The sequence below is a fragment of the Immundisolibacter sp. genome, assembly GCF_014359565.1.
Lineage (GTDB): Bacteria > Pseudomonadota > Gammaproteobacteria > Immundisolibacterales > Immundisolibacteraceae > Immundisolibacter.
Genome location: NZ_JACIZD010000015.1, coordinates 1 through 53,673, shown reverse-complemented (window position 1 = coordinate 53,673; position 53,673 = coordinate 1). Strand labels below are relative to the sequence as shown.

The 53,673-nt window shown below is 67.0% G+C and carries 50 protein-coding genes, 3 tRNA genes and 4 pseudogenes; 15 read left to right on the top strand and 42 right to left on the bottom strand.

The window, feature by feature from the left end:
• Positions 1–341: 341 nt before the first annotated feature.
• From H5U26_RS12845 to H5U26_RS12760, 18 genes and pseudogenes are all read right to left on the bottom strand, one after another.
• Entirely contained in the window at positions 342–878 is a 537-nt protein-coding gene (locus H5U26_RS12845) for a PEP-CTERM sorting domain-containing protein (protein WP_290620316.1), read from the bottom strand.
• 196 nt (positions 879–1,074) lie between these two features.
• Positions 1,075–1,845 carry a WecB/TagA/CpsF family glycosyltransferase gene (locus H5U26_RS12840; RefSeq protein WP_290620314.1) on the bottom strand — a complete coding sequence of 257 codons (771 nt, stop codon included), beginning with the start codon at positions 1,843–1,845 and terminating at the stop codon, positions 1,075–1,077.
• Between the two features lie 371 nt (positions 1,846–2,216).
• Complete coding sequence (gene motD / locus H5U26_RS12835; protein WP_290620312.1) at positions 2,217–3,281, bottom strand: flagellar motor protein MotD; 1,065 nt, start codon at positions 3,279–3,281, stop codon at positions 2,217–2,219.
• Between the two features lie 10 nt (positions 3,282–3,291).
• Complete coding sequence (locus H5U26_RS12830) at positions 3,292–4,032, bottom strand: flagellar motor protein (RefSeq protein WP_290620310.1); 741 nt, start codon at positions 4,030–4,032, stop codon at positions 3,292–3,294.
• A gap of 25 nt (positions 4,033–4,057) precedes the next feature.
• Entirely contained in the window at positions 4,058–4,798 is a 741-nt protein-coding gene (locus H5U26_RS12825) for an RNA polymerase sigma factor FliA (RefSeq protein WP_290620308.1), read from the bottom strand.
• The gene (locus tag H5U26_RS12820) at positions 4,795–5,667 is read right to left on the bottom strand and encodes a MinD/ParA family protein (RefSeq protein ID WP_290620306.1); all 873 of its coding nucleotides are present in this window, start codon (positions 5,665–5,667) and stop codon (positions 4,795–4,797) included. The genes H5U26_RS12825 and H5U26_RS12820 overlap by 4 nt, the downstream gene beginning before the upstream one ends.
• Positions 5,660–6,862 (bottom strand): flagellar biosynthesis protein FlhF, encoded by a 1,203-nt coding sequence (gene flhF / locus H5U26_RS12815; protein WP_290620304.1) that lies wholly within the window; start codon positions 6,860–6,862, stop codon positions 5,660–5,662. The genes H5U26_RS12820 and flhF overlap by 8 nt, the downstream gene beginning before the upstream one ends.
• Before the next feature lie 31 nt (positions 6,863–6,893).
• Positions 6,894–8,960 carry a flagellar biosynthesis protein FlhA gene (gene flhA / locus H5U26_RS12810; RefSeq protein WP_366055956.1) on the bottom strand — a complete coding sequence of 689 codons (2,067 nt, stop codon included), beginning with the start codon at positions 8,958–8,960 and terminating at the stop codon, positions 6,894–6,896.
• A gap of 39 nt (positions 8,961–8,999) precedes the next feature.
• Positions 9,000–10,148, bottom strand: a complete 1,149-nt coding sequence (gene flhB, locus H5U26_RS12805; RefSeq protein ID WP_290620300.1) for a flagellar biosynthesis protein FlhB — start codon at positions 10,146–10,148, stop codon at positions 9,000–9,002.
• Position 10,149: 1 nt separating this feature from the next.
• The gene (fliR, locus tag H5U26_RS12800) at positions 10,150–10,926 is read right to left on the bottom strand and encodes a flagellar biosynthetic protein FliR (RefSeq protein ID WP_290620299.1); all 777 of its coding nucleotides are present in this window, start codon (positions 10,924–10,926) and stop codon (positions 10,150–10,152) included.
• Entirely contained in the window at positions 10,926–11,195 is a 270-nt protein-coding gene (fliQ, locus tag H5U26_RS12795) for a flagellar biosynthesis protein FliQ (protein WP_290620297.1), read from the bottom strand. The genes fliR and fliQ overlap by 1 nt, the downstream gene beginning before the upstream one ends.
• Before the next feature lie 10 nt (positions 11,196–11,205).
• Complete coding sequence (gene fliP, locus H5U26_RS12790; protein WP_290620295.1) at positions 11,206–11,943, bottom strand: flagellar type III secretion system pore protein FliP; 738 nt, start codon at positions 11,941–11,943, stop codon at positions 11,206–11,208.
• Positions 11,940–12,332: a flagellar biosynthetic protein FliO gene (locus H5U26_RS12785; RefSeq protein ID WP_290620293.1), complete on the bottom strand. Its 393-nt coding sequence runs from the start codon at positions 12,330–12,332 to the stop codon at positions 11,940–11,942. Before H5U26_RS12785 ends, fliP begins: the two co-directional genes overlap by 4 nt.
• Positions 12,332–12,592: pseudogene (gene fliN, locus H5U26_RS12780) on the bottom strand (flagellar motor switch protein FliN); the annotation flags it as partial. The gene H5U26_RS12785 and the pseudogene fliN, both read right to left, overlap by 1 nt.
• A gap of 86 nt (positions 12,593–12,678) precedes the next feature.
• Positions 12,679–13,653, bottom strand: a complete 975-nt coding sequence (locus tag H5U26_RS12775; RefSeq protein WP_290620289.1) for a FliM/FliN family flagellar motor switch protein — start codon at positions 13,651–13,653, stop codon at positions 12,679–12,681.
• Between the two features lie 19 nt (positions 13,654–13,672).
• On the bottom strand, positions 13,673–14,185 hold the full coding sequence (locus H5U26_RS12770; RefSeq protein ID WP_290620287.1) for a flagellar basal body-associated FliL family protein: 513 nt from the start codon (positions 14,183–14,185) through the stop codon (positions 13,673–13,675).
• Between the two features lie 256 nt (positions 14,186–14,441).
• Complete coding sequence (locus H5U26_RS12765) at positions 14,442–16,385, bottom strand: acetoacetate--CoA ligase (RefSeq protein ID WP_366055955.1); 1,944 nt, start codon at positions 16,383–16,385, stop codon at positions 14,442–14,444.
• A 66-nt stretch (positions 16,386–16,451) separates the two neighbouring features.
• Positions 16,452–16,688 (bottom strand): CDGSH iron-sulfur domain-containing protein, encoded by a 237-nt coding sequence (locus tag H5U26_RS12760; RefSeq protein ID WP_290620283.1) that lies wholly within the window; start codon positions 16,686–16,688, stop codon positions 16,452–16,454.
• A 160-nt stretch (positions 16,689–16,848) separates the two neighbouring features.
• Here H5U26_RS12760 and dusA point away from each other — a divergent pair, with 160 nt between their 5' ends.
• The gene (gene dusA, locus H5U26_RS12755) at positions 16,849–17,877 is read left to right on the top strand and encodes a tRNA dihydrouridine(20/20a) synthase DusA (RefSeq protein ID WP_290620281.1); all 1,029 of its coding nucleotides are present in this window, start codon (positions 16,849–16,851) and stop codon (positions 17,875–17,877) included.
• Positions 17,878–17,881: 4 nt separating this feature from the next.
• Here the strand turns inward: dusA and H5U26_RS12750 are convergent, their stop codons facing one another.
• The 5 genes from H5U26_RS12750 to H5U26_RS12730 form a co-directional block, all read right to left on the bottom strand.
• Entirely contained in the window at positions 17,882–19,768 is a 1,887-nt protein-coding gene (locus H5U26_RS12750; RefSeq protein WP_290620279.1) for a ferrous iron transporter B, read from the bottom strand.
• Positions 19,765–20,034 carry a FeoA family protein gene (locus H5U26_RS12745; RefSeq protein WP_290620277.1) on the bottom strand — a complete coding sequence of 90 codons (270 nt, stop codon included), beginning with the start codon at positions 20,032–20,034 and terminating at the stop codon, positions 19,765–19,767. Before H5U26_RS12745 ends, H5U26_RS12750 begins: the two co-directional genes overlap by 4 nt.
• Positions 20,035–20,372: 338 nt before the next feature.
• A complete protein-coding gene (locus H5U26_RS12740; protein ID WP_290620275.1) occupies positions 20,373–21,872 on the bottom strand; it encodes a 4-hydroxyphenylacetate 3-hydroxylase N-terminal domain-containing protein in 1,500 nt (499 codons plus the stop codon).
• A 122-nt stretch (positions 21,873–21,994) separates the two neighbouring features.
• On the bottom strand, positions 21,995–23,065 hold the full coding sequence (locus H5U26_RS12735; RefSeq protein WP_290620273.1) for a 3-deoxy-7-phosphoheptulonate synthase: 1,071 nt from the start codon (positions 23,063–23,065) through the stop codon (positions 21,995–21,997).
• Positions 23,066–23,197: 132 nt separating this feature from the next.
• Positions 23,198–23,272: transfer RNA gene (locus tag H5U26_RS12730), tRNA-Val, on the bottom strand.
• A 121-nt stretch (positions 23,273–23,393) separates the two neighbouring features.
• On the opposite strand from H5U26_RS12730, the gene gltX reads away from it, so the two are divergent.
• From gltX to H5U26_RS12715, 3 genes are all read left to right on the top strand, one after another.
• Complete coding sequence (gltX, locus tag H5U26_RS12725; RefSeq protein ID WP_290620271.1) at positions 23,394–24,806, top strand: glutamate--tRNA ligase; 1,413 nt, start codon at positions 23,394–23,396, stop codon at positions 24,804–24,806.
• A gap of 41 nt (positions 24,807–24,847) precedes the next feature.
• Positions 24,848–24,923: transfer RNA gene (locus H5U26_RS12720), tRNA-Ala, on the top strand.
• A 43-nt stretch (positions 24,924–24,966) separates the two neighbouring features.
• Positions 24,967–25,042: transfer RNA gene (locus tag H5U26_RS12715), tRNA-Glu, on the top strand.
• A gap of 239 nt (positions 25,043–25,281) precedes the next feature.
• Here the strand turns inward: H5U26_RS12715 and H5U26_RS14980 are convergent.
• A pseudogene (locus H5U26_RS14980) lies at positions 25,282–25,543 on the bottom strand (subtype I-E CRISPR-associated endonuclease Cas1); the annotation flags it as partial.
• Between H5U26_RS14980 and H5U26_RS12705 the strand changes: the two are divergent.
• Complete coding sequence (locus tag H5U26_RS12705; protein ID WP_290620267.1) at positions 25,484–25,621, top strand: hypothetical protein; 138 nt, start codon at positions 25,484–25,486, stop codon at positions 25,619–25,621. The pseudogene H5U26_RS14980 and the gene H5U26_RS12705 sit on opposite strands and share 60 nt — an antisense overlap.
• Here the strand turns inward: H5U26_RS12705 and H5U26_RS12700 are convergent.
• The 3 genes from H5U26_RS12700 to pepN form a co-directional block, all read right to left on the bottom strand.
• The gene (locus H5U26_RS12700; protein WP_290620265.1) at positions 25,601–25,990 is read right to left on the bottom strand and encodes a type II toxin-antitoxin system VapC family toxin; all 390 of its coding nucleotides are present in this window, start codon (positions 25,988–25,990) and stop codon (positions 25,601–25,603) included. The two genes, H5U26_RS12705 and H5U26_RS12700, sit on opposite strands and share 21 nt — an antisense overlap.
• Entirely contained in the window at positions 25,987–26,193 is a 207-nt protein-coding gene (locus H5U26_RS12695) for an AbrB/MazE/SpoVT family DNA-binding domain-containing protein (RefSeq protein WP_290620263.1), read from the bottom strand. The genes H5U26_RS12700 and H5U26_RS12695 overlap by 4 nt, the downstream gene beginning before the upstream one ends.
• A 501-nt stretch (positions 26,194–26,694) precedes the next feature.
• Complete coding sequence (gene pepN, locus H5U26_RS12690; RefSeq protein WP_290620261.1) at positions 26,695–29,331, bottom strand: aminopeptidase N; 2,637 nt, start codon at positions 29,329–29,331, stop codon at positions 26,695–26,697.
• Between the two features lie 136 nt (positions 29,332–29,467).
• Here pepN and H5U26_RS12685 point away from each other — a divergent pair, with 136 nt between their 5' ends.
• Both H5U26_RS12685 and H5U26_RS12680 read left to right on the top strand, forming a co-directional pair.
• The gene (locus tag H5U26_RS12685; RefSeq protein WP_290620258.1) at positions 29,468–30,550 is read left to right on the top strand and encodes an HAD-IA family hydrolase; all 1,083 of its coding nucleotides are present in this window, start codon (positions 29,468–29,470) and stop codon (positions 30,548–30,550) included.
• Complete coding sequence (locus tag H5U26_RS12680; RefSeq protein WP_290620256.1) at positions 30,547–30,996, top strand: hypothetical protein; 450 nt, start codon at positions 30,547–30,549, stop codon at positions 30,994–30,996. The genes H5U26_RS12685 and H5U26_RS12680 overlap by 4 nt, the downstream gene beginning before the upstream one ends.
• A gap of 15 nt (positions 30,997–31,011) precedes the next feature.
• Here the strand turns inward: H5U26_RS12680 and H5U26_RS12675 are convergent, their stop codons facing one another.
• The 5 genes from H5U26_RS12675 to petA are packed head-to-tail and all read right to left on the bottom strand — an operon-like array spanning position 31,012 to position 34,666.
• A complete protein-coding gene (locus tag H5U26_RS12675; protein ID WP_290620254.1) occupies positions 31,012–31,401 on the bottom strand; it encodes a ClpXP protease specificity-enhancing factor in 390 nt (129 codons plus the stop codon).
• A 10-nt stretch (positions 31,402–31,411) separates the two neighbouring features.
• Positions 31,412–32,137, bottom strand: a complete 726-nt coding sequence (locus tag H5U26_RS12670; protein ID WP_290620252.1) for a glutathione S-transferase N-terminal domain-containing protein — start codon at positions 32,135–32,137, stop codon at positions 31,412–31,414.
• Positions 32,138–32,151: 14 nt separating this feature from the next.
• Positions 32,152–32,847, bottom strand: a complete 696-nt coding sequence (locus tag H5U26_RS12665; RefSeq protein WP_290620250.1) for a cytochrome c1 — start codon at positions 32,845–32,847, stop codon at positions 32,152–32,154.
• The gene (locus H5U26_RS12660; RefSeq protein WP_290620248.1) at positions 32,844–34,070 is read right to left on the bottom strand and encodes a cytochrome bc complex cytochrome b subunit; all 1,227 of its coding nucleotides are present in this window, start codon (positions 34,068–34,070) and stop codon (positions 32,844–32,846) included. Before H5U26_RS12660 ends, H5U26_RS12665 begins: the two co-directional genes overlap by 4 nt.
• Positions 34,070–34,666, bottom strand: coding sequence for a ubiquinol-cytochrome c reductase iron-sulfur subunit (gene petA / locus H5U26_RS12655; RefSeq protein WP_290620246.1), 597 nt, complete (start codon positions 34,664–34,666; stop codon positions 34,070–34,072). The genes H5U26_RS12660 and petA overlap by 1 nt, the downstream gene beginning before the upstream one ends.
• Before the next feature lie 383 nt (positions 34,667–35,049).
• Between petA and H5U26_RS12650 the strand changes: the two genes are divergently transcribed.
• Positions 35,050–36,048, top strand: a complete 999-nt coding sequence (locus H5U26_RS12650) for a trypsin-like peptidase domain-containing protein (protein ID WP_290620244.1) — start codon at positions 35,050–35,052, stop codon at positions 36,046–36,048.
• 33 nt (positions 36,049–36,081) lie between these two features.
• Here the strand turns inward: H5U26_RS12650 and mgtE are convergent, their stop codons facing one another.
• The 4 genes from mgtE to H5U26_RS12630 form a co-directional block, all read right to left on the bottom strand.
• Positions 36,082–37,524 carry a magnesium transporter gene (gene mgtE / locus H5U26_RS12645; RefSeq protein ID WP_290620242.1) on the bottom strand — a complete coding sequence of 481 codons (1,443 nt, stop codon included), beginning with the start codon at positions 37,522–37,524 and terminating at the stop codon, positions 36,082–36,084.
• Positions 37,525–37,633: 109 nt separating this feature from the next.
• Positions 37,634–38,494, bottom strand: coding sequence for a hypothetical protein (locus H5U26_RS12640; protein ID WP_290620240.1), 861 nt, complete (start codon positions 38,492–38,494; stop codon positions 37,634–37,636).
• Positions 38,491–39,237, bottom strand: a complete 747-nt coding sequence (locus tag H5U26_RS12635; protein ID WP_290620238.1) for a type III pantothenate kinase — start codon at positions 39,235–39,237, stop codon at positions 38,491–38,493. Before H5U26_RS12635 ends, H5U26_RS12640 begins: the two co-directional genes overlap by 4 nt.
• Positions 39,221–40,213 (bottom strand): biotin--[acetyl-CoA-carboxylase] ligase, encoded by a 993-nt coding sequence (locus H5U26_RS12630; protein WP_290620236.1) that lies wholly within the window; start codon positions 40,211–40,213, stop codon positions 39,221–39,223. Before H5U26_RS12630 ends, H5U26_RS12635 begins: the two co-directional genes overlap by 17 nt.
• A gap of 280 nt (positions 40,214–40,493) precedes the next feature.
• Between H5U26_RS12630 and H5U26_RS12625 the strand changes: the two genes are divergently transcribed.
• The 7 genes from H5U26_RS12625 (at position 40,494) to H5U26_RS12595 (ending at position 44,886) form a co-directional block, all read left to right on the top strand.
• A complete protein-coding gene (locus H5U26_RS12625; RefSeq protein WP_290620234.1) occupies positions 40,494–41,750 on the top strand; it encodes a site-specific integrase in 1,257 nt (418 codons plus the stop codon).
• A 72-nt stretch (positions 41,751–41,822) separates the two neighbouring features.
• Complete coding sequence (locus H5U26_RS12620) at positions 41,823–42,146, top strand: type II toxin-antitoxin system RelE/ParE family toxin (protein WP_290620232.1); 324 nt, start codon at positions 41,823–41,825, stop codon at positions 42,144–42,146.
• Positions 42,143–42,433, top strand: coding sequence for a helix-turn-helix transcriptional regulator (locus tag H5U26_RS12615; protein WP_290620230.1), 291 nt, complete (start codon positions 42,143–42,145; stop codon positions 42,431–42,433). Before H5U26_RS12620 ends, H5U26_RS12615 begins: the two co-directional genes overlap by 4 nt.
• A gap of 165 nt (positions 42,434–42,598) precedes the next feature.
• On the top strand, positions 42,599–43,453 hold the full coding sequence (locus H5U26_RS12610) for a hypothetical protein (protein WP_290620228.1): 855 nt from the start codon (positions 42,599–42,601) through the stop codon (positions 43,451–43,453).
• A 144-nt stretch (positions 43,454–43,597) separates the two neighbouring features.
• The gene (locus H5U26_RS12605) at positions 43,598–43,885 is read left to right on the top strand and encodes a hypothetical protein (RefSeq protein WP_290620226.1); all 288 of its coding nucleotides are present in this window, start codon (positions 43,598–43,600) and stop codon (positions 43,883–43,885) included.
• A gap of 1 nt (position 43,886) precedes the next feature.
• Positions 43,887–44,090 carry a hypothetical protein gene (locus H5U26_RS12600; RefSeq protein ID WP_290620224.1) on the top strand — a complete coding sequence of 68 codons (204 nt, stop codon included), beginning with the start codon at positions 43,887–43,889 and terminating at the stop codon, positions 44,088–44,090.
• Between the two features lie 259 nt (positions 44,091–44,349).
• Entirely contained in the window at positions 44,350–44,886 is a 537-nt protein-coding gene (locus tag H5U26_RS12595; RefSeq protein ID WP_290620222.1) for a hypothetical protein, read from the top strand.
• A 199-nt stretch (positions 44,887–45,085) separates the two neighbouring features.
• Here the strand turns inward: H5U26_RS12595 and H5U26_RS12590 are convergent, their stop codons facing one another.
• From H5U26_RS12590 to H5U26_RS12560, 6 genes and pseudogenes are all read right to left on the bottom strand, one after another.
• Positions 45,086–48,415, bottom strand: a complete 3,330-nt coding sequence (locus H5U26_RS12590; protein ID WP_290620220.1) for a Swt1 family HEPN domain-containing protein — start codon at positions 48,413–48,415, stop codon at positions 45,086–45,088.
• Between the two features lie 30 nt (positions 48,416–48,445).
• On the bottom strand, positions 48,446–49,468 hold the full coding sequence (locus H5U26_RS12585; protein WP_290620218.1) for a DUF4325 domain-containing protein: 1,023 nt from the start codon (positions 49,466–49,468) through the stop codon (positions 48,446–48,448).
• A 130-nt stretch (positions 49,469–49,598) separates the two neighbouring features.
• Positions 49,599–52,481 (bottom strand): annotated as a pseudogene (locus tag H5U26_RS12575) (DUF1156 domain-containing protein).
• Positions 52,472–53,029 (bottom strand): hypothetical protein, encoded by a 558-nt coding sequence (locus H5U26_RS12570; RefSeq protein WP_290620212.1) that lies wholly within the window; start codon positions 53,027–53,029, stop codon positions 52,472–52,474. The pseudogene H5U26_RS12575 and the gene H5U26_RS12570 overlap by 10 nt, the downstream one beginning before the upstream one ends.
• Positions 53,013–53,375 carry an STAS-like domain-containing protein gene (locus H5U26_RS12565; RefSeq protein ID WP_290620210.1) on the bottom strand — a complete coding sequence of 121 codons (363 nt, stop codon included), beginning with the start codon at positions 53,373–53,375 and terminating at the stop codon, positions 53,013–53,015. Before H5U26_RS12565 ends, H5U26_RS12570 begins: the two co-directional genes overlap by 17 nt.
• Positions 53,376–53,387: 12 nt before the next feature.
• Positions 53,388–53,673, bottom strand: a pseudogene (locus H5U26_RS12560) (hypothetical protein); the annotation flags it as partial.

The following is a 53,673-nucleotide window of genomic DNA, read 5'->3' as shown; positions in this document are numbered from 1 at the left end:
CTGCGGCCTCGCCGCCGTTCGATCATGATCACTGCGCGCTCTTCGCTGCTCAAATGGCTGTACGTCGTTCCCATCGCAATACCTTACCTGCAGCAGGGTGTTGCACTTGGAACTTGAGTCTAAGCCTGATCGGAGAGTTGAACCTGACGTGCCGAGCCCTGTCTGCCGATATCGGGTCTTGTAGCGTCAACTGGCAGGGTTGCTACGCTACGTCGTGCCGGCGCGCTGCGCCGCACAACACCCCGTCGTCCTGAGGAGCGCAGCGACGAGGACCTTGCCTTCTGGAAGACATGGCACGGCACCCGAACGAGCACCGCGCCGCATAACGCAGACCCGACCGATCAGGAAGCGCGTCGACGCAGGGCCAGCCCGGCTACCAGCAGGCCGCTGCCCAGCAAGGCGGTCGTGGCGGGCTCGGGAACCGGGGTGAAATCCACCGTCAGAACCGCGTTGCGATAGTCGAAATCTCCACTAACGGCCTGGAGAGTGAACATAAGCGGAGTGAGATGATTGGGCGGTAGAAGTTTGTCAGAAACATCGATGGCCCAGTAATCCTTTGTAGCTGCGCCAACAACTTGTTCCGGATTGACCATCGGATCAACGCCTTCGATCGCCGCCACGTCCGCAAATTCGTTCGGTCCATCGCCCCCGTCATCGCCCAACAACATGGTCAGAGTCGCAGAGTTGATCGAGGCCCACAGCGAGCTGTCGTAGGCGATGGAGATATTTCGCGTGCTCGGGGACACCAACGTCACATCGACATCCTGTCGAGCACCGCCACTGCCAGTCTCGGCATAGTAAACGATGGTATCCGCCGCAGCCGCCCCGGCATGCGCCACTGCGGCTGTCAGAAACAAGGCGCCAAGATTCTTCCTCATCGCACTATCCTCAGGTCGTCTGAATTCCCTCGATGGGCGAGGCAACTGTAGCCGGCATTTTTTACGTTCCGGCGACAGCCACCGGCCGATGGGCACGGGCTCAGAACCCTATGGGAGCGGCGCCCCGCCGCGAATCTTCGATCAAGCATTCGGCCCGGACGACCTCTCAGGGGGCGATCAGCCAGCCCTGCGTCGCTCACCTGCTGCGCCACAACTGCCCTGCGGCCAGCCACACGAACAGCGTATTGGTCACCAGATAGCGCCTCCACAGCCGCCGCGGCTCGCTGGCCAGCCGGTGCAGCCACTCCAGCCCCCGGCGCTGCATCCACAGCGGCGCCCGTTGCACGGTCCCGGCGTGGAAATCGAAGGCCGCGCCCACGCCGATCATCACCGCCTGCACCCGCCCGCGGTGCTCGGCTATCCAGCGTTCCTGCTTGGGGCAGCCCAGGCCGACGAACACAATGCCCGTGTCGCTGGCGTTGATCCGCTCCACCGCCGCCGCGTCTTCCTGCGGTGTCAGCGCGCGGAACGGCGGCGATTCCATCGCCACCCGCAGCGCCGGAAACGCCTCACGCAAACGCCGCTCCAACAAACCCAGCGTCGCCTCGGTGCTGCCATAGCAATAGATGGGCAAATTTTCCTGCGCCGCACGCTCGCACAGCGCCCACATCAGATCCGGCCCGCTGATGCGCGACTGCCCGGCAAAGCCCAGGCGGCGCAACATCCACGCCACCGGCGCCCCGTCCGGCGTCGCCATGTCGGAACCGTTGATGATGTCGCGATACGCCGCATCCTGCGCCGCGCTCACCACCACGTGCACGTTGCAGATCGTCACATAGCGCGACTCGCGCGCCCGCGCCCAGCCGAGCAGGCGCTCCAGCGCGACATCCCACGACAGGACATCGACCTGCGCGCCGAGCACATTGCCGACCCGACGGACAGACTGCAGATTGTCACTCAGTGGCATTCGAAGACCCGTCCGCATCGAGATTGATTCCTAAAGCAGCCATGGTTGTCCTGTGGGAGCGGCGCCCCGCCGCGAATCTTCCCACCAACATTCGGCCCCAAGGCGGGTCTCCCACAGAGGCCTCCGCTTCCCCAGTTCCTGTAGGCGCGGCTTTGCTGCGGGATGATCGCCCGGCATAGCCGGGCTCCTACAGTCTTACGATAGCATTAATAATCAAACGGCTATGGCCATATATTGTGGTAGTGCCTGAATCTTCTGCTGGGCACGTGGGTATGTCCGCGTTTGCCGGGCAGCATGCTGCGGTTTTTTCCTGCCGCGTGACTGCGACCCGGGTAGCCACCGACACCGCGCCGCCGGGCGTGGCGTTCAGCTCACAACGGCGGTACCAGCTGCGGCGGCAGCGGCGAGGGCACGAAGTCCGGCACCTGGCCGGCGGCGCGCCGATCGGCAGGCCAGCGGGGGGTGTCAGTCTTCGCGGCCGGAACTGTCTGGCCGGGCGCCGACTGGGCCGTCGCGGTGGGCGCCATCGCCTGCGTCACGATCGACACTGCGTCCGGCGTCCCGTCCGGCAAACGGAAACCGACGTCGTCCGGTCCCTGCCGAATCAGGCTCAGTTCCAGTTCGCGCTGCGCGACTGCGCCGGGCGTCGCCAGCACCACCAGCACCACGCGCCGGTTGCGGCTGCGTCCATCCGCCGTGGCGTTGTCGGCAATCGGCCGGTACTCGCCGTAGCCGGCCAGCGACAGGCGCAGCGGGTCCAGGCCGCGCTGCAGCAGGCGATGCACCATGCTGCCGGCGCGGGCGGCCGACAGGTCCCAGTTGGAGCGGTACTGACCGGTACTGATCGGCACGTTGTCGGTGTAACCCTCCACGCGCACGGAGTTGGGGATGCCGGCCAGGATGTCGACCACCTGATCGACCACCGGCAGGGCCTCGGGCTTGACCTGGGCGCTGCCGGAATCGAACAGCACCGCGGCGCGGATTTCCACCTCCAGCCACAGCTGGCCCTCGCGCACGGTGACCAGATCCTGCGCAATCAGCGCTTCGAAAGCCTTGGCAAGGTCGTTGGCCACCCGGTGCAGGGCGGCCTGCACGACATCGCCGTCGGCGGAACCGGCGCCGGCGCCCTCACCGCCGCCGACCTTCCCGCGCCGGGTCTTGTCGATCATGCGGTTGGTGGCCATCGGCGGCAGCTCGACGGCACTGCCCGACGGACTCTTGACGATGTTGCCGACCTGGATCGGCATGATCGACTTGGTGGGCGAGCGAAAGGCCGCCACCATCGAGTCCGACAGCACGCGGTACTTGCCCTCGTTGACCGAGGAGACGGCATACATCACCACGAAGAAGGCGAACAGCAGGGTGATGAAATCGGCGTACGAGACCAGCCAACGCTCGTGGTTCTCGTGCTCCTCGTGCTTTTTCTTGCGGGCCATGACGGCGGCGTCAGTGCAGGTAGCCCTGCAGTTTCAGCTCGATGTTGCGCGGGTTCTCGCCGGCGGCAATGGCCGCCAGGCCCTCGATGGTCAGCTCCTTGAACTGGCTGCGGTGGTGCACCACGCCCTTAAGCTTGTTGGCCATCGGCAGGAAGAACAGGTTGGCCAGCGCCACGCCGTAGATGGTGGCCACGAAGGCGACCGCGATGCCGCCGCCGAGCTTGCTCGGGTCCGACAGGTTCTCCATGACGTGGATCAGGCCCATCACGGCGCCGATGATGCCGATGGTCGGCGAGTAGCCGCCAAAGCCGTCGTACACCTTGGCGGCGGCGTTTTCCTGGTGCTCGGCGGCCGACAGCTCGACCTCCAGCACGCCGCGAATGGTGTCCGGCTCGCTGCCGTCGACCAGCAATTGCAGGCCCTTCTTCACGAACGGGTCGGTCTCGGACTCGGCCATCGTCTCCAGGCCAAGCAGACCCTCGCGGCGGGCGACGTTGCCCCATTCGACGATCTTGTCGATGGCCGCCGCAAAATCGAGCTTGGGCGGCACAAACACCCAGGCGGTCATCTTCATGGCTTTCAGGAAGGTCGGCAGCGGCGTCTGCACCATCACCGCCCCGAAGGTGCCGCCGCCGACGATCAGAAAGGCCGTTGGCTGCACCAGCGAGCTCAGATGCCCGCCCTCGAGCGCGTTGCCGCCCAGGATGGCGATGAAGGCCATCGCCACGCCGGCAAAACTCAGAATGTCCATGTGTCTGGCCCTGCGCCGCTAGGGCTCAATCCCGGCCGCCGAGCCGGGCGCGCAGGCGGATCAGTGCCTGGCCGTGGATCTGACACACGCGCGACTCGCTCACGCCCAGCACCTCGCCGATCTCGCGCAGGTTCAGGTCCTGTTCGTAGTACAGGGACATGACCAGTTTTTCGCGCTCCGGCAGCAGGTCCACGGCGCCGGCGATGCGCGTGCGCAGGTCGTCGTCCTCCACCTGCGCCTGCGGGCCGGGGCTGGTGTCGGCGATGCCGTTTTCCCAGGGTTCGTCGTCCTCGCCGCCCAGGTCCGCGAAGCGCACCACGCCGAACTCGGACGCCTCGCGCGCCAGCGTGTAGTAACCGTCCATGTCCATGCCCAGCTGGCGGGCAATAGCCTCCGGCGAAGCCTCGCCGCCGAGTTCGCGCTCGGCGGCGCGGGTCGCTTCGGTCAGCTGGCGCAGCTTGCGCAGGGCGGTGCGCGGCAGCCAGCCGCCGCGGCGCAGCTCGTCAAGCATGGTGCCGCGGATGCGAATGCCGGCGTAGGTCTCGAAGCTGGCGCCGTGGCCTTCCTCGTAACGGCGGGCCGCTTCCATCAGGCCCATCATGCCGGCCTGGATCAGGTCATCGACCTGCACGCTGGCCGGCAGGCGCGCCAGCAGGTGATAGGCGATACGCTTGACCAGCGGCGCGTGAGCGCGCACCAGCCGGTCCACTTCCTGTGCCGCCACCTCGGGCCGACCGGCCTTGTTGTAGGCGAGAACTGCGCTCATGCTGAACCTCCCACCGCGGCCGGGGCCGGCCGCAACATGCGCTCGAAGAAAAATTCCAGATGCCCGCTGGCGCCGCTGACGCGCGGCCAGTGCCCCACCTGCTCGGCCAGTTGGCGCAGGGCGAAGGCGGCCGGGCTGCGCGGGTAGGCTTCCAGCACCGACTGGCGTTGCTGCACGGCCTTGCGCAGGTAGTCGTCGAACGGCACCGCGCCGGCGAACTCCAGCACCACGTCCAGATACTGATCGCACACCGACAGCAGCTTGTGAAACAGCTCGCGCCCGTCGCGGGCGCGGCGGACCATGTTGGTCAGCACCCGGAACCGACTCACGCCGTGCTGGGTGCTCAGCAGCTTGATCAGGGCGTAGGCATCGGCCAGTGAGGCCGGCTCGTCGCACACCACCACCAGCACGTCCTGCGCCGCCCGGGCGAAGCTCATCACCCCTTCCGACACGCCGGCGGCGGTATCCACCAGCAGTACGTCAAGGTCGATCGCCAGCTGCCCGAAGGCCTGGATGAGGCCGCCGTAGACACTGGGCGGCAGATCGGCCATGCCGGCTACGCCGGATGCCGCCGGCACGATGCGCAGCCCGGCCGGACCCTCGACGATGACCTCCGGCAGCTCGCGCTCGCCGCTGAGCACATGGGCCAGGGTCCAGCGCGGCTTCAGGCCCAGCAGCACGTCCACGTTGGCCAGACCCAGGTCGGCGTCGAGCAGCATCACGCCGCGGCCGCGCTGGGCCAGCGCCACGCCCAGGTTGACCGACACATTGGTCTTGCCGACACCGCCCTTGCCGCCGGTGATGGCAACCACCTGCACCGGCTTGGTGGCGCGCAGGCCGCGCGCCTGGTCGAAGGCCGCCTCAAGCATGGGCGGCCACCCGGCGGGCAGCGACGGCCGGCACCGGCGCGACCGCCGCCGCCTGCTCGGCGCGGGCATGCATGCGCTGGGCGGCGACGCTGACCAGATCGCGGGCGCGCGCCGGGCGCAGGTCCTCGGGCACGCGCTGGCCGTCGGTGACGCAGGCCACCGGCAGGCGGTGGCGGATCACCGCCGACAGGGCGGCGCCAAGGCTCGGGCATTCGTCGAGCTTGGTCAGCACGCAGCCGGCCAGCGGCAGCTTGCCAAAGGCGCTGATGGTCTCGTCCAGCATCGTCTCGTGGGCGTTGCTGGCCAGGGTCAGGTAGCTGCGCAGGCCGCTGCGCTGCAGGCCGGCCAGGGCCTCGCCCAGGCGCAGGTCACGCTGGCTCATGCCGGCGGTGTCGACCAGCACCAGGCGCTTGTTGGCCAGCGCCGCCAGGGCGGTGGTCAGGTCCTCCGCCGAATCCACCATCTGCACCGGCACGCCCAGCAGGCGGCCGTAGTTCTGCAGCTGTTCGTGAGCGCCGATGCGGTAGTTGTCGGTAGTCAGCAGGCCCAGGTGCTTGGCGCCGTGCTCGCGCACGAAGCGCGAGGCCAGCTTGGCAATGGTCGTGGTCTTGCCGACGCCGGTCGGGCCGAGCAAGGCCACCACGCCGCCTTCGGTCAACATGTCGTCGGCGGCGATCGGGATGCGCGCGCTCAGGTGCTGGCCCAGCACCTCGCGCCAGGCGGCGCCCAGGTCCTGCGTTTCGGTGAGCTGTTCCAGCAGCGAGCCGATCAGCGGCGCAGCCAGACCCAGTTGCTCCAGGTACTGCGCCAGCTGCGCCTGCAGCGGGCTGCGGCGGGCCAGCGCGGACTGGCGCAGTTCTGTTTCGAGCAGCGCGCGCAGGGTGGTCAGTTCGCTGCGCAGCTGGGCGATGGCCGGGTCGACCGCCCAGGCGAGTCGATCCAGATCGGCCGGGCCAGGCAGATCGCCGTGGCCGGGAGACGGCAGTTCCCTGCCGGTGCCGGGCGGCAAGGCGTCGCCGTCGCCGCCGGCCGCCAGGCGCTCGACCAGGGCCGCGTCGTACTCGTCGGCGGCGATCACCTCGACGCCGTCCGGCAGGCGCCGACTGGACAGGATGACGGCCTGCGAGCCCTGGGCCTGACGCACCAGGTGCAATGCCCGGCGCATGTCGGGGGCGCTGTAGCGCTTGATCTGCATGCTCGTGTCTCCGTGTCTGGGCGAACGCGCTTCAGCGCCCACCGATGTTTGCAACCACCCGCACCTGGCGGTTCTCCGGCAGCTCTTCGTAAGCCAGCACCTTCAGGTCCACCGCCAGGTGGCGCACGAAGCGCGCCAGCCACAGCCGCAGCGCATTCGGGGCCACCAGCACCGCCGGCTGACCGAGCAGCTCCTGGCGCTGCGCCGCGTCGGCCAGCAGGCCGCGCAGGCGTTCGGCGAGGCCCGGCTCCAGACCCAGGGCGCCGTCGCCGCCTTGAACGGCCTTCAGCAAGATGCGTTCCAACTCCGGGTCAAGCGTCATCAGTGCTAGCTCTGGCGCCATTCCGAAGATCTCCTGCACGATGCTTCGACCGATCGCCACCCGCACCAGGGCGGTCAGGACGTCGGGATCTTGACTGCGCGTCCCGTGCTCCGCCAAAGACTCGGCAATGCTGCGCAGATCGCGGATCGGCACGCCTTCCTGCAGCAGGTTGCGCAGCACGCGCAGCACCGTGCCCAGCGGCAGCACCTTGGGCGTGAGGTTCTCGACCAACTTGGGCGCCTGCGCCGCCAGGCGGTCGAGCAGGTGCTGCACTTCCTCGTGTCCCAGCAGCTCGTGGGCCGAGCGCATCAGCACCTGCGAAAGGTGCGTGGCCACCACGGTGGCCGGATCGACCACGGTGTAGCCGGCCATCTGCGCCTGCTCGCGCAGACCGCGTTCGATCCACAGCGCGTCCAGGCCAAAGCTCGGATCCCTGGTAGCGATGCCCGGCACCGGCGTGGTGACGTGGCCGGGGTTGATGGCAAGGTCGCGGTCCGGCAGCAGCTCGCCCTGCCCGGCCGTCGCGCCCATCAGCGTGATGCGGTAGCCGCCCGGCGGCAGGTCCAGGTTGTCGCGGATGTGCACCGGCTGCAGCAGAAAGCCCAGTTCCTTCGACAGCTTCTTGCGCACCCCCTTGATGCGGGTCAGCAGCTCGCCACCCTGCGCCTTGTCGACCAGCGGAATCAGCCGATAGCCGACCTCCAGACCCACCAGGTCCACGCCGGCGACCTCTTCCCAGCCCAGTTCCTTGTGTTCGTCGGGCCCCGGCAGGGCCTGGGCGCCAGCATCCGGGCTGGCGGCAGCGGTGGATTGGCGCTTGCCGATACGCCAGGCGGCGCCACCCAGTCCCGCGCCCAGGGCCAAAAAGGCGAAGTGCGGCATGCCCGGCACCACCCCAAGAATGCCAACCAGGCCGCCGGCCATGGCCAGCGCCGTAGGGTTGGCCAGCAGCTGCTTGCTGACCTGGGTGGCGACGTTTTGCGACTGCGACACGCGCGTCACCAGGATGGCCGCCGCCACCGACAGCAGTAGCGAGGGCACCTGCGCCACCAGGCCGTCGCCGATGGTCAGCAGGCTGAACACGCGCACGGCGTCGCCGGCGCTCATGCCGTGCTGGCCCATGCCGATGGCGATGCCGCCCAGGATGTTGATGATCAGGATCAGCACGCCGGCCACCGCATCGCCGCGCACGAACTTGCTGGCGCCGTCCATGGCGCCGTAGAAATCGGCTTCCTGGCGCACTTCCTCGCGTCGGACCTGCGCCTGCTGCTGGGTGATGACGCCGGCCGACAGATCCGCATCGATCGCCATCTGCTTGCCGGGCATGGCGTCCAGGGTGAAGCGGGCGTTGACTTCCGACACCCGCCCGGCGCCCTTGGTGACCACCGCGAAGTTGATGATCATGAGGATGATGAACACCACCAGGCCGACGGCGTAATTGCCGCCGATGACGAAGGCGCCGAAGGCCTCGATCACATGCCCGGCGGCGCCGGGGCCGGTGTGGCCGTCCAGCAGCACCAGCCGCGTCGAGGCGACGTTCAGCGCCAGGCGCAGCAAGGTCGCCACCAGCAGCAGGGTCGGGAACACCGCAAAGTCCAGCGGCCGCAGCGCGTACACCGCCACCAGCAGCACCACCAGCGACAGCGCGATGTTGAACGTGAACAGCAGGTCCAGCAGCAACGGCGGCAGCGGCACCAGCATCATGCCGAGCAGCGTCAGCACCAGCAGCGGGGTGCCCAGACCCAGCCCGACCAGAGCACGTACGTTGTTGCCCATGCCGACTGCGGTATTCACGTCAGGTGCTCCTTGGCGTCATCAGTGCGCAACGCCGCCGCGCGGGCGCTGCAGTTCATCGGGCACCGGCAGCGGCTGCAGGTCCGGCAGCTTGTAGCGACCGGCCGCCATCAGCGTGCGCAGCTGGTAGACATAGGCCAGCACCTGCGCCACCACGGCGTACAGCTCGCGCGGCACCTCGGCGCCCAACTTGGTGCTGTAGTACAGGGCGCGCGCCAGCGGCGGCTGCTCCAGGATCGGCACGTTGTGCTCCTTGGCCAGCGCGCGGATCTGCGCCGCCACCAGGTCGGCGCCCTTGGCCACCAGCCGCGGCGCGCCGTTGCCACCCACGTCGTAACGCAGGGCGATGGCGTAGTGCGTGGGGTTGGTCACCACCACCGACGCGGTCGGCACGTCCTGCATCATCCGGCGGCGCGACAGCTCCTGCTGGCGCTGGCGGATGCGGCCGCGCACTTCCGGGCGGCCCTCGCTTTCCTTCATCTCGTCCTTGATGTCCTGGCGGGTCATGCGCAGCTGCTTGGCGTGGTTCCACAACTGGAACGGCACGTCCACGGCGGCGATCAGCAGCAGCCCGAGGGCGGTCAGGAAAAACGCCCGCGCCGTCAGCTGCGCCGCGTGCAGCAGGGCCGCCGGCACCGGTTCGCCGCCCAGGCCGAGCAAAGCCGGCGTCATCTGGCGCATCACCAGCAGGGCGATTCCGCCCAGCACCACGAATTTGGCCAGCGCCTTGCCGGTCTCCATCGCGCCCTGGGCCGAGAACACGCGCTTGATGCCCTTGACCGGATCGAGGCGTTCGAATTTCGGTTGCAGGTTCTCGCCCGACAGCAGAAAACCGCCCAGCAGCAGCGGCGCCGCGGCGGCCACCACCACCGCCAGCACCAGCCACGGCGCCAGCGCCAGCAGAGCCTGCCCGCTGGCCTCGCCCAGACGCGTCGCCAGGGCCGCCGGATCGAGCGCGGTCGCCCGGTCGAACGCAAAACCATGCCGCATCAACCCCAGCAGGCTGCCGCCGATGCGATCGCCCAGCGCCCACAGCCCGCCGGCACCCAGCAGCACCAGCGCGGCCGAATTGAGCTCGCGCGAGCGCGCCACCTGGCCCTTGTCACGGGCGTCCTGCAGGCGCTTGGGGGTGGCCTTTTCTGTGCGTTCCTGCGCGCTTTCTTCGGCCATGTCAGCGCGCTCCGAGCAGCGCCGAGAGGCGCCCCATGGCCTGCCCGAAGATGCCGTCCCACTGACCGGGCAGCGCCGGCAGCGTGAGCAGCACGATCAGCAGGCCGACCAGCAGCGACACCGGGAAGCCGATCGCAAACAGGTTCAGCTGCGGCGCTGCCCGGCTGATGACCGCAAAGGCCAGATTCACCACCAGCAGCACCGTGACCGCCGGCAGCGCCACCAGCAGGCCGAGCGCAAACATGTCGCTGACGAAACCGGCCACGGCCCGGAAATCCTCGAAGCGCAGCCCGACCGGCCCCACCGGCAGCGTGCTGAAGCTCCTCGCCAGCAGCTCCAGCAGCAGCAGGTGGCCGTCGACCGCCAGCATGAGCAGGATCACCAGCATCACGTACAGCTGCGCCAGCAGCGGCACGCTGACGCCGTTTTGCGGATCGACCAGCGACGCGAAACCCAGGCCCATGCCCAGCGACACCATCTCGCCGGCAAAGCTGAGTGCAGCCAGGAACAGTTGCAGCAGGAAACCGCCCAGCACGCCGATGCCGATTTGCTGCACGGCCGTGAGCAAGCCGAGCGGCGACAGCACGTCCAGCGCCGGCGCGGCCGGCAGCGTGGGCAGCAGCACCACCGTCAGCGCCAGGCCGATGGTGATGCGCACCCGCACCGGCACGCTGCGGGCACCGAACACCGGCGCCGCCAGCAAGAATGCCGACAGGCGCAGGAACGGCCAGAAGAACTGGCCGACCCAGGCGCCGATGCGGGCACTGTCGATGTCCATCAGCCGATCAGACCCGGAATGCCGGTGACCAGCCGCTGCGTGTAGTCGACCAGCGTCTGCACCAGCCACGGGCCGGTCAGCACCAGCAGCAGGGCCATCACGATCAGCTTGGGCACGAAGCTCAAGGTCATTTCGTTGATCTGCGTGGCGGCCTGCAGCATGCCCACCAGCAGACCGACCAGCAGCATCGCCAGCAGCGGCCCGCCGGCCAGCAGCAGGCACATCCACAGCGCGTCGCGGCCGACGTCGAGCACGGTTTGCGTAGTCATCGGCCCATGCTCACTGGTAAAAGCTGCCGGCCAGCGTGCCCATGACCAGCGCCCAACCGTCGACCAGCACGAACAGCATGATCTTGAACGGCAGGGAAATGATCATCGGCGAGAGCATCATCATGCCCAGCGACATCAGCACGCTGGCCACCACCAGGTCGATGACCACGAACGGGATGAACAGCAGAAAGCCGATCTGGAACGCGGTCTTGAGCTCGCTGGTCACGAAGGCCGCCGTCAGCAGCGTGAACGGCACCGCGTCCGGGCTCTCGAAGGCCGCTTCCCGGCCCGAGATGCGGGCGAAGGTGGCAATGTCGCTCTCGCGGGTTTGTGCCAGCATGAACTGCCGTAGCGGCGCCGCGGCCTTGAGGGCGGCATCCGGCAGGCTGAGCTTTTCTTCCATGTACGGCTGCAGCGCCTCGCCGTTGATCCGGTTCAGAACCGGCCCCATCACGAACAGCGTCAGCAGCAGCGCCAGGCCGGCCAGGATCTGGCTCGACGGCGTCTGGCCGGTGCCCAGCGCCTGGCGCAGGATGGCCAGCACGATCACGATGCGCGTGAAGGAGGTCATCGCCAGCAGCACGCCGGGCAGCAGCGTCAGGAAGGTCATCACCGCCAGCACCTGCAGGCTGACGCTCCAGGTCTGGCCGCCACCGGCGGCCTGCGTCAGCGTCAGGGCCGGCAGGCCGGCCTGTGCCAGCGCCGGCAGCGGCGCCAGCAGCAGCAAGGCAAGCAGCAGGCGTTTCATGGTGCGCCCTGCCCGGCCGCGCCGACGGCCGCATCCAGACTGGCCGCAAACGACTCGGCCGGAACGCTTGTCGGCACCTTGGCCGGAGCGTCGCCGAGCACCAGCAGCGCCTGCACGCGTCCCGGCGCGACGCCGACCAGCAGTTGCCGGCCGGCCACTTCCAGCAGCACCACCCGCTCGCGGGTGCCGACGCTGTGCGCCGCCAACGTGCGGATGCTGCCGGCACCACCGGTGCGCAGCTGCAGGCGGCGCAGCAGCACGAACACGCCGCCGATCAGCGCCACCACCAGCGCCAGGCTGACCAGCATCTGACCACCGGCGGCCAGCACCGACGGCGCCGCCAGCGCCGGCAGCGGGCACAGCAGCAACAGGGCCGGCACGACACGCATCAGCGCACGCCCTTGGCGCGATCGGTAGGGCTGATGACCTCGGTCAGGCGGATGCCGAACTTGTCCTCCACCACCACCACTTCGCCGCGCGCCACCAGCGTGCCATTGGCCAGCACGTCGAGCGGCTCGCCGGCCACGCGGTCCAGCTCCACCACCGCGCCCTGGCCGAGCGCCAGCAGGCGACCGATGCTCATGCGCGCCTGGCCGACTTCCACCGTCAGCGTGATCGGGATGTCCATGATCATCCCCAGGCCCACGTCGGCGCCGCTGCGCGGGAGCGCCGGTTCAGCGCCCGCGGCGGCCGTCTGGGCGTCATTCGCCAGGTTCTGGTCGAGTTCGAGTTCCATCAGCGGGGTTCTCCCTGGGTTCCATCTGCGGGGCCGGTGGGTGGACGGCGCACCGGGCCCGTCACCGACACGGCGTTGTTACCGTTAAAGACACCGAACTCGCCGGTGAACAGGGGCTTGCCGGCCACTTCCAGCCGCGCCCCGTCGGCCCGCTCGAAGGTCAGCAGCTCGCCCACCTGCAAGCCCAGCACATGGCGCAGGGTCGACTGGCGGCGCGCCACCACCGCCGTGAGCGACAGGCTGCTGTCGAGAACGCGCGCCTGCAAGGCGGAGCGCCAGGCGCTGTCATCGGGCACCGCGGCCGGGGCGCCGGCCCGCAGTGCCGGCCACACGCCCTGCAGGGCCGACATCGGCAGCGCCAGATGAAAATCACCGCCGCCGCCCAGCAGCGCCACTTCGTAGCTTTGCAGCAGCACCATCTCGGCCGGGTCGACCAGCGACACCAGCAGCGGGTCGACGTCGTTCGCGGCCACGGCGGGGCTCAGCGGCAACACCGGCGCCCAGGCGGTCTGCAACTCCGGCAGCAGCAGATCGAGCAGGTTGCCGAGCATGCGTCGCTCGGTCGGGGTCAGGTCGCGGTTGCTGGGCGGTGACGAGGCGCGCCCGCCGCCGAAGAAACTCTCCACCACCGTGAACAGCAGCGCCGGCTCCAGGACCAGCACGCCGGAACCGGCCAGCGGAGCGATGTCCAGGCCGCGCACGCTGGCGCGCTCGGGCAGGGCATGCACGAAATCCCGAAACTCGCGAACCTGCGAGCCGCGCATCGTCACCAGCGTGTCGCGGCCCAGGTAGCGGGTCAGGCTGCGGGTCATGCCTTCGCAGAAGTACTCGGTGATGCGGGTCAGCGCCGGCAGATCGGCACCGTCCAGCGCCGGCACGCGGCAGGTCAGGTCGTACGGCTCGACGCCCCGTGCGCCGGACCGCGCCGCAGACGGCGCGGCGTCCAGCAGGGCGCTCAGCTCAGCCTGGGACACCAGCTCGTCCTGAGCCATGTCACTGCATCACGAAGTTGGTGAAATACAGGCCTTCGATGGCGTCCGGCGCACCCTGGGCCTTGAGGATCTTCTTCAGCGTCTCAAGGGCCTGCTGGCGCAGCTGATCCTTGCCTTCGCGGCTGGCGAGCGTGGCGTAATCGGAACCGCTGAACAGCACGATCAGCTGATCGCGGATGGCCGGCATGTGCAGCTTGACCGCCTCGGCGACCTTTGGGTCACGGCTCATGACCTCGATCGTGACCTGCAGGAAGCGGATCGCTCCCTCGTCCTCGAAATTCACCACGAAGGGCGGTTCCAGGGCGGTATAGGTGGCTGGTGCCTCGACCTTCGCCGCGGTGTGCTCGGCAGCCGGCGCTGGCCCCGACTTGCCGCCGACCAGGAACACCGTGGCGCCGATGCTGACGGCCACCAGCGCCAGCGCACCGCCGCCCATCATCAGCAGCGATTTTTTACTGCCGGACTTCTTTTTGGCGTCGCCGCCGAGATCCAGATCCGCTTCCCGAGTCGCCATGCCTGATCCGCTCCTGTGTAAGGGTCAGGCCGAGACTAAGCAAGCGTAATGCCAATTTATTTATTTAATTTTTTCAATAAGTTATAAATTTTTCCTGCGCCCATGGCGCCGTGTCGCCGGCATGAATCCCCATAGCCCCGGTTCCGGCGACAGGAATTTGACACCCGTAGGAGGCCCGCCCTCGGGCCGAACGAGGCTGCCCGGGGGATTCGCAGCGAGGGCGCCGCCCACAAGGGCGCCGCGGCCCTGCCGAGCTTCAGGAAGCGTCGAACAAACCCTGGAACTGGGCAATCGCCTGCGGGTTCGCCAGCGCATCCAGGTTCTTGACCGGCCGCCCATGTATGGCCTCGCGCACCGCCAGTTCGGCGATCTTGCCGCTGATGGTGCGCGGGATGTCGGCCACCTGCAGGATGTGCGCCGGCACGTGGCGCGGGCTGACATCGGCGCGGATAGCCGCGCGCAGACGCTGGCGCAGGGCATCGTCCAGCGTCAGGCCGTCCACCAGGCGCACGAACAGCACCACCTCGACGTCGTCGTCGATCTGGTGGCCCACGGCCACCGCCTCTTGAATCTCGGGAAAGCGCTCCACCTCGCGATACAGCTCGGCGGTGCCGATGCGCACGCCGCCGGGATTGAGCACGGCATCCGAGCGACCGTGCACGATCATGCCGCCGCGGGCGGTCAGTTCCACATAATCGCCGTGACACCACACGCCGGGGAACTTGTCGAAATAGGCGGCCCGGTAGCGGCTGCCGTCGGGATCGTTCCAGAAGCCGACCGGCATGCTCGGGAAGGGCTTCACGCACACCAGCTCGCCCTTCTGGCCCAGCAGTTCATGACCGGCTTCGTCATAGACGCGCACCGCCATGCCCAGCGCGCGCGCCTGCAGCTCGCCGCGATAGACCGGGCCGATCGGGTTGCCGGCGATGAAACAGCCGCAGATGTCGGTGCCGCCACTGATCGACGACAGCAGCAGATCGGCCTTGATGTCGCGGTAGACGTAATCGAAACCCTCCGGCGCCAGCGGCGAGCCGGTCGACAGCAACGTGCGCAGGGCCGAAAGATCGTGGGTTTGCGCCGGTTTCAGGCCGGCCTTCTCGGCCGCGGCCAGGTACTTGGCGCTGGTGCCGAACACGGTCACGCGTTCCTGCTGCGCGATGTCGAACAGCTCAGCCGGGCGGACGAACGGCGCGCCGTCGTACAGGATCAGCGTGCAGCCGGTGGCCAGGGCGCTGGCCAGCCAGTTCCACATCATCCAGCCGGTGGTGGTGAAGTAGATCAGCCGGTCATCGCGCTTCAGATCCGCGTGCAGCGTGTGTTCCTTGCGGTGCTGCAGCAGCGTGCCGCCGGCGCCGTGCACGATGCCCTTGGGCACGCCCGTGGTGCCGGACGAATACAGCACGTACAGCGGATGGTCGAACGGCAGCGGCGTGAAGGCAGACTCCGCGCCGGCGTGCTTGGCAAGCAAATCGTCCCAGTCGTGCAGCGGCACGGGTGCCTGCGATACGCGCCCACCGCCGCAGGACACCGCCACCACCTGCTCGGCGCTCGGCAGGCCGGCGAGGATTTCCGCCACCGCGACCCGGCGGTCCTGCGCCTTGCCGTTGTAGTGATAGCCGTCGCAGACGAACGCGACTCTGGGCGCGATCTGGCCGAAGCGGTCCAGCACCGCCCGGGCGCCGAAATCCGGCGAGCAGGACGACCAGACGGCACCCAGACTGGCCGCCGCCAGCATGGCGATGATCGCCTCGGGAATGTTCGGCAGATAACCCGCCACCCGGTCACCGGGCTGCACGCCAAAGGCCCGCAGCGCCGCCGTCAGCGCGCCGACCTGCGCGGCGAGCTCGGCATAACTCAGTTCGCGCCGCGCGCCGGTCTCGTCACGAAACACCAGCGCCGGGTGGTCGTCGCGATAGCGCAGCAGGTTCTCGGCAAAGTTCAGTGTCGCACCGCGAAACCACACCGCCCCCGGCATGCGGTCAGCATGTTCGAGCACCGCCTGCGCCGGCGCGTGGTGGACGATGCCGCAGAACTCCCACACCGCCGCCCAGAAGGCCGCCGGCTCGGCCACCGACCAGTCATACAGCCGCGCGTAATCGGCGCCTGGCAGATAGCGGTCGATGAAGGCCGTCAGATTCGCATTCGCGACGCGCCGGGCGTCCGGCTGCCACAGCGGGCTAGTCGTTTCGGTCATGGCCATATCCGAAAATAACGGCGCCCGCGCTTTCGCCTGAAAACGCGGGCGCCGGGGCAAGCGGGGCGGGTATTACAGCGCGCGGTGCGAGCCGTCACAGAACGGCGGCGTCTTCGTATGCTTGCAGCCGCACCAGGCCAGGGTGCCGGTTTCCGTCACCTCGTGCTGCAGGGGCGTGAAGGCGGTGCCCTTGTGCGCGCCGTCGCAGAACGGCTGATCGCCCGACTTGCCGCAGGCGCACCACCAGTAGGTGCCGGGCTCGGTCTGTTCGACGTAAGGACTCTTCTGGGCAACCTGCGGATCGGACATGTCGGACTCCTGCTCTGGATGACTGATGGTGCTGTCGCCGACCGGCCACGAACCGGCCCGGCGCGCGAACGATGGAACACGCGCCAACCGGCAGTGTCAAGCAACGCGCCCCCGCCGGCGCTGCTGGCACAATGCCGACCCCGCCGCACCGGAGACACGCTTGCCACCCGCCTGCCCCGCCCCGCTGTCGCGCCGCCTGTCGGTGGCGCCGATGATGGACTGCACCGACCGCCACGCGCGGTATCTGCTGCGCCTGATTTCGCGCCATGCGCTGCTGTACACCGAAATGGTGACGGCGCAGGCCCTGCTGCGCGGCGATGCGGATTACCTCATCGGCTACAGCCAGGCCGAGCACCCGCTGGCGCTGCAACTGGGTGGCAGCGATCCGGCGCAGCTGGCGCAGGCGGCGCACATCGGCGCCGATTTCGGTTACGACGAGATCAACCTGAATGTCGGCTGCCCGTCGGATCGGGTGCAGTCTGGCCGCTTCGGCGCCTGCCTGATGGCCGAACCCGCGCTGGTCGGCGAGTGCGTGGCGGCCATGCAGGCGGCGGTATCCATCCCGATAACGGTCAAATGCCGCATCGGCATCGACCGCACCGACCGCGACGAGGACTTGTTCGAATTCGTCGAGATCGTCGCCGCAGCCGGCTGCCGGCACTTCACGGTGCATGCCCGCAAGGCCTGGCTGGATGGCCTGTCGCCGCGCCAGAACCGGGAGATTCCGCCGCTGCGTTATGAAACCGTGTACCGGTTGAAGCGCCTGCGGCCGGAGCTTGAAATCGTCATCAACGGCGGCGTAACCGACCTCGACCAGGCGCTGGCGCACCTGCAGCACGTTGACGGCGTGATGATCGGCCGCGCCGCCTATCACTCGCCCTGGCTGCTGGCCGAGGCCGACCGGCTTGTGTTCGGACAAATCACACCCCTGCCCGAGCGCGCCGCCGTGCTGGCGAGTTACCTGGACTACATGCAGGCGCGCCGCGGCCTGGGCACGCCACTGAGCGCCCTCACGCGGCCGCTGCTCGGACTGTTCCAGGGCGAACCGGGTGCCCGCGCCTGGCGGCGGGCGCTGAGCGCGCCGGCCAGCGGTGAGCGCGCCATGGCGCAGATCATGGCCGCCGGCCGGCGCGTGCTTGCGGCCGGAGACGAACCCGCCGCGGTGGAGCAACCCCAACCGTCGGGCTGAGGCCTCAGCCGCCCAGCCAAAGGGCGGTGCGATAGGTAATGAACGACGCCAGATAGGCCAGCGCAAACAGGTAGCCGGCCGCCAGCAGCGGCATCCGCCAGCCGCCGGTTTCGCGCTTGATGGTCGCCAGCGTACTCAGGCACTGCGGCGCAAATACGTACCACGCCAGCAGTGACAGACCGGTGGCCAGGCTCCAGCCCTGCGCGATCAGCGGCGTCAACGCGCCGGCGGTGTCCTCGCCGGTGGCCGACAGGGCGTAGACGGTGCCCAGCGCACCGACCGCGACCTCGCGTGCGGCCAGCCCCGGCACCAGCGAGATGCTGATCTGCCAATTGAAACCGATCGGCTCGAAAACCACCGCCAGGGCACTGCCCAGAACACCGGCCAGACTGTATTCGATTGCCGGCCCGGTCGCCCCGGCCGGGGGCGCTGGGAAACTGGCCAGGAACCAGAGCAATACCGTCAGCGCCAGAATGATCCCGCCCACGCGGCGAACGAAAATCGTGATCCGCTGCCACAAGCCGATGGCCAGATTGCGCAGCGTCGGCCAGTGATACGTGGGCAGTTCCATCATCAGGGTGCGCACCTGGCGACGGGCGGTGAAACGCTTCAGCACCCAGGCCACGCCCAGCGCACCGACAATCCCGGCCACATACAGACAAAACAGCACCAGACCCTGCAGTTCGATGCCGCCCCACACCTGCCGCCGCGGAATGAAGGCGCCGATCAGCAACGCATAAACCGGCAACCGCGCCGAACACGTCATCAGCGGCGCAATCATGATCGTGACCAGACGATCGCGCGGATTGGCGATCGTGCGCGCGGCCATGATGCCGGGAATCGCGCAGGCAAAACTGGACAGCAGCGGGATGAACGAGCGCCCCGACAAACCCACGCCGCCCATCAGGCGGTCCAGCAGGAAAGCCGCCCGCGGCAGGTAGCCGGATTCCTCCAGCGCCAGGATGAAAAAAAACAGGATCACGATCTGCGGCAGAAACACCAGCACACCGCCGGCACCGGCGATCACCCCATCGACCAGCAGGCTGCGCAGCCAGCCTGCCGGCGCGACGTTGGTCACCCAATCGCCCAGCCACGCGGTACCGGCCTCGATCCAGCCCATGGGCGCTTCAGCCCAGGCAAACACCGCCTGAAAGACGAGGAACAGCAACGCGCCCAGCACCAGCGGACCCACCAGCGGATGGAGCACCACGCGGTCGATGCGGTCGCTGAGCAGGTGCGGCACCGCCTCGTCCAGACCCAGGCGCGCCAGGATGGCCCGCACCGCCTCATGGTCGCCGTGCGGATCGGCTTCCGGGCCGCTGCCGGCGTCGCCAGTGATCGGAACCTTCGGCCATGTGCCGGGCTGATCCAGGATCGCGCGCAAGGCAGCGGCGCCCTCGCCCCTGACGGCAACCGTCGACACCACCGGCACGCCAAGCTCGGCCGCCAACGCGGCGGCGTCCACCCGCAGTCCGCGCCGCTGCGCCATATCGGCCATGTTCAGCGCCACCACGCACGGCAATTTCAGGCGCTTTACCGCCAGAACCAGGCGCAGGTTGCGGCGCAAATTGGTGGCGTCGACGACGCACACCACCAGATCCGGCCGCTTCTCGCCGGCCGCCTGGCCGGACAGCACATCGCAGGTCACCCGCTCGTCGGGCGAGCGCGGATGCAGACTGTAAGTACCCGGCAGATCGAGCACCCGCACCACCTTGCCGGCGCGGTCGAACAAGCGTCCTTCCTTGCGTTCGACCGTCACCCCGGCATAGTTGGCAACCTTCTGCCGGCTGCCGGTCAGCAGGTTGAACAGCGCGGTCTTGCCACAGTTCGGATTGCCGACCAGCGCCACCAGCGTGCCGCCAGGCTTGAAGTGCAGGACCGCCTCACTCATGCGCAGTCCTGCACCAGCACGCACGCCGCTTCGGCGCGGCGCAGGGCGAAGGTGGATGCGCCGATCCGCACCACCAGCGGATCGCCACCGGGCACGCCGCGGGCCAGCACCGTTACCGGCTCACCCGGTACGAAACCGATTTCCTCCAGCCACAGCTGCCATTGCGGCTGCGCGTCGGGCACCTGGACCGCCACCACGCGCATGGGCTGGCGCAGATCCAGCGCGTCGAGCGTCAGGTGTGACGAATCCTTGACTTCGGTATCCATGTAGCGATGTCTCAGTCGGAAATACGCGCCTGCCCGAAGCCCGCCGCCGCCAATCGGCCAGTGATCAGGCTGCTGCCGAACTGGGCCCACTCGCGGCGGGTACGGGCTCGCCAATGATAACGATTATCAACCCTATCCGTAGCGGAACGGGATCGCGATTTCGTGATCGTCATCAACCCTGTGCACGGCAGCGCACGCCGTTTGGCAGCGCCGACTCCCGGCACCGGACAGCGTGAGGCGCTGAACGAATCGATCCGGCATTTTCCGGGCCTGCCATCGGGGAAGCGCGACCACCGGTCGGGCTGTGCCTCCCTATGTCGTGGAAAACGTTGGATGGCTCAGCGTTCCCCCAGCAGCCGGTCGACCATCGCCTGGTACTGGCCGCGGCGCGGCGTGAAGTAATGCAGCTGGCGGGACAGGAACGGATCGCCTGCGAAGAAGATCTCGTAGATCTCCTGCCGGCCGCCGAATTCGCTGGCCACCGCGTCCCAGGCCAGCTTCATCACCTGCACGCGCTCGCGGGCGGACGCCCTGTCGTTGCCGAGGAACTGTTCAAGATCGGTCGCCGTTTCCGGGTTGGCGAAATCGGCTTCCGTGACGGTCATCACCAGGCTGGAGCTGCCCATCAGACGGATCAGCTCGTTGACCTTGGTGTTCACCTCCGGCAGGAAGAAGCGCAGCATCGAGATGCCGACCATGCCCCGATTGGGCGAAGCAAACAGCGAGGCCGTCTCGCGCGCCACGTCCTCCAGCACAAAACCCGCATCGGTCTGTTTGGCGAACTCCTCCTGCGCATGCACCACCAGTTCGCGGGCGCTGGCCTCGAGCAGCCCGTCGGCGAGCTCGTTCAGCGCCAGGAACTCGCCCAGCAGCTCCTGATAGCGCGGCAGCTCGCTGCGGCCGAGCACGTCGGCCATCTTGCTGGCCAGACCGGTCATGAAGCGCAGCTTGGCCCGGCCGCGGGCGTTGGCCTGCAGCAACAGGTAACCGGGAAAGCTCGGCGCCATCATGTTGTAGGCGACGATGTCGCGGTAGATGAACACCCGCTCCCAGGGCACCAGCACGTCCTCGAATACGGCCAGCGCGTCGCCCTCGTCGAAGCGTTCGGCGAGCGGGCGATCGAAGCGGCTGCCGCCGCGGGCATAGCTCTCACGGGCGATGAACTTCAATCCCGGCGTCGCCACCGGCACGGCGAAGGACAGCGCGTAGTCCTCCTCGCCTGGCCGGCGCGGCATGAACGGACCGACCCAGATTTCGTTACTGACCGGCGCCAGGGTGGACAGCATGCGCGCGCCGCTGACCACGATGCCGGCATCGGTCTCGCGCACCACCTTCAGCGCCCGCTGCGCCGCCAGGTCCTTGCCATAATCGCGCTTGGGATCGACCAGCGTGTGCGTGAGGCAGATATCCTCGTCCCGGCAGTATTCCCAGTAGCGGATGGCGTTCTCGGCGAAGGCCTTGTCCTTGTGCCCCAGCACGTGCGGGGCAATCACCGCCGCGTCGGTGACGAAGGCGTTCATGAAATCCGGCAGGCGGCCCATCAGGCCAAAGGTGGCCTCCTTGCGCAGCGACTCGCCGCGCAGGCGCTGCTGCACCTCGTCCCAGGTGCGCGCCGGCAGGAAGGAATTGCTGACCGGCTTGCCGTCCCTGGGGGAGGGATAGGTGTAATCGGCTTGCAGCTCGGGCCTGTGAAACGCGTCGAAGTGCTCGCCGATGCTGCCCAGAATGCCGGCCAGCGGCGCGTACGCCGTCACGTCGCGCACGCGCTGGCCGGCGATGTAGAGCGCCCGGTCGTCCCTGAGGCTCGCGATGTACTGCGCGCCGGTGCGGATGCCCATGCCTGTCCCCTCCCCTTTGTGGATCGGTCAGGCCATGACCCGCCCGAATGTTTTATCGACGCGGGATTGTCGGGCCGCCGCCGGCCGCGGGGCAAGCCGTCCGGCCAGACGGCCGGTTGCGCTCAGGCGACCTTGGCGGCGCGCACCAGCGGCAGCAGCTTGTTGTGCATGCCGCGCAGCAGGGCCTCCGTGGTCGGCCAGTCGATGCACGGGTCGGTCACCGACACGCCGTAGCGCAGCTGCGACAGGTCCGCCGGAATCGGCTGGTTGCCGGCCTCGAGGTTGCTCTCCAGCATCAGGCCGACGATGGAACGGTTGCCCTCCAGCATCTGGTTCACGCAGTTCTCCAGCACCAGGCCCTGCAGTTCGGGCTTCTTGCTGCAGTTGGCGTGGCTGCAATCGACGACGATGTTGCGCGGCAACCTGGCCTTGGCGAGTGCCTCCTCGCACAGGGCCACCGCGACCGAATCGTAATTGGGCCGGTCGTGGCCACCACGCAGCACCAGATGCCCGTAGGGATTGCCGCGGGTGCGGATCACCGCCGACTGGCCCTGCAGGTTGATGCCCAGAAAGCTGTGCGGGCTGGCCGCCGACTTCATGGCGTTGATGGCGACATCGATACCGCCGTCGGTGCCGTTCTTGAAGCCGACCGCCGTCGACAGGCCGCTCGACATCTCGCGGTGGGTCTGGGATTCGGTGGTGCGGGCGCCGATGGCGGTCCAGGTGATCAGATCATGCAGGTACTGCGGCATGATCGGGTCCAGCGCCTCGGTGCCGGCCGGCAGGCCCATCTGGGCCAGCTCCAGCAGCAGCCCGCGGGCCATCAGCACCCCCTCCTCGATGTGGAAGGAGTCGTCCATACGCGGGTCGTTGATCAGGCCCTTCCAGCCAGTGGAGGTACGGGGCTTCTCGAAGTACACACGCATGATGATCAGCAGCGTGTCCTTCACCTCGTGGGCCAGGGCCCGCAGGCGCCGCGCATAGTCGCGGGCAGCGTCCAGGTCGTGAATCGAACACGGGCCGACCACCACGAAGCGGCGCGGATCGAGCCGGTCCAGGATGGCCTGCACGGCGGCGCGGCCTTCCAGCACCGTGCGCTCGGCGGCCGGCGTCAGCGGTAGGCGGGCGCGCACCTCGGCCGGGGTCGGCATCAGCTTCTGCTCGACGACATTGATGTTGGTCAGCTTGTCCATGGCGGCACGGCCTGTCAGCGAAAAATCGGGGCAAACGGGGCCGCGCATTGTATCGGCTGGACCAGACCCACCGCCGGAACGCGCCCCGAAACGCAAAACGCCCGGCACGAGGCCAGGCGTTTTCAGGAAACGTGGTGGGCGATGCTGGGATCGAACCAGCGACCCCTACCGTGTGAAGGTAGTGCTCTACCGCTGAGCTAATCGCCCCCGTGGGGGTCGCGAATTCTAGGCGTCTGCCCTGACCGGGTCAAACGGGAGCGCTCAGCCGCGAGTCGGCCCAACCCGCGCCGCTACAATAGCCGCCCCGTTTTTCGCCCCAGGCCGAGCCATGAGTGTCCGCAGCCGTTTCGCGCCCAGTCCCACCGGCTACCTGCACATCGGCGGTGCGCGCACCGCCCTGTTCGCCTGGCTGCACGCCCGCCACCACGGCGGCACCTTCATCCTGCGCATCGAGGACACGGACCGCGAGCGCTCCACCGTGGAATCGGTCAACGCCATCCTGGAAGGCATGGCCTGGCTGGGTCTGAACTACGACGAGGGTCCGTTCTATCAGACCCACCGTTTCGATCACTACCGCGCCGTGCTGGACCGCATGCTGGATGCCGGCCAGGCCTACCGCTGCTACTGCACACAGGAAGACCTGGCCGCCCGGCGCGAGGCGCAGCTGGCGCGCAAGGAAAAACCCCGCTACGACGGCCGCTGCCGCAACCTGACCGCGCCGCCGCCCGGCAATCCGCCGTCGGTGATCCGCTTTCGCAATCCGCTGGACGGCGACGTGGTGGTGGACGACCTGATCCGCGGCCGGGTGGCGTTCAGCAACACCGAACTCGACGACCTGGTGCTGGCGCGCAGCGACGGCACGCCGACCTACAACTTCACCGTGGTCGTGGACGACATGGACATGGGGGTGACCTGCGTCATCCGCGGCGATGACCACCTCAACAACACGCCGCGGCAGATCAACATCCTGCGTGCACTGGGCGCGCCGGTGCCGCAGTACGCGCACGTGCCGATGATCCTTGGCCCCGACGGCGCGCGGCTGTCCAAGCGGCACGGCGCCGTCAGCGTGCTGCAGTACCGCGACGAGGGCTTTTTGCCGGAGGCGCTGCTGAACTATCTGGTGCGCCTGGGCTGGTCGCACGGCGATCAGGAAGTGTTCTCGCTGGACGAACTGGTCACGCTGTTCGAGGTGGAGCACGTCAACCGCGCCGCCGCGGCGGTCAATCCGGACAAGCTGCTGTGGCTGAACCAGCATTACCTGAAGACCAGCGACCCCGACCATGTGGCGAGGCACCTGAGCCCCTTCATGGGCCTGCACGGCATCGATCCGGCACTCGACGGCCCGCCGCTGGCGCAGGTAGTGCTGGCGCTGCGCGAACGCAGCAAGACACTGGTCGAGATGGCCCAGAAGGCCCTGCCGTTCTACCGCGAGTTCCAGGACTACGATCCGGCCGCACTGAAACACTTGACGCCGGATGCCATCGAACCGCTGCTGGCCCTGCACACCCGCTTCGAGCAGCTCGCCGACTGGCAGGCCGCGGCGCTGCATCAAACCGTAGAGGACGTGGCCGCGCAGCACGGGCGCAAGTTCGGCCAGCTGGCGCAGCCGCTGCGCGTGGCCCTGTGCGGCAGCGCCGTGTCGCCGGCCATCGACATCACCCTGGAGCTGATCGGCCGCGGCCGGGTGCTCGGCCGCCTGGAGCGCGCCATTCAATGGCTGCAAGGCCAAGGCTCTGCTTGACACTGCCGGCCGAAAATCAGTACATTGCGCGCCCCTTGCATGGGGCCATAGCTCAGCTGGGAGAGCGCAACACTGGCAGTGTTGAGGTCGGCGGTTCGATCCCGCCTGGCTCCACCAAATCCCCTCCGCCGCGGGTGCCTCCCCGCCCGGCCGTCTGCAAGTCCCCATCGTCTAGAGGCCTAGGACACTGCCCTTTCACGGCGGCAACAGGGGTTCGAATCCCCTTGGGGACGCCATTTCAAGCGACGATTTGCAGGCATGGTGCTGGCACCTGACTGCTATGAAGCGCCATATTCCGCCGCCCAAAACCCACGGCCAGTAGAGCCAGGATATTAGCCAACCAACTCAGATGGTCGGGCACTGGCGGGCGTATTGCTCGCCTGCGGCGCGAGTTCCCCATCCGCGGGGCGGGGAACGCTTGCCTTTGTGGACCCTCAGATTCTGCGTTGCCAGTTCATCCCCGCGAGTGCGGCGAACGCGCCTGATACAGCAGCCGATCCGACCGCGCGCCGCCCGGCTGGCCGGCGGAATAGAGCCGCACACCGGCTTCGCCGATCCACACCAGCAGGGTGCCGACGCGGGCGGCGCGCGTGACCGCAGCATGGGAAACCCGCGCGCCGGGCTCCAGCATCAGGCAGGCCACGCCACCGACCGGAAGGCGTGCGCACGCCGATGACATGCACTACCACGAAGGCGCCATCGAGCACGTCGAGCTGGCCGCGCTCGATGTAGAGCACGGACAGGCGCTCTTTGATCGGAATGGGGCGCAGCGGCGGCAGCAGGTCAGCCGCGGGTCAGCCGCCGTGACCGCGTGACTTCGCCACAAAACGCACACCGGGTAGATCTTCGAAATCGGCATCCTGGGTCCACAGCAGCGCGCCAAAGCTGCGAGCGGTGGCGTAAATGACCGAATCGGCAAGCGCGAGCCGATGTTCCACACCCAAGCGCGCTGCCGAAAGCGCTAGTACGGAATCCAGCTCGACCACCTGCCCCTGTCGCATCAGCGCCACTGCTTGAAGGGCATCGCCCTCCCCCCGTTGCTGCAACACGCGCTTGAAGACCTCCAGCAGGGATAGCGTCGGGACAACCAACTGTTCCGTATCGAGGATCGCCGACGCAAAGAACGTGGCATTGGGTCCATCGGCGAAATACTCCAGCCAGCCGGACGAATCGACCAGGTTCATACCCGGTCGGCTTCCCGCGGCACGTCCGTGTCGATGCCGCGCAGGAAGCCGCGTGCCGCGCGCATATCCTGCACCGGGACGAACTCCGCACGCCCCTCGTAGACGATCACGTCGAGCTTCTGCCCCGGCTTGATTTGCAGCGACTCCCGCACCGCCTTGGGAATCACCACCTGATATTTTTCGGACACGGTCACCGTCGTCATACGAAACTCCTATCGATGCCAGATCGGTAGATCATATCTGGGCATCGCTACAGCAACAACGACGGGCGCAAATGGGCATGTGGTCAGCACCGCCGCACCAGCAGCAGCCCGCAGCGGTCTTTGCGGGGCCCGGACAGGTCTGTGGGGTGCCCGCAATCAAGCCATCACCCCAGACCCACCGTTCCAGCCGAGATGCGTGGCGAGTCGCTTGGAACCCCCAGGGCTCCATCGGTCGTAGCCAGACCCAACGCGCAAAAATTGGATATAAGCACACATAACGACGCCTGCAAAGTGGACAGACGATCGTCACCGTACATGGGAGGGGTCTTATTTCCTGAGACTGCGCACGGCGTCGCGAAAATTTATTTTTGCCGGATGACGGGGCGGAACCGGGGAGATGCCCCGGCCGGGCGCCGCAACGATCGGCCAGCATAGAGGCACAAGGGTGGCGGCTGGGCGTGCCGGTTGTTGGCAGCCCAGCTCCTGCACCGCAACTGCCTGTTACGCCAGCGCCTTGCTGACCACCTCGTAGACGTCTTTGGACAACTGCGCCGCCGCCAGGCGTTCCAATTGCGCGCGCATCAGGGCCTGCCGGCCGGGCTCGAAACGGCGCCAGCGGGCAAAGGCCTGCACCAGGCGCGCCGCCAGCATGGGATTGAAGGCATCGATGGCCAGCACCTGATCGGCCAGGAAGGCGTAGCCGGACCCATCCGCCGCATGAAAGCGCGCCGGGTTGCCGTGCACGAAGGCACCGACCAGGGCGCGCACGCGGTTGGGATTGCGCGGTGCGTAGGCCGGGTGGTTCAGCAGGGCCTTCACGTCGTCCAGTGCCTGCAGGCGGCGCGAGCCGGCCTGCACGCTAAACCAGCGGTCCAGCACGATCGCTTCGCCCTGCCAGCGCTGGTAGAAGGCGGCCAGCGCCTGTTCGCGCTCGGGCGCGTCCAGCTGGGCCAGCAGTGCCAGCGCCGCGTTGCTGTCGGTCATGTTGTCGGCCGCCTGGAACTGCGTCAGGCACAGGACGGCGCCGATGTCGTCCAGTTCCGCCAGGTAGCCCAGGCACAGGTTGCGCAGGCTGCGTCGGCCGACCTGGGCGCCCTCGAACTGATACGGGCCGGTCGGCGCGAGAGCCTTGTAGCGCTCCAAAAGCGGCTCGCGCAGGGCCTGCGCCAGCGCCAGGCGCAGGAAGCGGCGGACCTCGTGGATGGCCTGTGGGTCAACCACGTCCAGTTCGCCGGCGATGAAGGTTTCTGACGGCAACGTCAGCAGCTCGGTCACGAGCGCCGGGTCGAGACTCGTGTCGGTCAGGCAACGCTGGACTGCGGCCAGCAGCCCGTCATCCAGCCACAGGGCCTCGCCCTTACCGTGCGCCGCCAGCAAACGGCGTATCAGGCGCAGGTATAGCAGCTGGCCGGCATCGTAGCGGGCGCAGGGATCAGTATCGTGCGCCAGCAGGTGCGCGAGCTGCACATCGTCGAAATCGATTTGCAAGCGAACCGGCGCCGAGAAGCCGCGCAGCAGCGAGGGCACCGGCGGCGCCGGAATGTCTTCGAACACGAAGGTCTGTTCGGCTTCGCGCAGTTGCAGTACGCGCTGCGTGCCGGTGGCCGTGGCCTCCCCTTCCAGACGCAGCGGCAGCTCGCGCCCGTCCGCAGCCAGCAGACCGAGTGCGACCGGAATCGGCAGCGGCTGCTTGTCGGGCTGCCCCGGCGTCGGCGGCGTGTGCTGACTCAGCGTCAGGTAATAGCGCTGCGCCGAAGGGTCATGGCGATGCTGCACCGTAAGCTGCGGCGTGCCGGCCTGGCGGTACCAGCCCATGAAGGGCTCCAAGTCCACGTCATTGGCATCGGCCAGCGCAGCGACGAAGTCCTCCACCGTCACCGCCTGCCCGTCGTGGCGGGCGAAGTAGCAGTCCATGCCACGCCGAAAGCCCTGCGGCCCGAGCACGGTATGCAGCATACGCACCACCTCGGCGCCCTTCTGGTAGACGGTGCTGGTGTAGAAGTTGTTGATCTCGACGTAGGCCTGCGGCCGCACCGGATGCGCCAGTGGCCCGCCGTCCTCGGCAAACTGCACGGTGCGCAGGTTGCGCACGTCGGCTATGCGCTTGACCGCCGGCGAGCCCATGTCGGCCGAGAACTGCTGGTCGCGGAACACGGTGAGGCCTTCCTTGAGCGACAGCTGGAACCAGTCGCGGCAGGTGATGCGGTTGCCGGTCCAGTTGTGGAAGTACTCGTGCGCGATGATGCCCTCGATGTACTGGTAGTCCAGATCCGTGGCGCGTGACGGCTCGGCCATGACGTACTTGGCGTTGAAGATGTTCAGGCCCTTGTTCTCCATCGCCCCCATGTTGAAGTCGTCCACGGCCACGATGTGAAACACGTCCAGGTCGTACTCGCGCCCGTACACGCGCTCGTCCCAGGCCATGGCCTTTCTCAGCGCCGCCATGGCATGGCCACACTGCGCCACATAGGCCGGTTCGGTGTGGATGTACAGCTGCACCGTGCGCCCGCTGGCCGTGACGAAGGTGTCGGTGAGGGCTTCGAGTTGGCCGGCCACCAGCGCGAACAGATAGCAGGGCTTCGGGAACGGATCGTCGAAGGTGGCGTAATGGCGCCCGTCGGGCAGTTCGCCCTCGGCCACGCGGTTGCCGTTCGACAGCAGCAGCGGATAGGCGCCGCGGTCGGCCCGCAGCGTGGTGGTGAAGCGGGCCAGCACGTCCGGGCGGTCCGGAAAATAGGTGATGCACCGAAAGCCCTCGGCCTCACACTGCGTGCACAGCATGCCGCGCGAGGTGTACAGCCCCTCCAGCGCGCTGTTGGCGGACGGGTCGATCTCGACCTCGGTTTCGATGCACACCGCATCGGGCAGGCCGGGGATGGTGAGCGTGTCGGCGGTGACCTCGTACTCGCTCGGGCGCATGGGGTAGCCGTCGCGACTGACCCGGCGCAGCTTCAGTCCCTGGCCGTCGAGCACCAGCGGCGCGTCGCGCTGGCCGGATGGGTTGCGGCGCAGTTCCAGCCGGCTGCGCACGCGCGTGCGAGCCGGATCGAGATCGAATTCGAGCTGCGCGGAGCCGACCAAGAATTCCGGCGGGCGGTAGTCTTTCAGTTCGATGGCACGGGGGGCGGCGTCACGCATGGGGGAAAGCTCGGATGAAATGGTGGGGCCATTGTCGACACGGGCCGGGGCCCGCGGCAACCGGCGTGGAAAAATCACCGTCCCGCCGCAGGCAACGGTAAGCTGGGCGGCGCTTCGACCACCCCATCAGGCACGCATGTCCGCACCATCACGCGCCGCGCTGTTCGATCTTGACGGCACACTGCTGGATTCCATCCCGGCGTTTCTTGCCATCACCCGTCGCGCCTGCCGCGAGCTGGGCTGGCCGCAGCCGGCGCCCGGCTACATTCGCGAGGTGATGACGCTGGGCCGCTCGCCCATCGAGGCCTTGCTGGGGCCGGTTGCCGATGCCGACGCCCGACACCGCGCGTTGAGCGCCGCCAGCCAGAACCTCTGGAAGGACGTGTTCGCCGCGGAAGCGCGCCTGTTTCACGACACGCTGCCGGTGCTGCAGCGGCTGGCGGCCACGGGCTGGCGCCTGGGCATCGTCACCGACTCGAATCACTTCGTGGTCAGCCGGCTGACCGAAGCGCCCGGCTGCCCGCCGATCGACGTCATCGTCACGCGCGACGAGGCGCCGGCCCGCAAGCCCTCGCCCAGCGGCATCGCGCTTGCCCTGCAGCGGCTCGGGCTGGCGCCCGAGGCCGCAATCTACGTCGGCGACAACCCGATCGACATCAAGGCCGCCCACGGCGCCGGGGTGCGGGCCTTTGGCATCACCACCGGCGCTTCGCGGCGCGAGGATCTGCTGCCGCACAACCCATATGCGGTGCTCGATTCGCTGACGCAGCTGCACGCGCACCTGGCCGAGACGGCTCCCGCGCCCACGGTGCGCGGTGAACTGGTCAGCGGACTTGGTGAGGCGAGCGGCTTTCTTGCCATAAGCTGGGTGCGCGAGGCCATCGAAGCCCGGCTCGGCGGCCCGTTCTACCCCGGCACCGTCAACCTCGCCGCCGACCCGGACAGTGCCGTGCTGGCGGTGGGCCTGCGCCACGACGTACGGCTGAAGCGCTTCGAACTTGCCGCGCGCGATGGCTTTTGCCCGGCGCTGCTGCACGCGGTGGAGCTGACGCACCGCGCCATGCGCACCCCGGCGCTGCTGCTGTGGCCGCAAGTACCCGGTTACCCGGACGACAAGTTCGAACTGATCTGCCCCATTCCGCTGCGCACCCGCTGGGCGCTGACCGACGGCGCCGTGCTGGACGTGCGCTACCTGACCCTGGAGGAATCCTGGCCATGAACCTGCCCGAGCTGAGCATCGACGACCTGGCCCGGCTGCGCCTGCAGGAATGTCAGGGCACGCTGATCGGCGGCCTCAAGGTGGCCTGCGGCCTTGGCATCAGCGCCGAGGAATTCGGCTTTCGGATGATGATGGAGCAGGGCATCAACTGGAGCCGCTTGAGCGGCGACCTGGAGCGGATCGCGCGCATCTTTTACGAGCACTACCAGGTGACCTACGGCTTCGGAGGCGCGCTGCAGGTCAGCACCGAAAACGGCACGCTGTGCTTCCAGATGCCGCCTGTCGAGGCTGCCGCAGCCGGGCAGCTCGCGCATTGGCAGATGCCCGCCGCGGCCTTGCAGGACATGAATCGCGGCTTCTGGCGGGCGCTGACCGAAAACGCCGGCATTACCGCGCAGCTTGAATTCGGCCCCGACCGCCATGTGGTGACGGTGCGCCGAGGCTGAGCGGTTTTTATAGCCTTATTTGACGACGCGCAGCTTCGGCCGCTCGGGCGCCGGCGGTTCGGGCGCACTGGGCGGCGTGTCCGTTTCGTCGGTCGGGAAGGTCATGCCCTGGCCATTTTCGCGCGCGTACACGGCCAGCACGGCGGCCATCGGCACCCACACCTCGCGCGCCACGCCGCCGAAGCGGGCGCCGAACGACACATGCTCGTTGGCCAGATCACGCCGCCCGGTGGCCCGGGCCGCGATGTTCAGCACGATCTTGCCGGCCTTGACGTGCTCCTGAGGCACGCTCACACCCGGCAGGGTGGCGTCGACCAGGATCTGCGGCGTCAGGCCGTTGTCCTCCATCCACTGGACCATGCCGCGCAGCAGGTACGGCTTGGCTGACGGCAGCTTTTCCTCCATTGGCACGCCGTCAGGCAGACGGGCCGTGCCGCATCTCGAATTCCTGCTCGGTCAGGCTGCTGCGAAACGCCGGCCGGGCGAACATACGCTCGGCATAGCGCAGCATCGGCCGCGCGGGGGGCGGCAATTCGATGCCGTACACCGGCAGGCGCCACAGCAGCACCGACAGCGCGCAGTCGACCAGGGTCGGCCCCTCGCCGAACACGAACTCGTGCTGCTGGAACAGCGGCGCAATCGAGGTCAGGCCGTCGCGCAGGGTCTTGCGGGCGCCGGCGACGTCGGATTTTTTCTCCTGCTCCGTCAACGTCCGGTGCAGGCTGAACCAATCCCGATCGATACGCCACAGCATCAGCCGCGCCTGGGCCCGCTGGATCGGATCCACCGGCATCAGTGGCGGGTGCGGGAAGCGCTCGTCCAGGTACTCCATGATGATCGCGGAGTTGTAGAGCACCAGACCGCGATCGACCAGCACCGGCAGCTCGCCGTAGGGATTGAGCTCGCGCAAATCCTCCGGCATCGCCGCCGGGTCGACCGACTCGATCTCGATCGAGATGTCCTTCTCGCACAGCACCAGCCGGGTGCGGTGGCTGTGGGGGCACACCACACCGGCGTAGAGCTTCATGTTACGGATGCGTTCGGTGGTGAAACCGTCGGCATCGTTGCCGTAATCCAGCGGCTCGACCTTGGGCGCGGCCTTGGCTGAGGCGGACTCTTTCTTGGGCGTTTTTGAGGACAAGGATAAATCCTGAATCAGTGAACATCACGCCAGTATTCGTGCTTGACCATGTAGGCCAGGCCGGCGAACACCAGCAGGAAAAGCAGAACCTTGACGCCGAGGCTGTAGCGGACCAGCTTGGCAGGCTCGCCCATGTAGACCATGAAATTGACCAGATCGCGCACCACGGCATCGTATTCGGCAGGCTTGAGCGTACCTTCCGCAACCGGCTTCAGGTGCCCGTCCTGCAACGCCTGCGTGCCCTGCAAACCGGCCAGCACATGCGGCATGGCAGCATTCGGGAACACCGTGTTGTTGACGCCAAACGGCCGCGTCGGGTCAAGGTAGAAGCTGCGCAGATAACCATACAACCAGTCCGCGCCGCGCGAGCGAGCGGCCAGGGTCAGATCCGGCGGCGCCTGACCAAACCATTTGGCGCCGTCCTTCTTGCCCAGTGCCACGTGCATGGCCTGGTTGACGTCGCCGCCGTTGAAGACCATGTTGGCCTGCACCTGCTCGGGCGTCAGCCCAAGGTCCTGCGCCATGCGCGAGTAGCGCATGAACTCGGCACTGTGGCAGCTGACGCAGTAGTTGACGAAGGTGCGCGCGCCGCGCTGCAGAGCCGCCCGGTTGGACAGGTCGGTCTTGAAACCCGGCAGCGCCGCGCCGTCGGCGGCCACGCCAAGCAACGGTGTGGCGCCCAGCAAACACGCCAGAATCAGTTTTCTCATTTTGTCGTCACCCTGTCCGGAACCGGCTTGGTACGGTCGATCCTGGTGTAGATCGGCATGGCGAGGAAGAACAGGAAATACAGCACCGCCAGTACCCGCGCGATCAGCGTGTACAAATCCGACACCGGCTGAGTGCCCAGATAGCCCAGGCCGATGAAGCTGACCACGAAGATGGCCAGCGCGATGCGGTTCAGGATTCCGCGGTAGCGGATCGACTTGACCGGGCTGCGATCCAGCCACGGCACCAGGAACAGCACAAAGATGGCCGCGCCCATCGCCACCACGCCCAGGAACTTGTCCGGCACGGCGCGCAGGATCGAGTAGAAGGGCGCGAAGTACCACAGCGGCGCAATGTGCGGCGGCGTGACCATCGGATCGGCCGGCTTGAAATTGTCCGGCTCCAGGAACTTGCCCCACATTTCCGGCACGAAGAACACGATGGCGGCAAAAATGATGGCGAACACCGCCAGGCCCCAGATGTCCTTGACCGTGTAGTACGGGTGGAACGGGATGCCGTCCAGCGGTTTGCCGTCGGCGCCCTTCTTTTTCTTGATCTCGACGCCGTCCGGGTTGTTCGAGCCGGTCTCGTGCAGCGCGATGATATGGAAGAACACCAGCGCGATGATCAGCAGTGGTACCGCCGCCACATGCAGCGCGAAGAAGCGGTTCAGGGTCGGGTCGCCGACCGCAAAGTCACCGCGGATCCACAGCGACAGGCCGTCGCCGATGATCGGTATGGCGCCAAACAGCGAGATGATCACCTGCGCGCCCCAGTACGACATCTGGCCCCACGGCAGCAGGTAGCCCATGAAGGCCTCGGCCATCAGCAGCACGTAGATGACCATGCCGAACAGCCACACCAGCTCGCGCGGACCCTTGCCGGAGCCGTAGATGATGCCGCGGAACATGTGCAGGTAGACCACTACGAAGAACATCGACGCACCGGTCGAGTGCAGGTAGCGGATCAGCCAACCCCAGTTGACGTCGCGCATGATGTACTCGACCGAGGCGAACGCCAGATCCTCGGACGGCTTGTAGTGCATCGTCAGGAAGATGCCGGTAACGATCTGCAATACCAGCACCGCCAGCGCCAGCGAGCCGAAGAAGTACCAGAAGTTGAAATTCTTGGGTGCGTAGTACTGACCGATGTGGTCGTCCCACCAGTCGAAGATGGGGAAACGGTCGTCGATCCAGCGCGCCAGACCCGAACTGCGATTGGCCATTACGCGGTCTCCTGATCTTCGCCGACGACCAAGCGGGTATCGCTCAGGTACTTGTGGGGCGGCACGGCCAGATTGAGCGGCGGCGGCACGCCCTTGAACACGCGCCCGGCGAGGTCATAGCGCCCACCGTGGCAGGGACACAGAAAGCCGCCCTTCCAGTCGGCGCCAAGGTCGGCCGGGGCCACCTCCGGCCGGTATTTGGGCGAACAGCCCAGATGCGTGCACACGCCAATCAGCACCAGATACTCGGGCTTGATGGAACGGTCGGCGTTCTTGGCGTAGGCCGGTTGTTCGGATTCGTGCGAATCCGGATCGCGCAGCGCGTCAGCCGACACCTTGGCCAGGTTGTCGAGCTCCTCCTGCGTGCGACGCAGGATCCACACCGGACGGCGCCGCCACTCGATCACCATCAGCTCGCCGGGGCCAAGCTTGCTGATGTCGACCTCCACCGGCCCACCGGCCGCCTGCGCCTTGGCGCTGGGCTGCATGCTCGAGATGAACGGCACCGCCATGGTAGCCAGACCCACCCCTCCCACCGCCCCGGCCGTGCCGGCCAGCAGCCGACGGCGCGCGGGATCAACCGCATCGTTTGCCATAGATCACGATCCCCCTGAAGGCGGGCCAGCGTTGCCCGCGATAAGCTGCAAGCCCAGGAATGCGAGCGGTGCGCGCCGCCTTGGGGAAGCGGCGGCCGGCAAGACTCGTCCGGGGCAAGTGAAAAAGCCGCGGTATTGTGCCAAACACGGCGCCGCAGCGCCAAACCGGACCATGACCTGGGTGCCACCGTGCCGGTCGCGGCTGCTAGGATTGCCGCCCCTCACGGAGACCCGACATGGCAAGCAGCCGCAATTTGCGCCGTTATCTACTGCAGGCGGCGGCCTTCGGCCTCGTGGCAGGATTGGCGATCAGCGTGCTGTGGCCACGCCCCCGACTTGACTCGGCGCCGCCTGCCGGCGATCCGGCGGCGGTGACTGCCCCCGTGGCACATACCGAACCCACCGCAAACAGCTTTGCCCCGGCCGTGGAGCGCGCCGCGCCGTCGGTGGTGAACATCTACAGCACCAAGGTCATCACCCGCTCGTACAACCCGCTGCTGGACGATCCGGTGTTCCAGCGCTTCTTCGGTCGTGCGCCGGTGCCGCGCCAGCGCCTGGAATCGAGCCTCGGTTCGGGCGTGGTGCTCGACCGCGACGGCTACATCGTGACCAACCATCACGTCATCGCCGATGCGGACGAAATCGAGGTGGCGCTGCGCGACGGGCGCAGCGCCCACGCCAGGCTGATCGGCAGCGATACGCTCACCGACCTGGCGCTGCTGCGCATCGACCTGGCGCAAGTGCCGGCCATCGCGCTGGGTGACGATCAGCAGACACGCATCGGCGATCTGGTACTGGCGATCGGCAACCCGTTCGGCGTCGGCCAGACGGTGACGCTGGGCGTGGTCGGGGCGGTTGGCCGCGAAGCGCCCGGCATCAGCACGGTCAGCGACTTCATCCAGACCGATGCGGCCATCAATCCGGGCAATTCCGGCGGCGCGCTGGTGAATTCGGCCGGCGAACTGATCGGTATCAACACCGCCATCTACAGCCGCAGTGGCGGTTCGGAGGGCATCGGCTTTGCAGTGCCGGTCAGTACGGTGCGCCAGATCACCGCGCAGCTGCGGGAACACGGCGAAGTTCCCCGCGGCTGGCTGGGGCTGGAATTACAGGAACTGACGCCGCAGCTTGCCGCCTCCCTGGGTCTGGAGGACACCGGCGGAGCGCTGGTGGCGGGCGTCTATCGTGGCTCGCCGGCGGCCCGCGCCGGCGTGCAGCCCGGGGACCTGCTGGTGGCGCTCGAAGGGCGCACATTTCAGCGCGCCCGCGACGCGCTGGCCGCGCTGGCCACGCTGCCCCGCGAACAGGAAGTCAGACTCACCCTGCAACGTGGCGGACGACGCATCGAGACGCGCGCGACGACCATCCGCCAGCCGGACTGAATGCCCTTCTCGCCGGGATGTCGGCGCAGACCGCTACAGCAACAGCAGCGTCGCCAGGCCCAGAAAAATGAAGAATCCGCCCGAATCCGTCAGCGCCGTGATCATGACCGAGCCACCGAGGGCCGGATCGGCGCCCAGGCGGATACGCAGCATCGGAATCGCCACGCCGGCAGTGGCCGCCAGCAACAGATTCAGGGTCATGGCGGCGGTCATCACCAGGCCAAGCGAGGCGTTGCGGTAAAGCAACCACGCCAGAAGCCCCAGCAGGCCACCCCAGATCAGGCCATTGATGCTGGCCACGCCCAGTTCCTTTTTCAGCAGCCGCATGAAGGCGTCCGGCGTCACCTGCCCGGTGGCGCTGGCACGCACGATCATGGTGATGGTCTGGTTGCCGGAGTTGCCACCGATACCGGCGACGATGGGCATCAGGGTTGCCAAGGCCACCAGCTTTTCGATCGAGTCCTCGAACAGGCCAATCACGCGCGAGGCAACGAACGCCGTCACCAGATTCACCGCCAGCCACGACCAGCGGTTGCGGACCGAATCCCAGACCGAGGCAAAGATGTCCTCGCCCTCGCGCAGACCGGCGCGCGCCAGCAGCTCGGCCTGGCTTTCCTCGCGAATGAAGTCGACCACGTCGTCGACTGTCAGCCGACCGACCACCCGCCCCTGCCCGTCCACCACCGGCGCCGAGATCAGGTCGTAGCGCTCGAAGGCCTGTGCCGCTTCGCCGGCGTCATCCTGCGGCTCGAAGCTGATCACCCCGTCACGGGTCATGACCTCGCCCACCGAGTGGTCGGGGTCGTTGATCAGCAGCGCCTCCAGCGACAGCAGGCCCTTCAGGTGTGCCTCGCGGTCCACCACGTACAGCGCGTCGGTGTGATCCGGCAGGGCATCGAAGCGGCGCAGGTAGCGCAGGACCGCCTCCAGGCTGACGTCCTCGCGCACACTGACCAGGTCGAAGTTCATCAGCGCACCGACCGAGTCCTGCGGGTAGGACATGGCCGCGCGCAACTGCTCGCGTTCGGTCAAGTCCAGCGACTGGAACACGTCCTCGACGACCTGCGCCGGCAAGTCGGGCACCAGGTCGGCCAGTTCGTCCGCGTCCAGCGACTGCGCTGCCGCACGCAGCTCGGCCGGGTCCATGGCCTCGATCAGCGATTCGCGAATCGCATCCGAGACTTCGATCAGGATCTCGCCGTCGCGCTCGGCCTTGACCAGATCCCAGACAAAGCGCCGGTCATCGAGCGGCAGCGCTTCCAGAATGAAGGCGATATCGGCCGGATGCAGGCTGTCGAGGCGCTCCTGCAGGCTCGCCACATGCTGCTTGTGGACCAGGCTCTCGACCAGGTCGTGGCGCGGCATGTCCTGCCGGTGCACGAGGTTTTCGACCAGCCGGTGACGCGCCAGCAGTTCCTGCACCTCACGCAGGTGCTGCTGCACGTCGTCGGGGGCCGGACTGACGGGTTCGGTCATGGTGGCGTCGGCTCGAAGTGAAAGCGCCAACGCCAACGGTCGGCCGCACCGGCCGCTGCGGGCGCGGGCCGGCGCACATTATGCAGCGGCGATGCGGCGAGCTCGCCGGTCAGGGACACGCTTCCAGTTGCAGGCCCTGCGCGCGCAGACTGTCACTGGCTGCTGCCACCGCTGCGGCGGTGGCTGTGACGGTCCAGCGCAGCCTGGCCTGCGGCGCGTAACGCTCGCTGATCTGCGTCTGGATACCCTTGGCGGCCAGCTCACGCTGGCGACGGCGCGCACCATCCGCCTGCCCATAGACGCCGAGCGAGATTCGCACCGTTCCGTCGGCGGCGCGCAGGCGGTACCAGTCGCGCACGCCGGCAGCCCGCAGGCGTTCCTCGACGTCGGTGACAGCGTCGGCGGTGCCGGTCCAATAAACCCAGTGACGAGACCGGGCCCGGTCCTGAGCTTGCAGAACCGGCTCGCCCAGACCCACTTGACGCAGCAGCGCACCCGCTGCCTCGTAAGCGTCGCCGGCCAGGGCTGCGGTGCGGTAACAGACCGCGGCATCGGCAGGCGGCGGTGTGGCCATGTCGGGCGCCGACGGGCCAAGCTGGGCCGACGGCGCCGTTTCGGTCACCGGCGGCGCGAGTTTCGGTGCACTCGGCTCGGTTGCGGTTTCGACCGGCGCCGCCAACGTGACGATGGACGGCTCAATGGCCGGTGCGGCCGCAAGTTCGGGCGCTGGCGTCTCGACCTCGACCGCGCTTTCCGGGGCGGCGACATCGGCTGCCATCACCCCGTCCAGCGGCAGGGAATCGAGTCGTTGCGGCGGTGCCGGCAGTTCGCTGAGCAGCTGCAGCCGCTTGGCCGATGGCGTGGGCGCCGTCGGCTCGGCCACCGGCCTTGCCGGGATGCTGAAACCGGCCATCCATAACGACGCCAGCACGCCGTTGAGCAGCAGCAATAGCCACAGCATCGTTCTCATTTTCCCTCCCGTTGCAGTATCTGCCCCAAACCTTCGAGCACCAGGTGCGGCGCCGCCTGCAGCGTTGCCGGCAAGTCCGGTGCCAAGCCGGGCGCAGCGCCGCCGGTCAGCCACAGCGCCGCGCCGGGCAGGTGCTGGCACCAGGCCTGCACGGCCCGCTCGATACCGCCGAGCACCGCCTGCCGGGCGCCGGCCGCCACGGCGTCTGCGGTCGAGCCGGCTGCAACATCGGCATCACTGCCAATGACCGCGCGCTCCAAACCGGTGCGGGCATAAAACGCCTCGGCCATCATCTCCAGCCCGGGGAAAATCACCCCGCCCAGATGCTGGCCGTCCTCCCGCAGGCCATCCACCGTGACCGCCGACCCGCAGTCCACGACTACCGCCGCGCGGCCCGGGCTGCGCGCCCAGGCGCCGATCAAGCCAGCCCAGCGATCGAAGCCCAGCTGCTCCGGGTCGCGATAGCCATTGCGAACCTCGCCACACCGCGCGCTGGAAAGCGGACGCAACACCGGGCAGCCCCAGCGCGCGCGCACCACCGATTCCAGCGTGGCCGCCAGCGGCCCACGCACCACAGCGGCGATCGCCACCCGCCGGGGCGGCTCCAGATCGGCGAGCACACGCTCGCAAAACTCCGCCGCCTGTTCGTCACGCCATACGGCGGCGCCGGGTGCATGCAAACGTCCGCGCGCCCAGCCGGCCCACTTCAGGCGGCTGTGCCCCAGATCAAACAGCAGATCCATGCGCCGCCCTGACTGTCACTTCGCCACCCCACAGCGCGCGCCGCTCGCCGGCACAATCCACCAGCAGCGCCCCGCTGGCGTCGATGCCGCGCGCCACGCCGCAGATATGCTCGCCCGCCCAGTCGACGTCCACCGGGCAGCCGGCCAACAGGTCGAACTGCGCATAGGCATCCAACCAAGGCGCCAGCCCGTCGCCGGGAAATGCAGACATGACCTGCCGCACGCTTGACACAACTTGCGCCGCCAGCGCGGTGCGGTCCCAGCTGCCGCCGGCAAGGCGCAGCAGACTGGTCCAGGGCTGGTCGATGGACGGACCGTCATCGACGTCCATGTTCACGTTCAGCCCAATCCCGGCAACCGCCCAGCACGGCCCCTGCGTGTCGCCCTGCAGCTCGATCAGGATCCCGCCCAGCTTGCGGCCGCCACACAGCAGATCGTTCGGCCATTTCAGACCCACGCCGGCGATGCCCAGCGCCGTCAGCAGCTGCGCCAGCGCAGCGCCGATCGCCAGGCTCAAGCCGGCCAGAGCGGCCGGGCCGGCCTCGTAGGCCTGCGCGACAGACAGATAAAGATTGCGCCCGAACGGCGAATGCCACGCCCGTCCGCGCCGACCCCGACCGGCGCTCTGATGCTCGGCCAGACACACACCCGTGCCGCGCCCGGCGCCGATGCGGGCAATCAGGTGTGCGTTGGTCGATGGCAGGCTGTCGAACACTTCGAGCTCATCAGGCGCCACGATCCCCGTCAGCGCAAGGCGCAGCCGGCGCGAATCCAGCAGGTCGAGCGCGGGGCTGAGCCGATAGCCATGGGCCCGCTGCGTGTGCACCGCCACGCCCCATCGCGACAGGCCCTGCACCTGCTTCCACACCGCTGCCCGGCTCAAACCCAACTGCTGCGCCAGCTCGACGCCGGAGTGCCAACCGCCGTCCGCCAGCAGACGCAGCAGGGCAAGACTGGTGGCAGAAGGCGGCGACATGCTGGGTGCAGACCGGACCGGCTCGACAAGGGGGCGTGCCCCGAACACGATTCGAACGTGTGACCTTCCCCTTAGGAGGGTAATTCCGCTGTTTTACCCGTCCAATCCCGTTCGGAGTTCTTCATCTTCGTCACCTCAATTGCTTGACTGGTATAACAAATTTCGGCAGAATTGTTCAAAGCCGTCCAAACCTAGCAAGCGCCAAATGTTACCGTGGCGTTTACCGTGGCGTTTACCGTGGCGGCTCACGGTAACAACCTGGCGCCCGCCGGAGGCACCCATGGCCCGGTTCACGACCAAACAGATCGACGCCCTGCGCCCGACCGACAAGCAGTTCGAACTATCCGAACCCGGCGGCCTGCGCGTGCGAGTTTATCCGAGTGGCCGAGTGGTCTTCGTCCTGCGCTACCGCGACCCCGCCGGCAAGCAGCGCGTGGTCACGCTGGGCACCTACCCTGCCATGGGCCTCGCGCAGGCGCGTGTCGAACTCGCCAAGGCCCTGGCGGCGCGTGGCACCGGCACTGACCCGGCCGAAGCGCGCGCACAGCAGCGGCAAGAGTCGCGACGCCGCGCGCAGGGACGCATTCAGGCGCCGACGGTGGCCGATATCGCCGAGCAGTACCTCAATGACCTTGCCGCCCGGGTCCAGCGCCAAGAGCGCAGCGCGGCATCCCTCTATGAAGCGCGCCGCCTGATCGCCAAGCATGTGCTGCCGGCGCTGGGCACTGAGCGTGCGGACGAGGTGACACGCCAGGACGTGCGTGCAGTGCTGCGCAAGGTCGCGACGGCATCCACGCCGACGATGGCCGACAAGGTGCTGGTGGTCCTACGCGCCATGATGAACTCGGCGCTCGAAGACGACACCATCGCCGCGAACCCGGCCGGTCGGATCAAGAAGACGGTCGGCCGCACCAGCCGGGACCGCGTGCTGGCCGATGCCGAGATCGCCGCCCTGTGGACTGAACTCGACCGCCGGCAGGAAGAACCGCTCAGCTGGGCCATGAAGCTGGCACTGGTGACGGCGCAGCGCCGCGGGTCGGTCGTCACCGCTCGATGGGAAGATATCGATGCCGACCAGCGGCTATGGACCATCCCGCGCGGCAGCATCAAGGGGCGTCGCGCCGCACACGTCGTGCCGCTTTCGAGCCTCGCCGTCGAGGTTATCGACGACCTGCGCGCCCGCACCGGTGGCCTGCCCGTGCTGTTTCCGGGCCAGCAGATGGATCAGTCGCCGCACCCGCGCAGCCTGTCGCGTTACGCGCAAGCCGTGATGCAGGCGGCTGGCATTGCCGATGCCCGAACGCACGACCTGCGCCGCACGGCTGCAACGCTGATGGCTCGGGCAGGCGTTTCGACCGCCGACATCGGTGGCGTGTTGGCGCACGCCGACGGCAGCGTCACCCGTGTCTACGACCGATTCGACAGGATACCCGAGCGCACCGTCGCGCTTGAGCGGCTGGCCGACGCCCTGCGCCATGCGTGCCGGCTGCCTGGTGGCCGCACCGCCGACGTGATCCATCTGCGGCGCGGGAAGTGACCGCAGCCACTCGACTGCACCGTACCGGCGCCGCGGTGATGGTGCTGCCGAATATAGCGAAATTGATATAACATGACGTGGACTGTCGAAACCCTGAACGTTGCGGTCGACGCGGAACTCGACGCGCTGCCGACCACCATCCAGGCCCGCCTGTCGCGCATCGTCGAACTCATCGAGGCGCTGGGCCTTGAAAAAGTGGGCGAGCCACACGTCAAGCACCTGGAAGGCAAGCTGTGGGAGATGCGCCCAAAGGCTCAGGACGGCATTGCCCGCGCCATTTATGTAACGGTGACGGGCCGGCGCGTGGTGATCGTGCACGCCTTCGTCAAGAAGACGCAGCGGACCCCGAAGACAGCCCTGGAACTGGCCCGGCAACGGGCAAAGGAGGTGACATGACCAAGTTCTCGGACATCAAGAAACGCTGGCTGCGGAACCCCGAAGTCCGCACCGAGTACGACGCGCTGGAAGAAGAATTCGCCCTGGCGCGCGAGCTCATCCTGGCCCGCTCCCGAGCCGGACTGTCGCAAGCAGAGGTGGCACGGCGCATGGGGACAACGCAATCCACCGTGGCACGTCTGGAGGGTGGCCGCACGAAACCTACCCTACTGACGGTGGAGCGCTACGCCAAGGCGACCGGCAGCCGCGCCGTGGTCAAGCTGGTGCCGGACAAGGACGCAGCCTGAGCGCTGCGCGGCGCGCAAGGCGGTTTCCGAAAAGCCGTCGGAGCACTTGGACGACTGATCGCATTACCGCACCTAGGCTGATCCCCGAAAAGTCGGACCCCTTCAGCCGGACCCCTTCGCCGGCTCGGTGCGGCACCTTTTGAAGGGCACCCGAAGGAGTGCGGGATGAGCAAGATATTTCGCCGAAAGATCAGGACAGAAAAAGGGCACTCCAAGGAGTACGACGGGTTGCTCTACATCCGCAACCGGGTGCTTCGTTGCGAGTCCGGCGAGATACAAAGCGCGGCTGGGCGGCGCAAAGGCGCGATTGACGGCCGCCTGTCAGCAGCGCGCGAATGGGCCGGAAGGGTGCTTCGTAAGGCCGGACTGCCTGACACCCTGCGGACCGTGCAGATGCATCGGGATTGCACGTGGACCGAACTGCCCAGTGACTCCTTGAAGGATGTTGATGACATCCCGGATGGGGAGTCGATCCCGGTCACGAATGTCCTGACCATGGTCTATGCGCAAGAGCCCGCGACCGACATGCCGAGCGGCTGGGAGAGTTGGACCTTCGAGGAGATCGCGGAGCACGTCGAGAGCTTGCCGGCGCCGCCGGTCGACGTCCCCGCGGCAACCAACAAGCGCGAGTTGTCACTTGAATGGTTTGCCTGCCAACTATTGGAGCGCGCTGAGTCGCTTGAAGCCGCGCTCGCCGCCGGTGACACGCAGTGGGCCGCACTGGCCGGAATCGAACTGAGCGACGCATGGCATCACGCCATCCTGTCCGAGCGGTTCGAGATTCCAATCGTCGTCGGCCTGGCGCAAATCGGGTACGGCCGCGATGGCAAAAGCCCCGGGCGACCAGGAGTCTCCAAATCGGAACTCGCCGACATCCAGAGGCAAGCCGACGCGATATGGCGGCTCAACCCGACCTGGGCTAAGACTGAAATCGCCGAGGCCATAGAGAACAAGCACGGGCTCACTGCGGACACGGTCCGACGGAAGATAAGAAAGCCGGTTGAAGCGCCGAAGAAATGACGGTCGGCTGACCCCTGTCCGAAAAGGCTATTTCGGACAACGTGTCTCCTGAATCATCCGCCACGCAGTTGCCGGCAAAGTCGAAAACGCCGGCAAAGGCCCGGACCGCAACCGCGGTACCGGCACGTGACGGAGTGACGAAACATGGCATCGGACGAAATTCAGGAGCTCGTGGCCAAGCACCGGATCGTCGGGGAGGCTGTTCGGGCGGATTTGACTGGCGTGAGTCGCACAGGGTGGAGAACCCTCGAAGCGCGAGAAAAAGAAACCGGCGAAAAACTGGTACCGGCTCGCGTCTCGATCAGCCCCGGCAAATCCGGCTGGCGGTTTGCAGATCTCTTGGAATGGGTCCAGAACCGGCCAGCCTACACGCCACCACCTGCCCCGCGTTGCACGAGGGCGCGGACCGCTTCCGGCACGAAGGGGGCGTGACATGGAAGCGCAAAAAAAACCCGACACGGTGAGGGCCGTGGCGGGGTCAATGACACATCAATCGAAAAACACGCAGCGCAATTGCACCGCGGAAGACGATGCCCTGGCACTTCTCGTTGCAGCCCAATTGGTTGTCGCGGGAATGCTGCTGACCATTGACCACATACAGGACTCAATCGCCCGGGCGGCAGGGGGAGCGTCATGAGGCCAAAAAAAGGCCCCGCGCCGGGTGCAGCCGGCCGCGGGCCTGACTCACATTACCAAGGCACCTGCGACCCAGATTGTTACGCCGCATGGCGCCGCTGGGCTGCCAAAGCCCGCCTGGGGCGCCTGACGGCACGACAGCGCCGCGCTGTGCGTCTGATGGCTGTTGCACACGGCTGCCCACCTGAACGCGCCTTACGGACGCTGGGCCGGTCCCTATGAGCCGGCGCGGGCTCGGGGCCGAAACCCTATGGAAGGGCGTGGCGCACGCACGAATTCGCCACGATGTTCTCGATTCGCCGGCATGGCGGGCATTGCCGTTTTCGGCCAGGGCGCTCTACAGCGACCTGCGCAGAAAGCTGAACTCATACAATAACGGCAATCTCGAGTGCACGCCGGTCGACATGTCGCACCGCGGATGGCGATCAAAAACCACTTTATATCAGGCACTCGCGCAGCTCGAACTAATGGGATTCATCGCAAAGACGCGGCAGGGTGGCAAGGGCAGCTTGTCGAAGTGTTGCTCGCTCTTCAGGTTCACCGACTTGCCGTGTTACGAACATCCTAAACAAGGTCTTGCGGCATGCAAGGCCACGTTGGACTGGCGTGCGTTTACCACCGTCGCCGATGCCGAGGCGGCGATTGATCGACTCGCAGCAAAAACGGCAGCCGGCCGCAAAAAATCGAAAGGACAAAAAATGTCCCTCTCAGGGCCAGAATTTGTCCGCCAACCCCCCTTTGCAGGGCCAAATTCTGGCCTCCAACCGATTTCAGGGGACCAGAATTTGGCTACCTGAAAACGTCGAAAACGGCTCGGTTATTGGAAATTCTTCAGACTAATTTTTTGCCCGATCAAGGACAACTTTTGTCCGCCTTATATAATTACCAGTGATGGTGCGGAAATATGCGCAGCTTCGAATGCCAGTCCTGCCGGGTATTCCTGGTGCAAGCCGCGCATGAACGAAGTCAAAGTCGTGGGTACTTCACAACGCCTCTCTATTCGCTCTCAAATCCCTGATCGATAAACTTCAGGGTCCGGCTATTCTCAGTCACGGTGCGCACAACGTTTTCTGGCGCTCCCGACGGCACTATCGCGTCGATCTCCAGGGTGACCGTGACCTCAACCCCGACCAGCCCCGCAAGATGCGAGATGACCTCCTCCGCGATCTTGCCGGCATCCCGGCCCACCCGGGCGGCATCGAGAACTACCCTGCCGTGGAAGCGTTTCGGCTTCGCGGGCGCCGGTCCGGCGCCATCAACTGGGGTTACCCCCGGCGTTTGAGGCACCACGTTGGACGCACCCCCCGGTGCGGGTGCTGGCGCAATGCTCACGCGCTCTGCGTCCATCTGCCTGCGCGCCACCTCCGGCTTCACTACCAACCCCGCCGCATGGGCATCCGCCAGCGTCACAACCTGCCCGCCGCGCAGTCCCCGGTAACGCCCCAACACCTCGTCGTAGCTGTCGGCAAAGCCGAAACCGTCCCGCTCCCAGGTCAACAGACCGACGCCATCGCGAATGGCGCCGAGCAACACTGCTGAATCCTTCAGCCGCGGCAGGTACAGGTAACGCGCGAAATCCTCTATCAGTTGTGTCACCGCCACATGGTCGCCGCGCCACAAGGGCACGCGATCGAGCTCCATCTTCAACCGCGTGGGCGCGAAGCTGGTCAGGTAATGCTCATCGGTGCGCAGCTTCTTGCTGGCACGCACGGCGAGCGCGTCGGTGCCCGATAGCCGCACGGCTTCCCAGCTGACCGGTGCCTGCGGCGTGGCCTGCACCGGCACCAGCAGCCACTGATAGGTCTCCGGCAGCCGGGCCGCCACCGCGCGATCGGCTGACGTTTTCTGGGTTTCGGCCTGCGTCACCTGAAACGGCGACAGGTCGAGGTGCTTCTGGTCGGCGAGGACCGATTCCCACGCCAAATACTTGCGCGCGGCCTCGTCCAGATCCTGCAGGCGAGTCCTGTCCGCCGCCAGAAAAACCAGCGTGTTGCGATACAGGCGCGGCGCGTTGCCACGCATCTCCAGAATCGCCTTGGCCGCCACCTCCGCCGCGCTGTTCGTGTCCCGGCTGTAGGCGTGGTCGATGCCCAGCACCACCAGTCGGGCGTCCAGATCGTCCGGCACGTCCGCGCCGCTGTGCGGCATGGGGTGGATGCGGTTGAAGTCGCCGCTGTTTGCCAGATCCTTGCGGACGCGCTTTTCCAGCTCGGCCACCACCTTGTCCAGGTCTCGTTTGAGCTGCTCCGCACGGTCCTCCGCCAGCTTGGTCACAGTCGGCTGGGTCGAGTACCAGTAGTGCGGCCCGTCCTGGTACAGATAGGTCGCGGCGCCGGCCAGGCGCCGCAGGGCATCGCCAAACACCGCCGGCGATTCGCCCGGCATTACGCAGCCCAGCTTCACGCGCCGGTCTTCTATGCCCTTGTGGGCTGCGGCCGTGGTCGGCGCCGAGCCCAGGTAAATCGCGCGCGCTACCCGCCGGCAGGCCGAGAACTTGCCCAGGTTCGGCAGTTCGCTGTCCAGTTTCAGCGGCAGCGAGTTCGGGCCATCGACATCCTTCTCGATCACCGGCACCCAGTTGTCCGACAGGTAGCGCGTCAGCTCGGACTGCACGCGCGGATCATCCATCGCGATGTTGGCCGGCAGGATCAGCGGGTTCCGGTCGCCCTTCTCCCACAGGCTGTGAATCACCGCCGCCATCAGGCGCAGCACGCCACGTGTGCGCTGGAATTTCACTAGCGTGGACCAGTCGGTGTAGAGCCGGTCGAAGACCTCGGGGTGAATCGGATAGGCCGCCTTGATGCGCTGCTCGTAGTCGGCCTCGCGGCACTCCGGCGGAAACTCCGCCTGCTGCGCGCGGTAGAAATCCGCAAAAGCGCGCGCCACGACGTCCCGGTCCTTGAACTGCGCCGGGTCGGACAGCGGCTGAAACAGGCGCCGTCGCACGATCTCGAAGCCCTCCTCCGCGCTCGCCGGGCGCCAGGAGGATTCCACCCGCCCAACCACGTTGCGCAGGCGGTCCAGCGCCTCGCGCCCCCGGGTGCCGCCCACTTCCACGTCGTCGGCCTGGGTATGCGGCGAGCCGGACGTATCCGACGCCGGTAGGCTGATCACCAGCAGGCAGTTCTTCGCCAGCTTGGCGGATTCGGTCAGTACCTGGGCAAACGTGAATTGCGTTTCGAAGCCGCCGGCCGGCAGGTCGCTCTGGTCATGCAGTTGCCGGGCATAGGCCACCCACTCGTCGACCAGGATCAGGCACGGGCCGTAATCGTTGAACAGCTCGCGCAGCACGTCGCCGGGGCTGGTGGCTTTTTCATCGTCGGCCTGCACCCGCGCGTAGGCTTGCTTACCGCCCAGTTGCCAGGCCAGCTCGCCCCACAGGGTGTGCACCACCGTGCCGTCGGCTTTGACCGACGGATTGCCCGGCGAAATCTTGTTGCCGACCAGTACCACGCGGCGAGTGGCTGGCAGCTTGGGGACAGCCGCCTGTTGCATGACTGCATCGATGCCGGCCAGTTCGGTCGGCGCGATGCCGGAAAACAGGTGATACAGCGCCAGCATCGAGTGCGTCTTGCCGCCGCCGAAGTTGGTTTGCAACTGCACCACCGGGTCGCCGCCCCCCGCCGTCAGCCGCCGCACCGCGCCCACCAGCATGCCCTTCAGGCTCTCGGTGAGGTATGTGCGGCGGAAGAACTCCACCGGATTCCGGTATTCGTCCGTGCCCTCGCCCAGGTGCACCTGCCACAGGTCGGCCGCGAACTCGGCCTGCTGGTAGCGGCCACTGGCCACGTCCTCGTGTGGCGTCACCACTTCGCGCCAGGGTTTCAGTGCGCCCTGGGCGGCGGCTTCGATCAACGAGCCGCCCAGTCGCCGCTTCTCGCCGCGCACCTGCTCGTCGGTCACCAGGCGGCGCAGCTCCAGTTTCATGCGGCGCACCTCTTCGGCTTCCGGCGCCGAGACGGCGGTGAGCAGCCGCTCCACGGAATCGAGCGCGCGGTCCGCGTCGTCGCTCGAAAACGGCGCCTGATGCGCCCACTTGTTGCGCCAGTCGCGAATCTCCGACACCAGGCTGCGTTCGGCAAAACCCAGCGTCTTGCGGAACACGTCGTTCCAGGTCTCCCACATCAACTTCAGCAAGGCCGCCGCGTCCCACTCGCCGATGCCCTTGTTGGCGAGCAGCGGGTCTTCGACAAAGCTCTTCACACGCTGCATCGACAGCGCATTGGCGGCAATCGCCGCCCGCACCTCGCGCTCTACAAACGGCGCCAAGCCGCCTTTGAGAAGGTCCAGCGCCTTGCCGACGCGCTCGTGGTTGCTGAGGGCCATGTGTCCGCTACCTCTACCCGTTGTTATGCGTTATGCGTCAGGCCGCTGTGCCCGCGCGCGGCTTGCCATCTGTGCAACCGCAGCCGTCATGTGCGTGGGCGCCAGAATCACCTCTGGATGCGCCAGGGGAAAAACGCGGAACAGTTCATCCGCGAACGCCTGCCCGATTTCCGCGACGCCCTCGAAATCCAGCACCACGTGGCGAAAACGCTCGAAACGCTGGTACAGCCGCTTGGCCTGCGAGCGCGACACCAGCTTTTCGCCCTCGTACTGCGCCAGGCGCACCGGCACCAGCGTTCTTGCAAAGCTGTACTCCTCCGGCTCCGCGAAGGCATCGAACACCTCCCTGACGGTGCGCGGACTGTCGTTGGCCAGCCGCATCAACACCAACGTGCCCGGGGCGTCCGTGGGACGCTCCAACAGCACGTCCGGATCATGTTCGCCGTGCATGAAATGCAGGCGCCCGGAGCGGATGTCGAACACGTCGAACACCTTGGAGGTAAAGAAAATACCCTCGCCGGAATGCCGCGCCGGGTCGGTGGTGAGCTTGCCCTTGGCCAGTTCCAGAATAGCCTCGCGTGGGTCGTACAAGTTCAGCGCCCGCTGGATTTTCAGGAAGATGCCCTCCCCGTCGTCCGCCACCCAGCCGTCGCTAACCACGGCGTTGCGCCGCACCCCCACGTGGACCTGCGCGGAACCGGAATGATCAATCGCGTTGTTCACCATCTCCGTCACACCGTACTGCCACACACCGAGCAGGTTGTCGGGCAGGCCGGCGAGCACCGGCGCAAACACTTCCTGCCACACAACATCCTCGCGCAGGCCCGCGCACGGGTAACTGCGCGTGGCCTCGCCCAGGGTCGCCAGGCGGTGAACCTGCGCCCGGGTCTTGCCCTCGGCCTGCACCAACCCGCTGCCCAGCAGGGCTTGCAGATGCACGTTCGCCGCCTGGCGGGACATTCCGAACTCGGCCGCCAGTCGACGGGCCACACCGTGGCCGTCCGCGGCGATAAGGTGCAGCGCCCGCTGGCGTATGGCGTCTTTGTCTGGCATGGCGGATATTTTTGTCATGGAATCCGCTTTTCATTGTCAATTAGCGTTCCATTATTGTCAATGTCCGGAACAGACGCTAACTACATATCAATGGGTTACCCGCGTTCGGCAGCTCATGCTGGCGAGCGCCTCAGAACAGGTCCACCTGCCCATCCGTGGCCGCCACCGGGGCTTCTCGCGCCAGCCGCGTAATCTCCGGCCAGCTCTGGACCAGGCCGTTGTAGGCCAGCGCCTCGGCCGCGCGCTTCTTGCGCTCGCACAGCGTGTAGAGGCGGTAGGCGAGTTCTCGGGCGATCTCCGCCTTGGCACCGAGCTTGGCCACCAGCCCGGCCGCCGCGCCTTCGCCGCCGCCTGCGAGCGCGCGGATCAGGTGGTGGACCACCTCCCAGGCGGTGAGGCGCGGGTCGGTGGCCGGGTCCCAGTCGGCGGGCAGTTCCTCGGGTCGCAGCAGCCGCACCTTGCCGCGCTTCGACTCGACGATGCCGGCCTCGACCATGCCGGCGACGCTGGTGTTCTTGGACTTGCTGAGCTGCTCGGCCACGCCGTACTCGCCCTCGGCAAAGCCCTGCTGCTCGAACCAGGTCAGCGCCCAGCGGCTGTCGGCGTCGAAGTCGCCCTCCTGCTCGGCCAGCGCCTCGTCGAGGGTCTGGTTGATGAGCGCCAGCGCCTCGCGCACGGCAAGCGGCTTGCCCTCGGCGTCGAGCACTTGCCGAAAGCGGGTGTAGACCGCCATGCCCGGGCCGATGGCCGCCTGCGCCAGGTCCACCGGCGCGATGTTGCCGCGCTGCAGGTGGGCGAGCGCCACGGGCAGTTGGGCCTTGAGTGCGGTGACGAACTCGCGGCGCGTGGCGGTGGGCGCAGAGGCGGCGCGTGGGCGGCAGACGAGGATGATGCTGGAAGCGAGGGCGTTGGTATCCCTCGCGATCATTCGCCCAGAACCTTCCGTTCGCATCGGCCAAGTGCCGCTGACCGCGAAGCCAGCACGGATGACCGCGTCAAGGAACGTTTCCCAGCCTGTGCTCGCGGTTCCGTCGCCGCCGTCACTCTCCGATTGCTTGAATGCTTAGTAGATGGTGACCGGGAAGGCCGGGTGCGCCTGCTCCGCGAGGCGATGCATCGCCTGCGTCATGCCATCCAGAAAGAAGGTCTCCGCCTTCTCCTTGCTGCCGTGACGGTAGGGCGTCGCAACCAGTTCTTCGGCTTTGGGCACCGCGAGCGTGGCGAAAAGGTCAGGGAAGATGGGCCGCAGCGAGCGACGCAGCCACACGTAGAAAAAGTCCGACAAGTCAGCGTAGCCGATGTTGTCGTAGTAGGGCGGGTCGGTGGAGATAACCTTGTCGGCACTGACGTTCTGCGTTGCGGCATCCACCTGCGCCGCGGTCGCAATGGTGCTAGACGGGAACGCATCAATCGCCATCGCTCCCTTGTCGATGGCGATTGCGAAACTGCCGCCCGTGTCGGCAAACGTGTTCGCCTCCGCGAAATCCCACGTCATCGGAATTGCCTGCCGAGCGAACGTCTCACGAAACGCACCGCGATCGCTCATCCATGATGCGATCGCGGATCCAATATTCGTCATCTTGGACACTGCAAACGCCAAGTACACGGCTACCGCCTCGGCGTAGGCCGACGCACCGGTGCCGCCGTCGCGGAGGGGCTTGGCTTCGGCGGGCAGGCCGGCGGCGAGGGCGTCGCGCTGCACCCGCTCGCGCGCTTCCTGCACCAGGTCGGAGAAGGTCGTCAGCGCCACGAGCTGGCGGGGGGTGAAGAGGTCCGCAAACGTCATCAAGCCGTAGTTCGGCGTCTTGAAGTCACGCGGGTTCACAGGCAGCGCGACATCCGGCTTCCACTCCGGCTTCGCCTTGAGCGCCGCCACCTCGTGTTCCGATGTCGGCTCAAGATAGACGCGCCCGCGTTCGCCCTCGGCCACGATGGCCATCAGGCGAGCGCCCATTCGTCCTGCCTGGCCCTCGCTTCGGATGTGGTCGTATGTAACCGGCACGCCCGACATCAGGCACCGAAACGCCGCGCGCTTGCCGACCGTGGTGCCGAGCTTCGCCGCCTCCGCATCCTTCGGCTTTCCCACCTTCACCGTGAACCGGTAGCCGCCGTTCTCGATCACCGGCTCGACGTACGCCTCCTTGCCCGCCTTGGTGGAGAGCATGAAGGTCGAGGCGAGCGGCACATCCACCTTGGCGAAGGCCGGGTTCGGGCTCTTCACCGTGCGCGCCCAGAGCCAGGCGATCACGGTGAGCTTACGGCCGGCGTAGGGCTTCAGGTCCGGCCGCGCCTTCGCCATCTCAGGCGTCACCTCGACCTTCGGGTAGAGGTGGCCGATGCGCTTCTCGGCCTCGTCGCGCATCCACTGCCCGTAGTAGCGCACGTCCTCGGCCAGGCCCTGCGCGCCCTTCCACTCGCGGGCGAGGAGCGACTTCTCCTTGCGCGCCGCGGGGTTCACCGGCGGCCTGCCCGCGAACTTGGGCGGGATCTCGATCATCGCCTTGTTGATGAGCACCGCCACCGGGTTCAGGTCGCTGGCGTAGCTCTCGAGCCCGAGCCGCTGCGCCTCGAGCGGCAACGCGCCGCCACCGGCGAAGGGATCGTGGAAGGCCGGCAGCTTGTGGCGGTCGAACAGCTCCTTGGCGCGCGGATGGTCGGCGTTCTCGGCGCAGGCGCGCCGCCAGCTCGCCCAGATCTCGTCGCGCGCCGCCTGCAAGACAGTCTCGTTGGTGGTGTTCTCCCACAGCACCAGGTCTTCGATGATCTTGAACAGCCGCAGCCGCTCTTTCTCCTGCTTCTTCTCGGTCGGAAACAGGTCCGGGTGCGCCGAAGGGTCGTCCACCATCTGCGCGAAGATCACGGCGCGGGCCGCCGCCAGCGGCCGCCGCGCCCACCACAGGTGCAGCGTGCTCGGATGGCCGTGGCGTATGGACTTCTCGCGTGCGCTGGCCGCGTTGATGGCGTCCAGCGGCAGGGCGACTTCGATGAGTTTTTTGCGGTTATTTACGGACATTTCTTGAGCAGCTTGCCGTTGGCGGTCAGCACGTCGATACCACCCAGTGTCATGTCACCATCGTGAGTCAGTAACTTCCAACCCCGAAGCCGGCAGTTCTCGATCAGTACGCCGTCGTTGAAATCCAAATCGCCGTTCGCGACGCCGTCCAATACGTCGTTGATGTTGATCTTGGAGAATCCAGTGTCCTCAAACACAGCGAACTTCAAGATCGATCGGACGTCAACAACAGTTGCACCGGCGAGCGCCTTACCATCAGAAGATCGACGAAACGCTTTGAAGCCCGGATAGCGGGCCTTCCACGTCGCGTCGTACTCGATCCTCAGGTGCCGGTTGATGTATTCGCTGAGAACCAGAGCATCCATCATTGGCGTGGCCTTGGCCTTCAGAAGATCAGCGAACACACTCGAATATGCCGTAGCCCATTGCGGAGTGGGCTGAGCGGCTGGCGGTTGCAGGAAGAGCCAGACGTTAGCGTCGATCAGGATCGGCTCGTTCTCCTTGAACGTATAGTGTCGAGCGTCGTAAGCCTTATTCTTCGTCTTCATCGACCACGTCTCCCCAGGCCCGGTCGTATCCGTCGCGGTTTGCGAAGTACCGCTTGGCATTTTCTATCGTGCGCTCCAGCATGGCCTGATCGTCATCTGAAAGGTCCACGAAATTCAGATGTTGCCGGAGAAAGTCTTCGTCGTAGGTGCCGTCGTATAGCTGGCCTACTGCGGCGTTGAGAAAGGCGGAGATCAGGTTGTCCCGGTTGGCAAACGACAGCTCCACGCCGCGACCGGCCTTGAAGGCCGCGACGATCTTGTCAAACACCTTTTGCCCATCGTCAGTTGAGACCCATACGGGGCTTCCAACGATGTCGTAAATCTTCAGAATAACTTTCTCGGCCATTGCAATCTCTCTTCAGTTGCCGGATTCCGAGCGCAAGCGATAGCTGCTCGTGTCCGCGGTGTTGATTTCGATGTTCACGACCGTTCCAGGGAAGGAGTGATCCATGCGCTTAAGGAATCGCTGATCAATCCACCGAAACCGGCGCCGTGGACATGACGGCGCCAACGCGTGACCGAGCTGGGGGAAAAACGGCCCGTTTTCGGATGTGGATTGGGTAAATGTACGCGTTTCAGCCGGGTATTTCGGGTTTTGGGCTCCCTCAGGACGCACTGAGGCTGTGCCGCGCCCGCAAACGCCA

Coding starts and splice junctions, on each gene's coding strand:
- motD (WP_290620312.1), bottom strand. CDS start 3,281: ATGGCCCGCAAGAAAAAGCACGAGGAGCACGAGAACCACGAGCGTTGG.
- flhA (WP_366055956.1), bottom strand. CDS start 8,960: ATGGGCAACAACGTACGTGCTCTGGTCGGGCTGGGTCTGGGCACCCCG.
- fliR (WP_290620299.1), bottom strand. CDS start 10,926: ATGGACATCGACAGTGCCCGCATCGGCGCCTGGGTCGGCCAGTTCTTC.
- flhF (WP_290620304.1), bottom strand. CDS start 6,862: ATGCAGATCAAGCGCTACAGCGCCCCCGACATGCGCCGGGCATTGCAC.
- H5U26_RS12845 (WP_290620316.1), bottom strand. CDS start 878: ATGAGGAAGAATCTTGGCGCCTTGTTTCTGACAGCCGCAGTGGCGCAT.
- H5U26_RS12820 (WP_290620306.1), bottom strand. CDS start 5,667: ATGCTTGAGGCGGCCTTCGACCAGGCGCGCGGCCTGCGCGCCACCAAG.
- flhB (WP_290620300.1), bottom strand. CDS start 10,148: ATGGCCGAAGAAAGCGCGCAGGAACGCACAGAAAAGGCCACCCCCAAG.
- H5U26_RS12635 (WP_290620238.1), bottom strand. CDS start 39,237: ATGGATCTGCTGTTTGATCTGGGGCACAGCCGCCTGAAGTGGGCCGGC.
- H5U26_RS12625 (WP_290620234.1), top strand. CDS start 40,494: ATGGCCCGGTTCACGACCAAACAGATCGACGCCCTGCGCCCGACCGAC.
- H5U26_RS12605 (WP_290620226.1), top strand. CDS start 43,598: ATGGCATCGGACGAAATTCAGGAGCTCGTGGCCAAGCACCGGATCGTC.
- H5U26_RS12825 (WP_290620308.1), bottom strand. CDS start 4,798: ATGAGCGCAGTTCTCGCCTACAACAAGGCCGGTCGGCCCGAGGTGGCG.
- H5U26_RS12600 (WP_290620224.1), top strand. CDS start 43,887: ATGGAAGCGCAAAAAAAACCCGACACGGTGAGGGCCGTGGCGGGGTCA.
- H5U26_RS12665 (WP_290620250.1), bottom strand. CDS start 32,847: ATGAGAAAACTGATTCTGGCGTGTTTGCTGGGCGCCACACCGTTGCTT.
- H5U26_RS12680 (WP_290620256.1), top strand. CDS start 30,547: ATGAACCTGCCCGAGCTGAGCATCGACGACCTGGCCCGGCTGCGCCTG.
- petA (WP_290620246.1), bottom strand. CDS start 34,666: ATGGCAAACGATGCGGTTGATCCCGCGCGCCGTCGGCTGCTGGCCGGC.
- H5U26_RS12640 (WP_290620240.1), bottom strand. CDS start 38,494: ATGAGAACGATGCTGTGGCTATTGCTGCTGCTCAACGGCGTGCTGGCG.
- H5U26_RS12705 (WP_290620267.1), top strand. CDS start 25,484: ATGCACTACCACGAAGGCGCCATCGAGCACGTCGAGCTGGCCGCGCTC.
- H5U26_RS12765 (WP_366055955.1), bottom strand. CDS start 16,385: ATGGCCATGACCGAAACGACTAGCCCGCTGTGGCAGCCGGACGCCCGG.
- H5U26_RS12750 (WP_290620279.1), bottom strand. CDS start 19,768: ATGAGTGAGGCGGTCCTGCACTTCAAGCCTGGCGGCACGCTGGTGGCG.
- H5U26_RS12695 (WP_290620263.1), bottom strand. CDS start 26,193: ATGACGACGGTGACCGTGTCCGAAAAATATCAGGTGGTGATTCCCAAG.
- H5U26_RS12615 (WP_290620230.1), top strand. CDS start 42,143: ATGACCAAGTTCTCGGACATCAAGAAACGCTGGCTGCGGAACCCCGAA.
- H5U26_RS12630 (WP_290620236.1), bottom strand. CDS start 40,213: ATGTCGCCGCCTTCTGCCACCAGTCTTGCCCTGCTGCGTCTGCTGGCG.
- H5U26_RS12740 (WP_290620275.1), bottom strand. CDS start 21,872: ATGGGCATCCGCACCGGCGCGCAGTACATCGCGAGCCTCAGGGACGAC.
- H5U26_RS12770 (WP_290620287.1), bottom strand. CDS start 14,185: ATGGCGACTCGGGAAGCGGATCTGGATCTCGGCGGCGACGCCAAAAAG.
- mgtE (WP_290620242.1), bottom strand. CDS start 37,524: ATGACCGAACCCGTCAGTCCGGCCCCCGACGACGTGCAGCAGCACCTG.
- H5U26_RS12620 (WP_290620232.1), top strand. CDS start 41,823: ATGACGTGGACTGTCGAAACCCTGAACGTTGCGGTCGACGCGGAACTC.
- H5U26_RS12840 (WP_290620314.1), bottom strand. CDS start 1,845: ATGCCACTGAGTGACAATCTGCAGTCTGTCCGTCGGGTCGGCAATGTG.
- H5U26_RS12830 (WP_290620310.1), bottom strand. CDS start 4,032: ATGGACATTCTGAGTTTTGCCGGCGTGGCGATGGCCTTCATCGCCATC.
- gltX (WP_290620271.1), top strand. CDS start 23,394: ATGAGTGTCCGCAGCCGTTTCGCGCCCAGTCCCACCGGCTACCTGCAC.
- H5U26_RS12735 (WP_290620273.1), bottom strand. CDS start 23,065: ATGGACAAGCTGACCAACATCAATGTCGTCGAGCAGAAGCTGATGCCG.
- H5U26_RS12785 (WP_290620293.1), bottom strand. CDS start 12,332: ATGCGTGTCGTGCCGGCCCTGTTGCTGCTGTGCCCGCTGCCGGCGCTG.
- H5U26_RS12685 (WP_290620258.1), top strand. CDS start 29,468: ATGTCCGCACCATCACGCGCCGCGCTGTTCGATCTTGACGGCACACTG.
- H5U26_RS12675 (WP_290620254.1), bottom strand. CDS start 31,401: ATGGAGGAAAAGCTGCCGTCAGCCAAGCCGTACCTGCTGCGCGGCATG.
- H5U26_RS12700 (WP_290620265.1), bottom strand. CDS start 25,990: ATGAACCTGGTCGATTCGTCCGGCTGGCTGGAGTATTTCGCCGATGGA.
- H5U26_RS12660 (WP_290620248.1), bottom strand. CDS start 34,070: ATGGCCAATCGCAGTTCGGGTCTGGCGCGCTGGATCGACGACCGTTTC.
- H5U26_RS12760 (WP_290620283.1), bottom strand. CDS start 16,688: ATGTCCGATCCGCAGGTTGCCCAGAAGAGTCCTTACGTCGAACAGACC.
- pepN (WP_290620261.1), bottom strand. CDS start 29,331: ATGCGTGACGCCGCCCCCCGTGCCATCGAACTGAAAGACTACCGCCCG.
- H5U26_RS12745 (WP_290620277.1), bottom strand. CDS start 20,034: ATGGATACCGAAGTCAAGGATTCGTCACACCTGACGCTCGACGCGCTG.
- H5U26_RS12565 (WP_290620210.1), bottom strand. CDS start 53,375: ATGGCCGAGAAAGTTATTCTGAAGATTTACGACATCGTTGGAAGCCCC.
- H5U26_RS12590 (WP_290620220.1), bottom strand. CDS start 48,415: ATGGCCCTCAGCAACCACGAGCGCGTCGGCAAGGCGCTGGACCTTCTC.
- fliQ (WP_290620297.1), bottom strand. CDS start 11,195: ATGACTACGCAAACCGTGCTCGACGTCGGCCGCGACGCGCTGTGGATG.
- fliP (WP_290620295.1), bottom strand. CDS start 11,943: ATGAAACGCCTGCTGCTTGCCTTGCTGCTGCTGGCGCCGCTGCCGGCG.
- H5U26_RS12570 (WP_290620212.1), bottom strand. CDS start 53,029: ATGAAGACGAAGAATAAGGCTTACGACGCTCGACACTATACGTTCAAG.
- H5U26_RS12585 (WP_290620218.1), bottom strand. CDS start 49,468: ATGCCAGACAAAGACGCCATACGCCAGCGGGCGCTGCACCTTATCGCC.
- H5U26_RS12610 (WP_290620228.1), top strand. CDS start 42,599: ATGAGCAAGATATTTCGCCGAAAGATCAGGACAGAAAAAGGGCACTCC.